This window comes from Pedobacter sp. R20-19 (genome assembly GCF_000708265.2).
In the GTDB taxonomy this organism is placed as follows: Bacteria; Bacteroidota; Bacteroidia; order Sphingobacteriales; family Sphingobacteriaceae; genus Pedobacter.
This window is the reverse complement of the sequence record NZ_JCKI01000002.1, coordinates 807,033-855,807: the sequence shown is the minus strand read 5'-3', so window position 1 is coordinate 855,807 and position 48,775 is coordinate 807,033. Positions and strand designations below refer to the sequence as shown.

Annotated in this window: 46 protein-coding genes and 1 tRNA gene (1 of these 47 running past the window's edge); 10 read left to right on the top strand and 37 right to left on the bottom strand. The window is 36.2% G+C overall.

Annotated features, from left to right (window positions below):
* Positions 1-122 precede the first annotated feature (122 nt).
* Entirely contained in the window at positions 123-368 is a 246-nt protein-coding gene (locus AN34_RS07570) for a hypothetical protein (protein ID WP_029283892.1), read from the bottom strand.
* A 108-nt stretch (positions 369-476) separates the two neighbouring features.
* Here AN34_RS07570 and AN34_RS07565 point away from each other — a divergent pair, with 108 nt between their 5' ends.
* Together AN34_RS07565 and AN34_RS07560 are read left to right on the top strand one after the other, a co-directional pair.
* Positions 477-1,484, top strand: coding sequence for a phosphotransferase enzyme family protein (locus AN34_RS07565; protein WP_029283890.1), 1,008 nt, complete (start codon positions 477-479; stop codon positions 1,482-1,484).
* A gap of 61 nt (positions 1,485-1,545) precedes the next feature.
* Complete coding sequence (locus AN34_RS07560; RefSeq protein WP_029283888.1) at positions 1,546-2,406, top strand: dienelactone hydrolase family protein; 861 nt, start codon at positions 1,546-1,548, stop codon at positions 2,404-2,406.
* Positions 2,407-2,691: 285 nt separating this feature from the next.
* Here AN34_RS07560 and AN34_RS07555 read toward each other — a convergent pair whose 3' ends face one another.
* The 15 genes from AN34_RS07555 to AN34_RS07480 form a co-directional block, all read right to left on the bottom strand.
* Complete coding sequence (locus tag AN34_RS07555) at positions 2,692-3,654, bottom strand: hypothetical protein (RefSeq protein WP_029283887.1); 963 nt, start codon at positions 3,652-3,654, stop codon at positions 2,692-2,694.
* An 8-nt stretch (positions 3,655-3,662) separates the two neighbouring features.
* Entirely contained in the window at positions 3,663-4,760 is a 1,098-nt protein-coding gene (locus AN34_RS07550; protein WP_029283885.1) for a toxic anion resistance protein, read from the bottom strand.
* Positions 4,761-4,784: 24 nt separating this feature from the next.
* Positions 4,785-5,399 carry a TerD family protein gene (locus AN34_RS07545; RefSeq protein ID WP_029283882.1) on the bottom strand — a complete coding sequence of 205 codons (615 nt, stop codon included), beginning with the start codon at positions 5,397-5,399 and terminating at the stop codon, positions 4,785-4,787.
* A gap of 4 nt (positions 5,400-5,403) precedes the next feature.
* A complete protein-coding gene (locus AN34_RS07540) occupies positions 5,404-5,958 on the bottom strand; it encodes a TerD family protein (RefSeq protein ID WP_029283880.1) in 555 nt (184 codons plus the stop codon).
* Between the two features lies 1 nt (position 5,959).
* Entirely contained in the window at positions 5,960-6,796 is an 837-nt protein-coding gene (locus AN34_RS07535) for a phosphoribosyltransferase family protein (RefSeq protein ID WP_029283878.1), read from the bottom strand.
* Positions 6,793-7,488 carry an HAD family hydrolase gene (locus AN34_RS07530; protein WP_029283876.1) on the bottom strand — a complete coding sequence of 232 codons (696 nt, stop codon included), beginning with the start codon at positions 7,486-7,488 and terminating at the stop codon, positions 6,793-6,795. Before AN34_RS07530 ends, AN34_RS07535 begins: the two co-directional genes overlap by 4 nt.
* Positions 7,489-7,599: 111 nt before the next feature.
* Entirely contained in the window at positions 7,600-8,415 is an 816-nt protein-coding gene (locus tag AN34_RS07525; RefSeq protein ID WP_029283874.1) for a TerC family protein, read from the bottom strand.
* Between the two features lie 132 nt (positions 8,416-8,547).
* The gene (locus tag AN34_RS07520; protein WP_029283872.1) at positions 8,548-9,567 is read right to left on the bottom strand and encodes a YCF48-related protein; all 1,020 of its coding nucleotides are present in this window, start codon (positions 9,565-9,567) and stop codon (positions 8,548-8,550) included.
* A 5-nt stretch (positions 9,568-9,572) separates the two neighbouring features.
* Positions 9,573-10,004: a DUF2147 domain-containing protein gene (locus AN34_RS07515; RefSeq protein ID WP_029283870.1), complete on the bottom strand. Its 432-nt coding sequence runs from the start codon at positions 10,002-10,004 to the stop codon at positions 9,573-9,575.
* Between the two features lie 90 nt (positions 10,005-10,094).
* Entirely contained in the window at positions 10,095-10,475 is a 381-nt protein-coding gene (locus AN34_RS07510; RefSeq protein WP_029283868.1) for a DoxX family membrane protein, read from the bottom strand.
* Positions 10,476-10,546: 71 nt separating this feature from the next.
* Positions 10,547-10,777 (bottom strand): hypothetical protein, encoded by a 231-nt coding sequence (locus AN34_RS21885; RefSeq protein WP_231625501.1) that lies wholly within the window; start codon positions 10,775-10,777, stop codon positions 10,547-10,549.
* Between the two features lie 1,059 nt (positions 10,778-11,836).
* The gene (locus tag AN34_RS07495) at positions 11,837-13,270 is read right to left on the bottom strand and encodes a TolC family protein (protein ID WP_029283866.1); all 1,434 of its coding nucleotides are present in this window, start codon (positions 13,268-13,270) and stop codon (positions 11,837-11,839) included.
* Positions 13,263-16,433, bottom strand: coding sequence for an efflux RND transporter permease subunit (locus AN34_RS07490; RefSeq protein ID WP_029283865.1), 3,171 nt, complete (start codon positions 16,431-16,433; stop codon positions 13,263-13,265). The genes AN34_RS07495 and AN34_RS07490 overlap by 8 nt, the downstream gene beginning before the upstream one ends.
* Before the next feature lie 21 nt (positions 16,434-16,454).
* A complete protein-coding gene (locus AN34_RS07485) occupies positions 16,455-17,537 on the bottom strand; it encodes an efflux RND transporter periplasmic adaptor subunit (RefSeq protein ID WP_029283864.1) in 1,083 nt (360 codons plus the stop codon).
* A 455-nt stretch (positions 17,538-17,992) separates the two neighbouring features.
* The gene (locus AN34_RS07480) at positions 17,993-18,577 is read right to left on the bottom strand and encodes a GNAT family N-acetyltransferase (protein WP_231625500.1); all 585 of its coding nucleotides are present in this window, start codon (positions 18,575-18,577) and stop codon (positions 17,993-17,995) included.
* Between the two features lie 135 nt (positions 18,578-18,712).
* Between AN34_RS07480 and AN34_RS07475 the strand changes: the two genes are divergently transcribed.
* Entirely contained in the window at positions 18,713-19,417 is a 705-nt protein-coding gene (locus AN34_RS07475; RefSeq protein WP_029283862.1) for a RibD family protein, read from the top strand.
* An 80-nt stretch (positions 19,418-19,497) separates the two neighbouring features.
* The gene (locus tag AN34_RS07470) at positions 19,498-21,144 is read left to right on the top strand and encodes a carboxylesterase/lipase family protein (protein ID WP_051666301.1); all 1,647 of its coding nucleotides are present in this window, start codon (positions 19,498-19,500) and stop codon (positions 21,142-21,144) included.
* Between the two features lie 18 nt (positions 21,145-21,162).
* Here the strand turns inward: AN34_RS07470 and AN34_RS07465 are convergent, their stop codons facing one another.
* From AN34_RS07465 to AN34_RS07445, 5 genes are all read right to left on the bottom strand, one after another.
* On the bottom strand, positions 21,163-21,885 hold the full coding sequence (locus AN34_RS07465; protein ID WP_029283859.1) for an MBL fold metallo-hydrolase: 723 nt from the start codon (positions 21,883-21,885) through the stop codon (positions 21,163-21,165).
* Positions 21,886-22,125: 240 nt separating this feature from the next.
* Complete coding sequence (locus AN34_RS07460) at positions 22,126-22,659, bottom strand: contractile injection system tape measure protein (RefSeq protein ID WP_029283858.1); 534 nt, start codon at positions 22,657-22,659, stop codon at positions 22,126-22,128.
* 125 nt (positions 22,660-22,784) lie between these two features.
* Positions 22,785-23,249: a phage tail protein gene (locus AN34_RS07455; RefSeq protein ID WP_029283856.1), complete on the bottom strand. Its 465-nt coding sequence runs from the start codon at positions 23,247-23,249 to the stop codon at positions 22,785-22,787.
* A 42-nt stretch (positions 23,250-23,291) separates the two neighbouring features.
* On the bottom strand, positions 23,292-24,872 hold the full coding sequence (locus AN34_RS07450; protein WP_029283854.1) for a phage tail sheath C-terminal domain-containing protein: 1,581 nt from the start codon (positions 24,870-24,872) through the stop codon (positions 23,292-23,294).
* Positions 24,873-25,112: 240 nt separating this feature from the next.
* Entirely contained in the window at positions 25,113-25,664 is a 552-nt protein-coding gene (locus tag AN34_RS07445) for a helix-turn-helix domain-containing protein (RefSeq protein WP_029283853.1), read from the bottom strand.
* Between the two features lie 651 nt (positions 25,665-26,315).
* Between AN34_RS07445 and AN34_RS07440 the strand changes: the two genes are divergently transcribed.
* The 3 genes from AN34_RS07440 to AN34_RS07430 all read left to right on the top strand — a co-directional run bounded on the left by AN34_RS07440 (position 26,316) and on the right by AN34_RS07430 (position 29,562).
* Positions 26,316-27,776, top strand: coding sequence for a hypothetical protein (locus tag AN34_RS07440; protein WP_029283852.1), 1,461 nt, complete (start codon positions 26,316-26,318; stop codon positions 27,774-27,776).
* Between the two features lie 7 nt (positions 27,777-27,783).
* The gene (locus tag AN34_RS07435; protein WP_157263237.1) at positions 27,784-28,434 is read left to right on the top strand and encodes a hypothetical protein; all 651 of its coding nucleotides are present in this window, start codon (positions 27,784-27,786) and stop codon (positions 28,432-28,434) included.
* A gap of 489 nt (positions 28,435-28,923) precedes the next feature.
* Positions 28,924-29,562 carry a hypothetical protein gene (locus tag AN34_RS07430; RefSeq protein ID WP_029283850.1) on the top strand — a complete coding sequence of 213 codons (639 nt, stop codon included), beginning with the start codon at positions 28,924-28,926 and terminating at the stop codon, positions 29,560-29,562.
* 231 nt (positions 29,563-29,793) lie between these two features.
* Here the strand turns inward: AN34_RS07430 and AN34_RS07425 are convergent, their stop codons facing one another.
* The 11 genes from AN34_RS07425 to AN34_RS07365 all read right to left on the bottom strand — a co-directional run bounded on the left by AN34_RS07425 (position 29,794) and on the right by AN34_RS07365 (position 40,278).
* A complete protein-coding gene (locus AN34_RS07425; RefSeq protein ID WP_029283849.1) occupies positions 29,794-30,549 on the bottom strand; it encodes a hypothetical protein in 756 nt (251 codons plus the stop codon).
* The gene (locus AN34_RS07420) at positions 30,546-30,821 is read right to left on the bottom strand and encodes a hypothetical protein (RefSeq protein ID WP_029283848.1); all 276 of its coding nucleotides are present in this window, start codon (positions 30,819-30,821) and stop codon (positions 30,546-30,548) included. Before AN34_RS07420 ends, AN34_RS07425 begins: the two co-directional genes overlap by 4 nt.
* A gap of 790 nt (positions 30,822-31,611) precedes the next feature.
* Positions 31,612-32,586, bottom strand: coding sequence for a hypothetical protein (locus AN34_RS07410; RefSeq protein ID WP_029283846.1), 975 nt, complete (start codon positions 32,584-32,586; stop codon positions 31,612-31,614).
* A gap of 741 nt (positions 32,587-33,327) precedes the next feature.
* Positions 33,328-33,570, bottom strand: a complete 243-nt coding sequence (locus AN34_RS07400) for a hypothetical protein (RefSeq protein ID WP_029283842.1) — start codon at positions 33,568-33,570, stop codon at positions 33,328-33,330.
* 17 nt (positions 33,571-33,587) lie between these two features.
* Positions 33,588-34,094 (bottom strand): hypothetical protein, encoded by a 507-nt coding sequence (locus AN34_RS07395; RefSeq protein ID WP_029283840.1) that lies wholly within the window; start codon positions 34,092-34,094, stop codon positions 33,588-33,590.
* A gap of 159 nt (positions 34,095-34,253) precedes the next feature.
* A tRNA-Leu gene (locus AN34_RS07390) sits at positions 34,254-34,337 on the bottom strand.
* Positions 34,338-34,482: 145 nt separating this feature from the next.
* Entirely contained in the window at positions 34,483-35,247 is a 765-nt protein-coding gene (locus AN34_RS07385; RefSeq protein WP_029283837.1) for an MBL fold metallo-hydrolase, read from the bottom strand.
* A 49-nt stretch (positions 35,248-35,296) separates the two neighbouring features.
* Positions 35,297-35,569 carry a hypothetical protein gene (locus tag AN34_RS07380; protein WP_029283835.1) on the bottom strand — a complete coding sequence of 91 codons (273 nt, stop codon included), beginning with the start codon at positions 35,567-35,569 and terminating at the stop codon, positions 35,297-35,299.
* 216 nt (positions 35,570-35,785) lie between these two features.
* Positions 35,786-36,688 carry a right-handed parallel beta-helix repeat-containing protein gene (locus AN34_RS07375; RefSeq protein WP_029283833.1) on the bottom strand — a complete coding sequence of 301 codons (903 nt, stop codon included), beginning with the start codon at positions 36,686-36,688 and terminating at the stop codon, positions 35,786-35,788.
* Positions 36,689-36,965: 277 nt separating this feature from the next.
* Positions 36,966-37,616 (bottom strand): outer membrane lipoprotein carrier protein LolA, encoded by a 651-nt coding sequence (locus tag AN34_RS07370; protein ID WP_029283831.1) that lies wholly within the window; start codon positions 37,614-37,616, stop codon positions 36,966-36,968.
* 61 nt (positions 37,617-37,677) lie between these two features.
* Positions 37,678-40,278 carry a DNA translocase FtsK gene (locus AN34_RS07365; protein WP_029283829.1) on the bottom strand — a complete coding sequence of 867 codons (2,601 nt, stop codon included), beginning with the start codon at positions 40,276-40,278 and terminating at the stop codon, positions 37,678-37,680.
* A 331-nt stretch (positions 40,279-40,609) separates the two neighbouring features.
* Here AN34_RS07365 and AN34_RS07360 point away from each other — a divergent pair, with 331 nt between their 5' ends.
* On the top strand, positions 40,610-41,266 hold the full coding sequence (locus tag AN34_RS07360; RefSeq protein ID WP_029283827.1) for an ankyrin repeat domain-containing protein: 657 nt from the start codon (positions 40,610-40,612) through the stop codon (positions 41,264-41,266).
* Between the two features lie 153 nt (positions 41,267-41,419).
* On the opposite strand, the gene AN34_RS07355 is transcribed toward AN34_RS07360, so the two are convergent.
* The 5 genes from AN34_RS07355 to pyrF form a co-directional block, all read right to left on the bottom strand.
* On the bottom strand, positions 41,420-41,638 hold the full coding sequence (locus AN34_RS07355) for a PspC family transcriptional regulator (protein ID WP_029283825.1): 219 nt from the start codon (positions 41,636-41,638) through the stop codon (positions 41,420-41,422).
* Between the two features lie 123 nt (positions 41,639-41,761).
* The gene (locus AN34_RS07350; RefSeq protein WP_157263234.1) at positions 41,762-41,977 is read right to left on the bottom strand and encodes a hypothetical protein; all 216 of its coding nucleotides are present in this window, start codon (positions 41,975-41,977) and stop codon (positions 41,762-41,764) included.
* A gap of 416 nt (positions 41,978-42,393) precedes the next feature.
* Positions 42,394-43,680, bottom strand: a complete 1,287-nt coding sequence (locus AN34_RS07345; RefSeq protein WP_029283821.1) for a DUF2851 family protein — start codon at positions 43,678-43,680, stop codon at positions 42,394-42,396.
* A gap of 628 nt (positions 43,681-44,308) precedes the next feature.
* A complete protein-coding gene (locus tag AN34_RS07335) occupies positions 44,309-45,211 on the bottom strand; it encodes a DMT family transporter (protein ID WP_029283817.1) in 903 nt (300 codons plus the stop codon).
* Between the two features lie 141 nt (positions 45,212-45,352).
* A complete protein-coding gene (gene pyrF / locus AN34_RS07330) occupies positions 45,353-46,183 on the bottom strand; it encodes an orotidine-5'-phosphate decarboxylase (RefSeq protein ID WP_029283815.1) in 831 nt (276 codons plus the stop codon).
* A gap of 424 nt (positions 46,184-46,607) precedes the next feature.
* Between pyrF and rho the strand changes: the two genes are divergently transcribed.
* Together rho and pssA are read left to right on the top strand one after the other, a co-directional pair.
* On the top strand, positions 46,608-48,329 hold the full coding sequence (gene rho / locus AN34_RS07325) for a transcription termination factor Rho (RefSeq protein ID WP_029283813.1): 1,722 nt from the start codon (positions 46,608-46,610) through the stop codon (positions 48,327-48,329).
* Positions 48,330-48,458: 129 nt separating this feature from the next.
* Positions 48,459-48,775, top strand: partial view of a CDP-diacylglycerol--serine O-phosphatidyltransferase gene (gene pssA, locus AN34_RS07320; protein WP_029283811.1) — the beginning only. The gene runs 394 nt beyond the window's last position; only the first 317 of its 711 coding nucleotides appear in the window; the start codon lies at positions 48,459-48,461; its stop codon lies off the right edge, out of view.

Sequence of the window (48,775 nt, the reverse complement as noted above, 5' to 3'; positions counted from 1 at the left end):
ATCGGACAGACCAAATGATAAAGCAGCAAACTTTTGTTATGACTCTTGTGAATATGATCACTCATAAACAAAAATACTTATTTTATCACCCAACCCGATGAAAACTCTTTGTTTTCAAACTTTCAGCTGTGACCGCCGAAGCAGAGCTTCGGGGTATTTTTTGAATAAATAACATCGCTTCTGATTAACTTATCCTGGTTAACCAAAAGATTATTGCCTATTCCGGCACTTAAAAGCTGCTGATCTTTAAATAATTTCAGTAAGTTTTCTTTTAAGTTGGTCGCCAGCGAAAGACTTAAAAAATCTTTAGTAACGCCAACCTTCTCCTTGATATAACTATCAATTAGGCAATCAAATATTTTTTCCAATAGAATAGGTCTAACTTCAAAAAGCAGAATGCCTTAAGCCCATAAGGTAGTCTTTAATAACGACTATATTTTTCAAACTGTTATCTTTAACTCAAAATTCTCAATCTCATGACTGCACAGATTTTTCCGGCGCAATATTCTACCCTTTCTTCAACTGCCTTACAGGCTCACCTGATTAATATCTATCAATTGCCTGCTGATACCACCTGCAAACTGCTGATTAGAAATGTAAGCGATACCTATCTTTTAGAAAACACTGAAAGCAAGTATATCTTTAAAATCTATCGCAATGCACACCGTAAGCTCGATGAAATCAAGGCCGAAGTTTCATTATTGAATGCACTAAAAGCAGCGGGGCATTCGGTATCTTATCCAATAACAGACCAGAATAACCATCAGATTCAACATTTTAATGCAATGGAAGGCTTAAGAAATGGTGTATTGTTTACCTATGCACCAGGTAAAGTCATTCATGACCTCAATGAAATACAACTGCAAACATTGGGTTTTGATGTCGCAAAAATGCACATCACTATGTCATCAGTAACCCTGGACGATTCTAGGCCGGTGTTTAATTTTCAAACGACACTACTGGACCCGTTGGATACGCTTAAACCTCATTTAAAAGAAATGCCTGAGGAATTTCAATACCTTGAGGAAATCTCCAGCCGGGTGATACAAAAATTTGAGTCATTTGATACCCAATCATTCTCAACAGGCTATTGCCATTATGATTTATTACCGAAAAATTTCCATTTTGATGAGGAAGGAAAAATCACCTTCTTTGATTTCGACTTTGCTGGCCATGGTTATCTGATTAACGATTTGATGTCGTTTTTGAATCACTTCTTTTTTCATCAGCTAAATAAAGTCATTACCAAAGAACAGGCAGCAGCAGACTTCAATATCTTTCTAAATGCTTACCAAACATTTAGGAAACTAACTCCAGATGAAATTGAAGCCATCCCCTATCTTGGCATCTGCTTCCATCTATTTTTCCTTAAGTTTTATTATGATCATTTTGATGACTTTTCAAATCCTTTTCTGACGCCCAAATTTACAAAGCACCGAATTGATTTAATACGCAGATGGGAAACCATGTATTGTAACTTTTAGCTAACGGAAAGAAAATTTAAGGCAACATGCTTATCTTGTATTAAACCTAAAAATACGTCAGATGGATCAGAAAATAATCACGCTTTACGATGAATACACCCATAGTGGTCTAAGCCGGAAAGATTTTATGAAGAAACTGGCTTTATTAGCAGGTGGAACAGCCATGGCCATGACCATTTTACCTTTACTGGAGAATAATTACGCTGCTGCTGCCTTTACGAGTGATGAAATTATGGTAGAAAATGTTAATTATGCAGGAGTAGAGGGAAATATGAATGCGGTTTTGGCAAAACCTAAAACAGACAGAAAACTAGGCTGTGTATTGGTTATCCATGAAAACAGGGGCTTAAATCCACACATTATTGATGTAACCAAAAGAGTTGCAGCCGAAGGCTTTATTGCTTTAGGTATTGATGCCCTTTCGCCTTTAGGTGGCACGCCAACGGATGAAGACAAAGGCCGTGAGTTGATCGGGAAACTAGATCCGGAAAAGAACCTGCAAAACTACTTAAGAGGGCTTGAATATCTCCGCAATAGAAAAGATGCCAATGGCAAAGTGGGGTGTATTGGTTTTTGCTGGGGTGGTGGAATGGCAAATAAACTGGCTGTGAACGATCCAAAATTACAAGCTGCCGTAGCCTACTACGGTGCACAAGCCAATGCTTCCGATGTACCTAAAATCAAAGCAAGTTTAATGTTGCATTATGGTGGCTTGGATGAACGGATTAATGCAGGTATTCCAGCTTATGAAAAAGCCTTAAAAGAAAACAATAAGGATTATAAAATCTATATCTACGATGGTGTGAATCATGCTTTTAATAACAATACTTCACCAACCAGGTATAATGAAGCAGCAGCTAAGTTGGCTTGGGGCAGAACAATTGATTTGTTTAAACATAAGTTGGCTATATTAACGAGATGATAAGCCAACCAGTGATGAGTCCTTCAAGTAGTATCGTCATTGCGAGGTACGAAGCAATCTACTTTGCGAAATCTATGAGGGAGATTGCTTCAGCAAATGAAGAATTTGCTTCGCATCCGATAGCTATCGGATGACGATCTTTTTGAGGGGAAACCTCAACCCACTCGTCATGCTGACCTGTAGCGCAGCGGAAAGCTACGGAGTAAATTTAGTTCAGCACCTTTCTAAAAAGATCCTGAAACAAGTTCAGGAGGACGAATCTTCGAGAGGACTCTTCAACCAAACCTAAAACAACTCCGTTTTTAACATGGCCTTTAAGATATTCGATTGCACATCGAAATTGTTGAGGTGATTTAAGAAATTGATATCTGAAATTTTCAAGTAACTATCTTCCAGCAATGCATTGATCTCTGCCGGAATCGCTACCTTCAATACGGCCGCATTACTTTTAAGTTTATCATTTTTATATTCCAGTTCCTGAATGATACGTTCCTTCTCTGATAAGTTATTATCTTTCTCTATCCCGTTTAGAAGAGCCAAATCACAAAATAAAAAGAGGTTTCTACCAGGGAAAAATAAGAAATATCTTTCAGTATCTAAAAAGCGATATACTTCGATCACCAATTCACCAGATTTTAAACCGAATGAAAAAGCCGTACGAAAATCATGCTTGCACAATAAGCCCATCAACTTTTTCTCAATAATGGCATTGATGTTGGAGTACACTTGCTTCGCACTCAAATCAATCAATTGGGAAAACTGATCAGGCGTTACATCAAAATAAAAATCATTGGCATATTTTGAGCTGAATACATTTATGTTTTTCGAAAAAGGAAAATCAGTACTGAGATCAGATAAAACAGCGAATAATCGCCTTAACGACTGATTAATTTTTAAGGATTGCTTTTGCTGATCAAGACGGTAGTTTTCCTGATTAACCACCGAACCAGAAATTCTACTGATGAGTTCTTCATTAAGATCAATTTCATCATAAATCAGACTCACATTTTTTTCATTGCTTTTTTTTATTTTTCGCAACAGTGCAATCACACTTTCCGTAAACTGAACATGGAAAAGATCAAGTTTATCAATTTCAAGTTCTTCATTATTGGCAAATAACTGGTGAATAACCTGGCTCCGTAAATAAATTTTATAAATAATCTCTTCATCAAAAAACACCGAAAGCAACTGTAAACGGTTGATTTCGGTGCTCGATTTTTTTAAAATATTTAAACGGTAATCATCCATGCTTTAATTTAACTCACCCTCGTAACGTTCTTTTTCAGCTCTGCTTCTAAAGTCTTCAACTCTCCATCAAGCGCTCTTCTGCTTTGTGCACCCGCTTCATGAATTTGTTTTACCTCATTCAGGGTACTGATTAAGGATGCTGTGGTTATTTTTAAGGTTTCCAAAGATACCACAGTTTTTTCATTCTCTTTAGCCACATCGATACTGTTTTGTTTCAGCATTTCTGCATTCTTCTGTAGAATGGTATTGGTGGTATCAGAAACTTTCTTCTGCATTTCTACATTGGCTTTTTGCCTTTGTAGTGCCACAGCGAGGGTTAACTGGTTTTTCCAAACCGGAATAGTGGTAGAAACAATAGACTGTGCTTTTTCTGCAATGGAAGTATTGTTGTTCTGCACCACACGAATTTGAGCCAGCGATTGTAGCATGATGAAACGCACAATCTTCATGTCGGCCAGTCTCTTATCCAAACGGCTGATAAAATCCCTTAAATCGGCAATTTCATAATCCTGGTAATCTGCTGGCCTGCCTTCCATTTCAGCGAGTTTTAAAGATAACTCATTGTACTTTAACTGTCCGGCAATAATCAGTTCTTCCATTTGGTGGATATAACCCACATTGCTATCAAACATGGTTTGGAGGGAACTGTTATCCTTAATAGAGTTTAATCGGCCCGCCTTGATTTTGTTGGTGATCTTATCGATGTTATTCACCACCACATCATACTTTTGAAATAGTTTTTTAACATCTACCACCAATGATTTTAAGAAAGGAATCTTCGAAATAAAACTTTTAAAGCCACTTTGCTCTAGTTCAGAAACATCGATATAATTCAGTTCGGTAAGCAGTTCGTTAATTAAGCCCCCAACTTCTCCACTATTATAGGTTCTTACAGATGATAAAAAATCATTACTGTATTTCTCCATAGAGTTTTGGGCATCACTTCCATAATTTAAAATAGAATTGACATCGGATGGCTCCAGCGACTTGCCAAGTGCTGCATATTTTTCTGTTTCCTGAGGTGTTATTCTCTCCAGATCTACATTTCCATCTTTATCCAGTTTTACTGGTGTTAAATCCTGAGTAACGTTAGGGTTGGTTTCCATAGTTTTATATTTGTTAAGCCAGGCTTATAAATAATTTTGAGTCACCGTTTTCACCGTATCTTCCAGTTTTTTGTCTTTTGTTGGTTCGCCAATGGCATTGAATTTCCATTCGTTATTTTTCTTGTAGAAAACACCCATTACCATGGATACATGGCCAGCAAAGTTTGAGCCGTTGGCAATATCGTATTTCGCAAAAACTTCAGTTACCTGCTTGGTTGTTCCTTCGTAAATCCGGATGGAAGCAAAAGGAATGGTTCCGAAATCATGACCTCTAAAGCTATTTAATACAAATGCCACATAAGCAACATTGGCATCTAACTGAGAAAAATCCAGTGTGATAATTTCATTATCCAGTCCATCATCTCCGCCCATATCACCAGTTAAATCATCACCACTGTGCTTTACAGATCCATTTTTTGATTTTAGGTTACCAAAATAGACCACTTCCAACAGTTGCTTGTTTTCATTATACAGGGCGCAGCTGGCATCTAAATCCACCGCTTCCTTTGATGATCCGAAACCAAATAGACCTTTCTTTTCAATTGCACCCCAGTTAATGCCTACACAAACATTTTGTAATTTACTTCCGTTGCTTTTTTCGAGGCTAATGCGTTGTCCTTTTTGAAGATTGATTGCCATAATTTTATTGATATTTGTTTAAATAATCCTGTAAACCGCCTTTCATACCCATTCCTACGGCTTCAAATTTCCACTTGCCTTCACGTTTGTAAATTCTTCCGAATTCTACAGCCGTTTCAATAGAGAAATCTTCTTCCAGTTCATATTTTAAAATGACTTCATTGGTAACCGCATCAAAAATACGTACAAATGAGTTTCTCACCTGACCAAAGTTTTGTCTCCTGTTTTCAGCATCATGGATGGTTACTACCACACAAACTTCGCTAACCCTTGGGTCTATTTTGGTTAAGTCAACTTTAATCTGCTCATCATCACCATCGCCATCTCCGGTTAAATTATCGCCTGTATGTTCTACTGCGCCATCTGGTGAAACGAGATTATTATAAAAAACAAAATTCTCGTCAGAGATTAATTTCTTCTGATCGCTTAAAATAAAAATTGAAGCATCTAAATCGAAGGCAGAGCCTGTAGATGAATTGTTGGTATCCCAACCTAAACCTATTGTAAATTTTGGTGCATCGATATTTTCTCTTTGCCCCTTTTGCAAGTTGATAGCCATGTTATATTAATTTATAAGTATTGTCTTTGATGTAACTTTTAATAAGTTGTAAATTATCTGTATAAGCCTCCATTAAATGGTAGCTGTTGCCTAATGCTAAATCATAAAGCTGATGAATAAAATCATGATCCATCCGTTCTAAAAATATCGAAAAGCTATTGTGTTCCGTATTCAGAATATATTTAACAATTCTGGTATTGAAACAAAAATAACCGTTATTGATAATTTTTTCCAGATCGAAGATGGATTTAACCTGATGGTAATTTAAAACATTCTCTATGTTTGGATGGATCTGATGATTAATCAGTTCAGCGAAATAAAGCATATGAATTTCATTGTTTAAGCCATATGCTTTTGCCATTTTGATAATCATTCGTTCATGACTTCCAGTAATTTTGATATCATCTAAAAACAATAAGGTTTTCCCCTCTAAAAAGTCTTTATCGATATGAAAGGAATCATTTCCTATTAAATTCATCCGTTCTTCTGCACTCAACTCACCATAATCTTCTTTGTAGGTAATGGTGCGGTGTACTTTAGCTTCCTGTACGGTAAGCCCTCCGTTTTCAACCAGCCAGCGGTTCAACTGCGAAACAAAATAATTTTTCATGGCAAAAGTTGCCGTTGGGATAAAACTATATGGACTTGAAATAACGACTATCTGATCGGCAATCCGATTTTCTACCAAATAGTATTTAATAAAGCCATCTGCCAGTGCCTTGCCAAAAGAACGGGCAACTAAATCATCACCAAATTTAAAACGACTGTAATCATTCGGATCAAAGCCAAAATCGGCTGTATTATCAATTTTATGGAGTGAATAGGTATATGGAATCATGAGAGTAGATTAGAGATAGATAAATTATTAGAGTGGATCAGCATACTGCTAATGCCCATCATTTGTGCGCCACGAATATCTGCAATTGGGTTATCACCAACATGAATAATTTCATTTAAAGATAATTGCTGATGTTGTTGCCGATCAATGGTGTTGATCATCAGTTGAAAAAAGCCACTGTTGGGTTTAGACATTCTTACTTCATCAGAATACAATTGAAAATCTATAAATTCATCAATTCCCAAATGGTTGATCACTTTTCTGAGGGTATACCCTTTTATAAAACCAGTATTGCTTAAAATATTGGTGGAAGTTTCACCACTACTTTTTATTGCAGACAGTACATTGAGGCAATTGCTGCAATAAATTAAAGGCATGTGGTTAAGCAGCAACACTTCCATTTTCTGGTATAAATCTTCGAGATCGAGATCATGAAAGTTAAAGTCATAATCATTGATCAGGCTGATGACCATCAGGTACATTTCATCAGCATCGACATTTTTACCCGTCTTTTCGTTCATGGCATTAACCATTAAATCTACCTGCCTAAAAATGACACCAACCTCTTGAATACTCTTATTTTTAGAATTAAAATTCTCATAAAAATAGCGTGTTCTTTCTACCTTAAAGGCAGGGTTTGATTTAATTAAGGTTAACCAGAGATCAAAAGAGTAATGTTTATAAGTGCTCATTCCCTGTATATTTTCTTTAGCTATAAATTATAAGCCTTAATATTACTCATTTAACGTAGCTTTTAAGATTATCATATGTAAGAATTTAATAGACATTTAAGCACAAATATTTTATGATTGCTCTAAAACATCCTCTGCTTTATCTACAACTTCCAGGTCATTCTTTGTTTTTTTAGGAAAGTTAAACAAGAGTGAGGTTATTACAGGTATAATAAAAATTGCTACGGTAAAGATGGAAACAAACAAATCTGTTTTCTCGCCTTCTATGGTATGAGAAATGGGTGATTGTGGATTGAAATGTGTAAATAGTGAAGAGGTTAACTTGATACCCAGAACACCGATAACGATAAAAGCTACTGTTTCTAAAAAGGTAAATTTTTCCATCAGTTTTACAAAAGCCTGCGCTACGAAACGCATAGCTAAAATACCTACAAATACGCCAATATAAATCAGGTAAATATTATCAGTGAAAGCTACTGCTGCGAAAACGTTATCAATAGAGAAAGCAAGATCCATTACTTCTACAAGTGCCACTGTGGCCCAAAAAGTACCAACCAAACCCACTGTAGATTTATAAATCCAGCTTTTGCTTTTATCTACTTCTTCTTCCTCTTCGTTCTTTTTGGCATTCTTTTTCCAGAAATAATCAAAAGCAAGGTAAATTAAATAGAGCCCACCGAGTGGTTTTAGCCACCATATCTTTACCAACCAGGCTGCAAGAAATAAACAAATACCACGAAAAACATAAGCGCCAATAATACCGTATTTTAAGGCTTTATCACGTTGGTCTTTCGGAAGATCCATCACCATTGTAGCCAAAACAGCGGCATTATCAACAGATAAAAGGCTTTCAATTACAATTAAGTTTAAAATAATAAGCAAAGAAGCCTGAATGTCATCACCTAAAACAGTGTGCAAAAAATCCATAGAACGCTAGTATATAATTAAGTATTTAGTTAACAAAGAAAACAAAATATTCTGATTTCAGTATATTTCATTAATTAAATTCATGACCATTTAGATAGGACTTAGCAATAACTGTTACGCTTTTGGATAAATTTATTTCCCAGTGATCAATTCGAAAATACTTCCTTTTTCTCCGGTCAGGATAATGCGTTTTCCTTTCACAGCTTTTTGTACAGCATTAAAGCTTTGATCAGAAATATGCTTCCAGTTTTGACCACTGTCAGTAGAGATATCTGTCCCGGAAGTACCTGTAGCCAATAATATCTGCTTAGTTAGGTAGGTTACAGCCGATCGGAAGCCTGCAACTGGTGTTACTGGCTTTTCCCAGGTTTTGCCACCATCATTGGTGAGTAATACATTGTTATCATTGGCTTTATCTTTTACATAGTTTCCTCCGACTACAATTCCATTTTTGGCATCGTAAAAATCGATTGAAAAAGGTCCGGTTGTGCTTTCCCCCTGCCAAATGGGGCATTTGAAAATGTGCCAGTTTTCCCCGTAATCATTAGAAAAATAAATATTAGATACTGTTCCACCGCTGGCAATCCACACTTTACCATTTGGTAAAGTTTTAATGGTGGTTCCACTTGCCGCAAATCCAGCCTCGCCCTCCGCTAGAGATTGCTTCAAATATGAGGATATATCTTTCCAGGTTTTACCAGCATCTGTTGTTTTTAATAACTGCATTTTGCCCCGAATCGGATCTCCAAAAATGATTCCTTTATCTTTGTCCCAGAAACCTAATCCATCTAGAAAAATGGCTGAATCGATATTTTTATAATGCTCAGTCCAGGTGGCACCACCATCATCCGTTTTAAGCACGTAAGCGGGAGATCCGGCATTTACAATAATGGCATGCTCACTGTCGAAGCCTTCTATATCTCTAAAATCAAGCTTTTCATATCCTTTTGGCTTAATCCACTGCCAGGTTAGGCCACCGTCTTCTGTTTTTCCTACAGAACCATTGCTCCCACTGACCCATATCACCTGATCAGAAACTACACTTAAACCCCGTAAACTGGTTTTGGTATTTTCATTTAAAGGCTTCAAACTGAACGACTGCGCAGTGCAAAAAAAAGGTGCCATTAAAAGGCACCATATTAATCTTTTCATTTTATCTATTTAACCCGCTTAAAAGTTTCAGATCTACCTAAAAGGGATATTCCAACATAGCCCCTTACATTTAATACATCATTACCTTTCATGGTCATGTTACAGCTATAGGTTTTACCACTTTTAGGATCATAAATAGTTCCATCTGTCCATTTGCCATCATCATAAACAAAATCCTTTAACAATTCCAGATTTAATAAAGGTCTTTTCTGCATGGTAGCATTTGGATTTTTAACATCCAGTTTTGGTTTTCCATTAATATTAGGTTCTTTAATCCAGGCTAATTTGCCGAAATATTTATCGCCTTTTTTATAGATCTCGATTTGTCCTTCTCCGGATGGATTAAGCCATTTACCAACGATTGCATCTTTATTCTGTGCAAACACTGAAAACGACATGGCTACAAATAGCAGCATTAATAAGGGAAACTTTCTCATATTTTTTATTTATAGTTAGTTTTTAAAGATAGTGAATTGACTTTTGTATCCAAATAATAAATAAAAAGAAATAGTGTATGCACCTTAAATTTATTTAGATATAATAGGCAGATATTTTTGCCTATAGGCATAGAAAAGAAACACATTAAAAATAAGCATAACCGCTACCATGGGCAATTCTTTAGGACCTAAGAAAGCATGATAGAGAAAAATGTTTAAGGTAACCGGAAAAATGAGCAAAGCACCTAATGGTGCAGTCCGCCCGATGAGCAGCAAAATTCCTGAAATAAGCTCCGTACCTTTAATTAATGGCATGAGATAAACTGATGCTGTAACTCCGGTCATAAAGGTCGTTTGAGCGGCAGTCATGGCTGGCATTTCTCCAGGCATAATTTTTAAGAAGTAAGGAACCGATGCAAAGAGATACATAGCCGCTAATAATAAACGAATAACAATGGTTGCAATTTTCATAATGAACTGATTTTTATTGTTTTATAAAACCTTAAATTATAAAAATTCACGGAGAATTTTATGATCTGCCTTTATTTTTTCTGTTCATCATCATTAACCATCCATTGAATACCATATTGATCGGTTAACATGCTGAAAAGCGTACCCCATAACATTTTTTCTAAAGGCAGGGTAATCACTACTCCAGCAGATAAGTTTTGAAAAATCTGACTGGCTTCATCTTCACGCTCAGCATCTATCGAAATCGAAATACCTGTACCATAGGTAGCCGGAGACATGGGTGGCATCACATCTGTTCCCATTAAGATATTGCCACCAAGTTTAGGGCAATGTGCATGATGTTTTCCTGATCACTTGGTTTTATTCCTTCACAGCCCGGCGCATCTTTAAATCGCTGAACAGCCAAAAATTCACCTCCGAAAACGGATTTCTAAAAATTAAACGCTTTTAGGGTATTGCCGTTAAAGTTTAAATAGGGATTAATTGTAGCCATTATTTTTACATTTAGACTTTCGGCAATTCATAAAGATTTGTTTTTATTATTTGGCTAAATGAAGCTCAAAAAAAATAAATAAATATTTTTCAACACTATTGACTTATTTCATTTTTATTTCTATGTTTAATAAACAATTCACGAAAACTTAATGTTAAAATAACCTAACCAAAACATCCTAGATCATGAGCACATTCCTTTTAATCACAGCAGCCTTCTACATTGGATCATTCGCCATCATGTTATATTGCTATTTTTCTGCAGAACAGATTCCAAGCGATGATGAAAAATTCTAAGTAAAATTATTGAACCACTTAAATTAGCGCTCTCGCAATCATTCTAATTTCGGCCTGCAATTTAATTAGTATCCTTTTAAAGGATATTGGCGCTAAATTATTTTATTTTTTCTCTATCCACTCTATGATCGTAGAAGCTGATCCGGTGTACCAAATGATAAGCAAAAGAATGGAAAGAATTAATAAAATCCACAAAATTGGCCATCCTTCAAATTTTCTCTTTGAACTCGGCGTATAGGATTCGTTAAAAGTCTTATGATTGGATTCTACCCTATCGGATTTTTTTACTGGTTCCGGATGAGATAAATTACCCATAAAATTATATTTGGTTAACGCTACAAAATTATACTATTAACCTTGTAATTAAAAGAATTTACATAAAAAAAGTTTCGATTTTTTTCGCATTAGTTAAACTACAACCAAAACGAAAGAAAAACCAACACCATTTCTTCCTATGATCAATAATCTATAATGCTTAAGGTTTATCTCTTATCTAAAATACACTATATAAAAAGCGGCCTTCGAAAAAATTCGAAGGCCGCTTAAAAATATACTAAAATCTACAATAGGCTTTAGTTCCATCCCCCTCCAAGGGCATGATAAATATTAACTACTGCATTTAGCTGTTGCTTTTTAGTTTCAATTAACTCCAATTTTGATTGTAGGGCATCACGTTGCGTCATCAAAACTTCAAAATAATCTGCACGGGCCGATCTAAATAAAGCATTGGAAATGTCTATAGATTCAGTAAGTGCTTTTACTTGCTGATTTTTTAAGTCATAGCTTTTTTGCAGGTTATTAATATTAGACATTTGATTGGCTACTTCTATATAACCATTTAAAATGGTCTTCTCGTAATCAAAAACCGCTTGTAACTGTTTAGCGTTTGCGGTAAGATATTCAGCTTTAATCGCATTTTTATTAATCAACGGTCCGGCTAAATCTCCTGCTAAAGAATAGATTAAAGATTCTGGTGTCCTTAGTAAATAGCTTGGGTTAAAAGCCTGATAGCCTAATGTTGCAGAAATGCTTAGGGAAGGATAGAATTGCGCTTTCGCCACTTTCACATCTAACTTTGCTGCCGCTAGTTCAAGTTCTGCCTGTTTAATATCAGGTCGGTTAGCCAATAACTGCGATGGAATACCAGATTGTACCGTTGCAGGAACCAGATCTGTAAAACTCTTTCCATCCCTGATAATTGGTTGTGGGTATCGGCCTAATAAAAAATTGATTTTATTTTCTGTCTCCGTTATATTTTGCTGAATATCAAATTGCATGCTTTTAGAGCTTAAAACCTCAGCCTGAAATTTCCTTACAGCAAGTTCAGTAACTCTGGTAGCCTCTTTCTGAATCTTCATGAGTTCCAACGCATCGCTTTGAATTTTGATGTTTTGTTTTACAATATCCAACTGGTTATCTAAGGCCAGCAATTCATAATAAGAATTGGCTACCTCAGCCACCAGGTTAGTGACCACAAAGTTTTTCCCCGCAATGGTGGATAGATAATGATTCACTGCCGATTGCTTCGCATTCCGCAATTTGTGCCAAATATCTGCTTCCCAGTTAGCCTGAAGGCCAAATTTATAATCTGGCAATACATCAGGAACGCCTTTGCCAGGGGTAATCTCTGTTGAAGCATCACCCGCACCATCACTGGTATAACGACCTACTTTTTCTAGTCCGGCGCCAACACCATAACCTACTGTTGGTAAAAGATCACCTTTTTTGGCTTTTATATCATTTCTGGCAATTTCAATATCTTGTAAAGTGATATTTAATTCCTGATTGTTTTTTAAAGCCGTATCAATCAGGCTTACCAGGTTAGGATCTGTAAAAAATGTTTTCCACTGGATGCTTGCACTGTTCACGGTATCTTTTGAGTCACTAAAACCCTCAGGTACGTTTTTATTTTCAGCACGTTGCGCAACCTCTGGTAATTTACAGGCAGTATAAGCTGTACATAGCACAGCTAAACCAAGGCTTTTATAAATGCTATTTTTAAACATTGTCTTCAATTTCTTCAGTTAACGGATGTCCTTCTTCAATAGTGGTGAGCTTACGTTTAGTTGCTATTGTACCAAATACGTAAAACAAACCCGGGATAATTAACACACCTAAAACGGTACCGAATATCATCCCTCCGGCGGCAGCCGTACCAATTGTTCTGTTACCAATTCTTCCTGGTCCGGTAGCTATAGTGAGCGGAATTAAACCTGCAACGAAAGCAAAGGATGTCATTAAAATTGGTCTGAACCTAATGGCTGCACCTTCCATAGCGGCTTTAATAATCGTTACACCCTGACTATGCCGGTGCATGGCAAACTCCACAATTAATACGGCATTCTTCCCGAGCAGCCCAATCAGCATGACCATGGCGACCTGTGCATAGATGTTATTTTCTAATCCAAACAGTTTTATGAATAAAAATGCACCAAAAATACCGGTAGGAAGTGATAAGATAACGGCCAGTGGCAAAATGAAGCTTTCATACTGCGCTGCCAATACCAGATATACGAAACCTAAACAGATTAAAAAGATATAAATGGCTTCGTTACCACGAGACACCTCATCTTTTGAAATACCTGCCCAATCTATAGCATAACCACGTGGCAAGGTTTTTTGTGCCACTTCTTTAATGGCTTCAATAGCCTGGCCAGAGCTGTAACCCGGTGCTGCCTGACCACTGATCTCTGCGGCATTGTGCATGTTATGTCTGGTAATTTCTGATGGACCGTATACTTTTTTCATTGTCATAAAGGCTGAAAAAGGCACCATTTCATCTTTATCATTTTTAACATAAAGCTTTAATACATCTTCAGGTAAGGCCCTGTATTGCGGAGAAGCCTGAACAACCACTTTATAAGGACGGTCATACTTAATGAAACTGGTTTCATAATCACTACCTACGTAAGTAGATAAGGTACTCATGGCATTATCAATACTTACGCCTTTTTGCTGCGCCAGATCATTATCAATGTTCAGCATATATTGTGGGAAACTTGCACTAAAGAATGTAAATACGGAAGAAAGTTCTTTCCGCTTATTTAATTCCTTTACAAAATCATTACCTACCGTTTCCAGTTTTTTGTAATCGCCACTTCCGGCCATATCCTGAAGACGACACTCGAAACCGCCTGCGGCTCCGTATCCTGGTACTGCTGGTGGTTGGAAAAATTCAACTGTAGCACCAGGAATATCTTTGGCCTTTTCTTCGAGCTCTTTAATTACATCTGTTGCAGAGTTTTTACGTTCGCTCCAATCTTTAAGGTTAATTAAACATGTACCAGTATTTGATCCTGTACCTTCTGATAAAACCTCATAACCAGCTAATGATGAAACAGACTTAACGCCTTCCACATCTTCAGACATTTTTTGCAATTTTTCTGCAGCCTGATTGGTACGCTCCAAGGTTGAACCTGGAGGCATTTGAAGAATGGCATAAACCATCCCCTGATCTTCATTCGGAATAAAGCCTGATGGCACACTATTGCTAATGAAATATATACCGACACAAAATACAGCTAATGTACCAAAAGTAAATAAGCGTCTGCCTACTACTTTGCTCAATATATTTTCATATCGGCCAGTTAGTTTGTAAAAGGCATTGTTAAAGCCATCCAATAATTTATCAACAACGGTTTTCTTTTTAGCAACACCATGATTATTTTTTAACATCATGGCACATAATGCTGGTGTTAAAGTTAATGCTACCACACCTGATAAAATAATTGCTGTAGCCATGGTGATGGAGAACTGGCGGTAAAAAATACCTACCGGCCCAGACATAAAAGTCACCGGAATAAATACCGCAGCCATTAAAAACGTAATGGCAATAATAGCTCCGCTGATTTCTTTCATGGCCATTTGTGTGGCCTTCAAAACAGATAACTTCGGATCATGCTCTAGCTTGGCATGTACGGCTTCAATTACCACAATCGCATCATCCACAACCACACCAATAGCCATTACTAAGGCAAAAAGGGTAATCAGGTTTAGAGTAATGCCAAAGAACTGCATAAATACGAACGTACCAATTAACGATACCGGAACTGCAATCGCCGGAATTAGCGTTGATCTCCAGTCGCCCAGGAACAAGAATACCACTAAACCCACCAGAATGAAAGCTTCTACCAATGTGTGAACTACCTTCTCAATAGATGCATCCAAAAATTTAGAAACATCATAACTGATTTCATAATCCAAACCTTTAGGAAAAGATGTGGCTTTAATTTCAGCCATTTTGGCTTTAACATCTTTAATTACCTGTGTGGCATTACTTCCGTAGGATTGTTTTAATACAATAGCTGCTGAAGATTTTCCATTTAAGGTAGAATAAAGGTTATAGAATGAAGAACTGAAACTGATATCAGCAACATCCTTTAAACGCAACATTTCACCATTGGCATTGGCCCGTAAAATGATATTTCCATATTGCTCAGGTGTCGTAAAACGACCTGAATATTTCAATGTATACTCAAAAGCTTCAGAACGCTGACCTGAACTTTCACCTGTTTTACCTGGCGAAGCTTCTAAACTTTGCTTGCCTAAAGCATCCATTACTTCATCAGGAGAGATTTTATAAGTCTGCATCCTGTCTGGCTTCAACCAGATCCGCATGGCATAATCCCTGTCTCCAAGAATATCTGCAAATCCTACTCCATCTACCCTTTTCAATTCTGAAAGTAAATTGATATCCGCAAAATTGTATAGGAAGTTCTGATTCATTTTCGGGTCTTTACTATACAAGTTAATATACATCAACATGTTAGGCTCTTCCCTACTAATTTTTACCCCTTCACGAATAACCAATGGAGGGAGCTTGTTGTTCACTGCAGCCACACGGTTTTGCACGTTTAATGAGGCTTGATTAGGATCTGTCCCGAGGTTAAAAACCACCTGAACACTGGCTTCACCATCATTACCAGCATTTGAAGCAATATATTTCATTCCTGGTACACCATTTAAGGCACGCTCTAATGGAATGATAACTGATTTAACTAATAACTCGTTGTTTGCACCCGGATACTCAGCCGTGATGTTTACTTTAGGTGGAGATATCGTTGGAAATTGGGTTACGGGCAGACCTGTGATGGCCAAAACACCCAGAAACACAATAACTAGCGATATTACGATAGAGAGGACTGGCCTCTGTATAAATTTACCGAACATAATATTAAGATTAAAGGGTGATTACTCTGCAGCAAGTCTTAATTGGTTAATTACATCCTTCGGATTGGATAGCTTGTATTTAATTTTGTCGCCATCCTTTACCTTCTGAATGCCTTCCAGCAAAATCTTATCGCCTTCTTTTAAATCAGCACCTACAATGTATAAATCCGGAATTTCAGTTACGATTGTAATTTCTCTTGAATGTACTCTGTTATCGTTTCCAACAACAAATACATAGGTTTTATCCTGAATCTCATAAGTAGCTTTTTGCGGAATAACCAATGCGTTTTTTAATGGAACCACCATTTGGATTTTACCGGTTTCGCCGTTTCTTAACAAGTTATCAGGATTATTGAAGCGGGCCCTGAAAGCGATGTTTCCGGTTTCATTATTAAATTCACTCTCAATTACCTCTACTTTTCCTTTTGATTTAAGTACTTCATTATTAGCAAGTAATAAACCAACTTCCTGTTCACCTTTTGCCTTAACCGTGCTTTGGTAAGTGAGATATTCAGGTTCTGAAACATTGAAATAAGCAAAAACCTGGCTATTATCTGATAGGCTGGTTAATAAAGCGCCTTCATCAACCAAGCTTCCCAATTTAAATGGAATACGATCAATGGTACCTGCAAAAGGTGCCCTGATTTCGGTAAAGGCAAGGTGCATTTTAGCCATTGCAGTTTCTGCATTGGCCGATTGTAATTTAGCTTTCGCCATGGCCAGCTCATTTTTCGAAACCACATTTTTATCTGATAGTAACTTTGTATTTTCCAGTTCAATTTCTGCAGCTTTGGTTTCGGCCTGTGCCTTTAACAATTCAGCCTGTGCCATTCTAGGCATAATTTTAAATAAAACCTGACCCGCATTTACATGTTGACCTTCATCAACATAAATGTTTTGCAAATAGCCTTTTTCTTGTCCGTGGATTTCGATGTTTCTAACCGATTTAATTTGAGAAACATACTCTTTGGTGTATGAAGTATCGATCTTTAACGGTGTAGTAACCGCATAAGTAACCTCCTCTTCTTTCTCTTCCTTTTTTGATGTACATCCTGTTACATAAAGCAAAACGCTTAAAGCGAGGAACATGACATTTCTTTTCATTTTGTTTTTTGTGAATAGTTATCTGATTTTTTTTCTATCTGATTAATCTGGGATCGATTCATTCAGGATGATCACTGCTTCATCATGCAGTTCCGTTCTGTAATTTAGTTTACCCCATTTAATTAATACTGATACGAAATAACCACAGATTTATGAAGTTATAATGAAGTTGAACTTCAGGTTGGAATGAACCCTTGAAAATGGCTATGAAATTAACTTAAAACAGGCTACAACGGGACGCTAAAACAGTGTTTTTTTGATAAGTTAGAATATTATCTCTTGATGTTGCAAGTAAACAATGAAGATTTAAAGGTAATAGCAGAGTGCTACAACCAATAATATATTGATTAAGAAAGAGGCAAATGGACTACCTATCTTAATGTTGAAAATATGAGTGAAGATTTAAAGGTCATAGCAAGCCACCAAAATCTATGATGGCTATACTAAAGTCAGTTTTAGATTGCAGATGATAACGTTTTACGCATCATAATATCAGTTTGCTCATTATCACCCATTTTAAAAATGTGCTGATCAAAAGCAACAAAACCATTTTTTTCATAAAACCTAATGGCTCTGGGATTTTCTTCCCAAACCCCTAGCCATATGGTATCTTTCTTTAATTGCTTTGCAGTAACCAATGCTTGTTCATAAAGCATTTGGCCAACCTTTTTACCATGATGAGTTGATTTGACATAAATCCGTTCAATTTCTAATGCCGCCTGTCCCTGATCTTCAGTTTGTGCAGCACCAATATTCAATTTTAAATAACCTACAGGAAGACTTTCATCCCATGCAATGAAAAACATTGACTCGCTATTATTTAGTTCGCTTTTAACTTTTTGTTCACTAAAGTTTTCATCAAGGTATTTTTGCATATCCTCTTTGGTATTGCTTTCGGAGAAAGTTTCGTGAAAGGTTTCTTTACCAATTTGTTGAATTGTACTGATGTTTTCAGCCGTAGCTGCAGTGATTATAATATGTTGCATATGATTAAATACTGTTCCCAAATTATATAATCCTTCGTCATTTACTTTTAACATTTGTTAAATATTTGAAATAAAGTGGCTGATCCGATTAGTAAAGGCATTTTTATATAACAATAGTACTCACCCCTTCCATAAATCAAAAACAAGCCTGATTAATTTTTGTTAGCTTTTTGTATCAGTCAGCGCTATATGAAAAATGAACGACCGTATGTAATTTGCCTTATGATGACTTCTGTAGACGGAAAGATTTTAGGAGAAAAATGGGGCAATGGTAAAAAGATGCAAAAGCTCAGAGAAAAGTTTGAGCAAGCACATGAAGAAATCGGAATTAAAGCCTGGATAGTGGGTAGAACTACGATGGAAAAGGATTTTACGAATTTCGAAAAACCTATTATTAAGCGTGGGCATTCTGCCATAGATCGAAATGACTTTATTGGCAAAAACGATGCTTCAGGCAAGTTTGCCATTGCCTTAGATGGGCATGCCAAATTAGGCTGGAAGGAACCAATATTGCATGGCGACCAGGTTATTACCATTTTAACCGAAAAGGTAAAGGATGGTTACCTTGCCCACCTTCAGGATATTGGGGTGTCTTATATTTTTGCAGGAAAAGATGAAATAGATTTAACATTAGCCTTAAAAAAACTGCGTAAATTGTTCGGAATTGAAAAGCTGATGCTGGAAGGTGGCGCACGTATTAACGGAAGCTTTCTACAGGCTGGATTAATTGATGAATTTCATCAGTTATTATTGCCCATTGCAGATGGTGGAATGGAAACATCATCAGTTTTTGAGATTGATCCAAAAATAAAAGGAAAAGACGCAACCCTGATGAAGCTAAAAAATGTTAAACAAATTGAGGATGACGTGCTTTGGATGACTTATACATTTTAAAAAACCATTCAAAAATTGCCTACGAGCATCTGCATTTTAATGCGGATAAATTATAATTATTTAAACCTCTATGCCTTTACATGTTTAAGAACACCCTTCCCCTCCTGCTTACACTGCATTTCTTCATCTTTTCCAACTATACTTTTGCCCACAACGAAAAAATATTATCAGCGAATAAATCTGTTACGGTAACAGGCGGACGTGTTCAGGGTTCGCTATCAGATCATGGTGTGTTATCTTTCAGAGGAATACCCTATGCAGCACCACCGATTGGAGAATTAAGATGGAAAGCACCACAACCTCCCTTACCATGGGAAGGAACCAGAAATGCAACACATTTCGGACCCCGCCCTGTACAGGAGTCAAACCTTTTATATGAATTCCGTTCAAAAGAAATGAGTGAAGATTGTCTTTATTTAAACGTATGGACTTCTGCACGCTCCAATCAGGAAAAACGGCCAGTTTATGTGTTCATTCATGGGGGTTCATTTATCCATGGAGATGGCTCGCAGCCAGCATATGATGGTGAAAGCATGGCAGAGCAGGGTATTGTTTATGTTTCCATTAATTATCGGCTGGGTGTATTTGGGTTTATGTCACATCCAGAACTAAGTCAGGAATCTGGCTATGGCGGTTCAGGAAATTATGGCCTGCTTGATCAGGTTGCAGCATTGGAGTGGATCAAGAAAAATATTAGTCAGTTTGGCGGAGATCCCAATCGCGTTACGATAGGTGGAGAATCAGTAGGCGCACAATCAGTAAGTGCACATCTGGTTTCATCGCTTTCTCGTGGTTTATTTTCTGCTGCCATTGCAGAAAGTGGTTCTTTAATTGATGTACGTACGATGGTGCTGCCCTTGAAGAAATCAGAAGAACTGGGTACAGAGTTATCTGGTTTATCTAAATCAAAAACAATAGCTCAAATGCGGTTAATGCCAGCAGAAAAACTTTTAGAATTGGTGGAAAAAGGAAATCCCCGCCGTTTCAGGCCAGTAGTAGATGGCTACTTTCTGAAAGAGAATCCTGAAAAAACTTTCATAGCCGGAAAACAGGCCAATATTCCTTTACTGGTTGGATGGAATGCTCAGGAAGTGCCTGCAATCGCCTTATTTCGACTTCGCCGCATCAACGTAAAAAATTATAAAAAAGCGGTGGAAAAGATTTATGGTGAAAGAGCCGATGAAGTACTTGTACGCTATCCGGCCGAAACCAATGACGAGGTAAAAAAGGCAGCAAGTGAGCTCATGAGTGATAGGCTCATTAATTATAGTAGTTGGAAACTGGCTGAACTTCATGCACAAAATAAATCGGCAGCGGTCTACAGGTACCTTTTTGCGCATCCTCACCCCGGACTCAATCTGCGTACCATTCGGGAAGGTAATTTCTTTCAGGTTTTTATTAAGAAAATGCTCAATAAAGTAATTACCGGCACCTCATTTCATGCATCCGAAATTGAATATGCGTTGGGTAACCTAAAAATACAGGATAATTATGCCTGGAAAGCAGAAGATTACCAGGTATCAAAACAGATGCAAAGTTATTTTGTAAATTTTATTAAAAATGGCAATCCAAATGGCGTGGGTATAGATCGCATTCCACTTACAAACTGGCCAACTTATCACAACGGAACGGGAGAATTTTTAAAGATTGATATCAATAGCAAAGCTGAAACTGATGCCATAAAAGACCGATATTTGTTTTTTGAAAATCTTAAAGAAACGGAATAACGGAGGCGTGTTTCATTATCAGAATTGAAGGATCTGATTTTCGAGATCGTGGTAAAGCAGTACCTTCCATTTTTGCTTTTTGCCTTCTTCTTCCCATTTCGTGCGTTCTTCCAAGGCTTTTCTTCCATCAAAATCATTTTTAAAGGCCAGGGGATATTTAAGGTAGTTTTGCTGTGGTAAATTATCAGCACCATAAAAAATGGTTTCTCCTTTTTCCTTCACCCAGAACACCTGATGAAAAGGCGTATGTCCGCCAGAAACCTGATAAGTAATTTCATTCGTGATACTTCCCTGATCATCATCTAACAACACAACATTTGGCAGTTCGGCCAGTTGTAGCAACATCTCCATACGGTATGATGGATTTCCTGTTTGTGTTAAAGCAAAATCCAATTCCCGTCGCTGAAGATAAATCGTAGCATTTGGAAAACTATCTATCAACTTTCCGCTTAAAAAGTAACCAATCCCATCAATATGGTCTTTGTGAAGGTGTGAAATCAGCACTTTTGTAATCTGTTCTGGCTTGATATTTTCATTTTCTAAACAATGCATCACGGGAGGCATTTCTTCCTGATTGGAATTAAAACCAGTATCCATTAACATATAATCATTTTCAGTAATTACTAAAAAAGGCTGGATAGCTACTTTTATTCCTGTTGCAGTGGGGTCAGCATCTATTAAAATAAATTTCTTATTCTTATTTACGTTGTAGTTTCCTTGTTTTAGGGGGATTACTTTCATGTTATTCCTGGTGGCTAAAAGCTGGTCTTATGATTTATTAAGTATAACCTGCTAACAGATCAAATCCATTCCTGTTTGATTAACGGAGAAAATTGCACTTTATGAATTAATATCAAAAAAATTTATGATTATCCTTTGGCCGGTTATAATGATTTAGGATTGAATGATCTGGTTCATCCAATCCCAAATATTTTTTATTTTGATCTTTATTATTTGACTAACTCCAACATCACTTTAAATTTAGCATGGCCATTGTACATATAGTGGTTTAATCATCCAGGGGTATTTAATCACCGAAAAACTAAACGGTGATTGATTAATCAGGACATCATAAACTCTTTTTTCAATAAACAGTTCCCAACGATCATCCTGCTCGCTTAACAAGCCATCTCTGACTAGCCAGTTGCCCCTAAAGCCATCAATCGAACTTGATCCGATTGCTTTCCAATGTGCAATCATGGCCTCCAGCAATTGTGTCATCATTTCTATATCAGCAAGGCTGATGACTGTTTGATTTTTAACGGGTTCGTGAAGCGGAATGCCACACAGCAATTTATTTAGCGCCAGATCCCACCCATCGGTTTCCAACTGACCTGATGCTAAAAACTGAAGATGATGAACAGCATCAGCCTGCTTTTCCGGCCAGAATACTTTATTATCGTCTGTAAGGTTTAAGCGTTCAAAAAGTAAAGTAATATAGTGGTTAATTAAAACCAGACCCGCATTTTTGACAGGAATACTTCCCTTAAATATTTCTTCAGGCTGATTGATCATAAATTCTGGATTTTCATTAAATTATTACTGTTTTGGGCTGAAGTTTATCAGGTTTTTAATTTACTGAAAGGCGGCATTTTCTCCTTTGAAAGAAAGTTTAAAATATAAAGCCTGCCGCATATTCTTTATTTGCCATTGGTAATGGTTAACTGTTCATGTGCAATTTCAATGGTATCAATAGCAACCTCATTGCCGTCCGATTTTAAATCGGTACTGGTAATTTTGGTGGGCCATGCATTGCTGAGTGACCATTGCATGGTAATGTTACCGCCTTCATCCAACAACTTAATCAAGATGGTTCTTCTTTTAATGGTATTCATCTTCATTTCTGCATGCCAGTTCCAAAAGGTATTGTCATTGGCGAAAATGCCTCTCTTCATTGTCACATTGCCATATTTAGCAATGCCGGGCATTTTTTCTGTTGAGAAAAGTTTGTTATTACTCGCCCGGTATGCTATCACCTGTGTTTCTACATCCATTCCGGAAACTTCCTGAAAAGCAATATTTCTTAATTCCGGGCTAAGGTCTACTTCAAACTTGAATTTAGGCATAGGCCATGTTGAGCCTTGTTTGCTGCCTTCATCTACCATAACTAGATTTTTTTAAAGTAAAATAGTTTAATTAATACCTTACTATTCGGGTACCTTCATTTTCTGCTGGAAGGTTAATATAATAAACTCTGCCGGATAAATCAGGGCTACCTTCACCACCACAGTCATGATGCCATTCTGTATGTCAGCCGCAGTCATGGTAGAGCCCAAACCACATTCTACAGAAAATGCATCAGCAGGTGTCGCCCCCATTAATCCACCCTCTTTCCAAACAGAAGTAAGGAAACTGTTAATCATTGATTTCACCGCTTTCCAGGTATTTTGATCATTGGGTTCAAATACGTATGGATGGCAGGCCAGTTTACAGGATTGCTCCAGGAATGTCATCGTCCGCCGCACCTGAATGTATTTCCAGTCCTGACTATTGCCTTCCAGTGTACGCGCACCCCAAACCAAAATGCCAATGCCATTAAAATAGCGGATGGCATTAATGGATTTACCGGAGATAACATCAATATTTAAATTGGACTGCTGACTTTCAGATAAATTGATGGGCAGTGAAGATGCACCTACAATACTCCTATTAGCAGGTGCCTGCCAAGGGCCAACCTGGTTATCGGTAGTGGTAATTACACCTGCCATTGCACCACTTGGTGGCAATATATTTGCAATAGCCAAAACCTGATTGATAATGGTACTGTAGGTTTTACTTGCATTTTGCAGGGCGCTATGATATTGTGTAACCGTTAAAGGTGTACCGGAAGGGTTGGCAATATTGGCTAAAATCTGTGCTGCCGCAGCATTGGGATGATCTGCAGGATTTAAAAGCAGTGCCAGTTGTTTTATATCTCCACCAAACAAATTGGTATAATCTATATCCGAAGTTTGCATGGTGGTTGTACCCACAAAAGGATAATAAGCTGCCCCATAATCCAGCCCTACCACTCCTGTATTGTTTCTAAAAGTTTGAATATCCTGTGTATATAGAATTGGATCAGGATTTCTACCGCCAATTACATCAAATAAAGCTATAGCCGTTTGCATTTCTGTACATTGCAGCAGCATGGCTTGCATTAAAGCACCATTATCAGCTACAGATAATAAAGTTGCTTCCGGGCAGATGTACATGGTTGGCTCCTGCTCATTCAACAACAATTGTAGACCAGCGGTTAAATCTGCCAGTTTTACGTTTGGATTAACCAAAGGCGCACCTGCCGCCAGATGACTTTTGGATGGTGCCCCATAAGTACCTACAGAAACAATATAGGCATCGCCACCTCCATTATCATAAAACATTTTAATACTATTATAGAGGTAGTAAATGGTATTCGGATCAGGAAGTATAGAATAGTAATTACCATCAATCATTAAATAGTCTGAATTAGCAGGTTGCAATTTCTGCTGAACAAGATAATATTCGGGACTATACTGTTTCGCTGGACTTGCCGGTGCTAGTGGATCAGGATAACAGTAAAAAGCCAAAAAATCTGAAAATGAAGTGATCTTTTGTGCTACGTTAGTATAAGATTTTCCTTCATACATGGCTTGCGGCGTATAACCAATAAATGCCGGTACTGCAGTTGCTACTGGCGTTACTGAATTTGGAAAAGCATTAAGTTCGTTGATGTATACCCCTGGTGACTGGATATTAGATGAGTTCATAAACGTTAATTTTTAATAGTTGTTTTAAGTTTTAGATAAAGATATAAAATTTAAGAAAAGCCTGATTGACTACGGTATTTATTAGTCCAATTTTTTAGGCAAACCGAATGACTACATGCTCAGTTATATATGAACGTTCATCAAGAAATATAATCAATAAGCCAAAAAGATTAAATAACACTTCCCGCGGGCAATTACCCATTTACGAAATCATCTTCTGCCATTAAACCGCTAACTGCCCTACTTCTCCATAATACTATACCGTTTTGCTTTCGCCTCTTCAATCATCGTTTGCGCAAGCTCCTGTTCATACTGCAGCATTTTAATGCGAAAAGTAATTTCTGTCTGTTGGTGAGGGCCGCAGTTATCTATTTTCTCTAAACAGCGTATCTCAAGCAGGTTTAAATAAACCATTAACGCTGTATTTTCTGGTGTTTCTTCTTTTAAGCGCGAAATAATGGCCCACAACAATTCTGTTTTCGCATAATTATTAATTAATGCAGTTAGTTTTCGCTGTAGTTTTAAACAATCAAATGCAGCTTTATCTATCCGCTGTTCCATCTTTTTTATTGTGGAAGCCGTATTTTTTTGTGCCTTGATATTAATTTTTTCGAATGGTTTTATTTCGAGCTCACCTTGCATTAACAGCTCTATTTTAGAAAGCAAAGCCAGTTGGCGACTGCTTAAATTACGCAAACCAATTTCATACATACTGGCAGAACTTCGGGGCATGCCCAATAAACCGCCCATATCAATTTGCGAAAGCCCTAATTTTTCTCTTATGTGTTTCATTTTTTTTAATCGATTGTTCTTTCAGGCAGCGTTGTGATTATTTTTAATGTGGCACTTTTTTATGCCTATTAAAATTTGCACACAAAGTTGTGGCACTTTATTATGTGTCATTTTTTTATGCCACAATAAAGTATGCCACAAAATATCCGTACTGACTTGAAATGAAGTTTTCTATTATTTATATTTTTAATCATTGGGATAGCTCAATAACAAATGACTACAAACACATAACTTTTAGATAAATAGTAAAGTAAATACTGCCTAAAATTAAAGAAGCGATTAAGAGAAAACAACCCTTATCTGTACAATTATTCTAATAAATTACCAATAACATATTGGAAAAATCGGTCGTCATTGCGAGGAGGAACGACGAAGCAGCTGCTTTTGTAACCGCGGTGAAAGGCCGAACTTTAATATCCCAAAAAATCATCCTACATTTTTATACATCACCGCTATTATTGATTTAGTAGCGGCTAATTAAGATCATTATTGTTTATTCGCATAAATCATCTTATTCTTCACGTCTACAATTATGTGTTCTGCAAGTAAAGGATTTTATTAAAATATTTATATAGAGATACATTAATTTACTATTTTGACCCCATCATCTCTCCATTATTTATTAAACTTTTAAGTTACTAAATTAACAACATGACAAAATTTGCTCCCAAATCTCTATGGATCTGCTTTACCCTTCTATTTTTAATTTGTGCGTGTAAGAAAGATAATCTTAAGCCAATGACACTAGAGGAAAAAATAGCTGATGCAAAATTCTGGTACCAACAGGAAACGAAAGGCACCGTTAATTACCTGCAATCAACGAAAAAGGACTCTATATTAATTAATAACGAGCCCCTATGGGACAAAGTGCAGACTGAAGTTCTGACTGATCAGACTCTGGCTATAATTGTTCCGGTAAAAACCAATCTTTATGACATAGCACACAAAAATGGAGAACTCAATCTGGTCATCAGCTATAATGGAACGGCGAAGGATTTCAAATTACTGAACCGATTTAAGGTAAAAAATACAGATACCACACGCTTAACGACGCTTGAACTTTACAACCTTGCTTTCGAGAAAGAAAAAGAAAATAGTATTAAAAAAACTAAAATATTGACGGTAAATGGCGATAAACAGCTTACGCTGAGCGGCCAAAACCTAAGTTCAACCAAATTGCCGGGACTGGGAGAGATTAAAGATAAATTGGTAATGACTGGTGAATGTACCCATCATTTTTGGGTAGAGAAGCACTGGGTGGACGGTGAGGTAGTAAGCGAAGAATGGACTTACTTGTATAGTTCCGGGTGTGGCGGTAACGGTGGCGCTCCGGAAGAGCAATACCCTACACCTGGAGAGGGGGGACCAGATCCTCAGCCTCAAGAAAACGGTACACCGATAAATTTAGATACCTCCATTCTAAATAACGAAAAAGCGAAGTGCGCTTTACAAAAAATGATGCGGGTAACACAGTTTAGTTATTTTGTTAATCCATTCCAGGGAGCTAACAGTACTTACACCTTGAATTTCGGTGTAAAAACAACTTTGACTAATTCAGAGCCAAGTGCAAGGGGGCAAACGCTTTACTTTCCTTCAAATCCTACAGTTTTGTACATTAATCTAAAAAGGTCCTTTGTCAATTCGGCTCCGCCATTACATATTGCTAAGACTTTACTTCACGAGGCTTTCCATGCCAATTTATTGCAGAAGGTTTATGAAGCATTCGGTACTTATGAAATCAATAACACTTGGGTCAAAAAACCTGAATATATGGAACTTAATGAACTCATAGATGTTGTTGAAGAGAAGTCTGCCGGGACGAACCTACTTAATGTCATGCATCAGTATATGGCTGCGAATATGAGTGTGCTGGTGGATGGATTAGTTCAATTTGCCATGGACAATGATTCAAACTATAACGATTATGACATCTATGACTACCAAGCATTGGCATGGGAGGGGCTTAGGGAGACAACATACTTCAAAGACAATGTACAGAATACTCAGATATATTATGTGCCTGGTACTACAATACATGCACGTGCTGATTCTTTATATGATAACAGGCTTCCTCAGATGCTTGGTAAGACCAATGTTGATTGCAATAAATAAATTCGATATGACTACAAAAATTATTCTAATATTTCTTTGGATTTTACCGGCTGCATCTTTTGGCCAGTCTAAAGGACTTGGTATTACCCCAATGCACAAGTTTTTTCAACAATACACAGATAGCACCATTATAGTAGAGTATTCACAAGTAGCTGATGGAAGACCTTCTTTTTATAGAGTAATAAGTAAAACGGGAGACTTAGTAGATGCTTTCAAGTACGAACCGGTAGACACTTCGTATTATTCAGTCTTCAAACTTAAAAAATCAATGCCTGTGGTGCTATGGAATATGTTCACAATGAAGCGTACAGGATTCAATCATAATTCAGCTGATATTAACATATTTTTCAATCACGTTCAAATAGACACCAGCCTAACAAAAAAGCTCTGGCAAGAAATAACATCATTTAAACCGTGGCGGCTTGTTGATGATTATACTTATGGTGCTGAATGTAATGGCATACCCGCAGGGCTAACATACGATAGCGGCACTTGGATAATGCATTTGGTTACTAAAAAAGAAATCAAAACTTTATGCTACCTGCTCCCGGAGTATTTTGAAAAACAGTGTCCAGGCAATAAAAACAGGCAAGCTGCCATTAGAATAGAACAACTATTTAAAACCTATTACCCAACATTCAATCTGTTTAGCTATTAACCATCTCACATTTTCATACAACCGCCGCTGTTATTGATTTAGCAGCGGTGTTTTTGTTTATTACAATCCTTTTAATTGCAATCCTTCATTCTGCTGAACTTGATTCGGCACCCTTTAGTAAATAGATAGACCCTTAAATAAATTAGCAATAACAGATTGTAAAAATCTATCATAATTGCATGGAGAAACGGCGAAGCAATCTTTCATGCCAGTGATCCTGCTACTTACAACTTTATTTTTCAATAATCGAATCGGCAGTTTGCAACCCATTTAATAATTAAATTTTTCTTTGTGATTTAAGATATTGTTTCTAAATTGCCTATGCGAAATAATAATAAACAGAATTTTCAACTTAGACAGAGAAGCAATTAAGTAAGCAAATCAATTTTTAACAATATTCCTGGGTGAGCGGTTTGGCACCGTATCTAAATTTTCTCTGAAAAGAGTTTATTGTTGTTTCGCAGCACCCAGGATCTTTTTAACAATGTTATGCGAAACAACAATTGTAAAAACCAAAACACACAGCTCCCTGCTCAGGTTGCAGCTGAAACAGCCAACATGATTGTATTACCTGCAATTTGTGCAGTGAAGGCTACCTTACATCATATTGATGGCCATGTTTCTGAAATTTTGATGACTTTGCCACGATATACCGGCTGGACAGAATTTTTAGAGGATGGGCAAAATTCCATTAGAGAATATGTGTATCAGCTCACCAGGCATTGGATTAAAATAAGCCATTTCTTTATAGAAACCGGAACCATCACCACCAATGGAACAATAGCCTCTTGTTTTTTGCCACGCAGGTTCGATATCCCTTTAGGCAAATTTTATAAACCAATGGCGCATGGTTCTTGGGTATCAGCCAATCAACACCCGCATCATCCAAAATATAACCAAAAAGGATCGGGCAAAAGTTTATCAGTATTGATGGCCATTGCAAACAGTAGAAATGATGTAATTTATCATCAAATTGAACCGAATACGATTCTTTGCGGCATTCCTTTCGAAAGTAAATTTGCTTACTTTGAAAAAGGTGATATTCCTATCGGGCATTTCCAAAAGAATGGCATTGAATATATAGTGATTTACAGTTATGTTGCTGATGGGAAGGGAAGTTTTGAGTGAGGTAAAATGAAATTGACAAATTAAATTTAAGCCCTTGCGGATGGTGAGGGCTTAAAATGTGCTAAAATTCAATTACCTCCTGGGCGGTACATTTAACATGTTACCTACTAAGGCATTAACGATTTAACAAATTCAATAAAAATTCTAATGGCTCATACTTTAGAAGGGTATAAAACAGCTCTTTAAAACATTAATAAACTAATTATTAATATTAACACACATTTTTACGTGCTAATTTTTAAAATCATACGTACCAAATGTAATTCTGTCAAAATCATCAGATTTGTATATTTCTGCCACTCGCTTTTTTTTATCCCAAAGAAAAATGTAATTTCTAGTCTTTCCTAAATACCTTAAAGTGTCGTTTGTAGTGATAGTATCACTTTTCCCATATAATTTAACTTGAATGTAATCCTTAGTCGTCATTTCGATAGCAATTGGCAGTGTTATACTCCATATAAACCCAGAAATTACCAATAGGGTTACTACAGTGTAACCACGTACTCTATTAAATTCCAGATTAATTTGTTTTTTGCGTAATACCTTTATTACATCCCAAATTCCACTTAAGCTTCCGAACCCGAAAATCATAGATATCACAAACAATATCGAGTAATTAAAACGAGTATAATGTAGCCATTCTTCTGAATAATTACCAAAAACATTTCTGAGAAGATCAAAATAAAGATAACCCAAGGAAACTATGTGAGTTATGTAAACGACAAAATAATAATACACGAAGTAACTTGTGGGGCTGATATTTGCATATTTTAGGACTGGATATAGCACAGATATTACAGAGCAAATCAGAAGCACATAAATTATTTGGGTAAACCAGGTTGTAAAAACCTCACTAAGATCTATAAATGTGAGAATGGGGATTCCAAATGGCGAAAAATAAAATATTGCTCTCAGTAAACCTAATATTAAAAAGACAGCAGATATGACCGTTGCCCAGGTAGCAATATTATCAAGAAACTTTTTCATTTACTTTTATAACAAGTGTTAAAAGCATATTTTAAATCCTGCTGTATATCTCTGGGAAAATCTTCCATATGCAAAACATTAAAGGTTACTCTGCCATTACTGGCGTGAATAAAATAATAATTATGTAAGTCTGCCGGAGCTGTGCCGGTTATTATATCATCATGTTTAGCTAACCAAAAGCAGTATTTTTCGTTGAGTCCGTCAACTTTTTTCTTAAAAGCTTCATAATTGGGATCTTCCATACTGAAAGATAGGTTTTGTATTTCACTCATAGTTTTAAGAGATTAATCTCCTCGAATATACAACATATTTCTATCGCCCTGCAACCATGCCAACTTAATAAACTTGCACCGATCAGAGCATTAAAGTAGTTTAGGCTATTAATTTTTATCACCATTTAGCCTAATCTGCTCGGCTATGATACAAAATCCAGCGTAAAAATTTTAGGGTTAATCATGTTTACTCTTAACCTTCTGAACCAGATCGATCTCGATGATTATTGGCCGTGAAACAGTTCCCCTTAGATTGATGCTTAGAACTCCAACATCAATGGTATGGTTGCCTTTAAAAGTTATTGTCTTTGTAGGCCAGTTATAAGCCCAAGAATTAAAAGGCTTCTTACGAAAGTTAAAGTAATTATCACTAACGCTATTATATCAAATGAAAACAAATAAATTAGATATTTCTGGAGTAAAAATAACTTGAGGATATATCCTAACAGTGAAATGAATCCTAGGGATTTGATACATCCCTTCAGCAATCTGACAGTCATTGGATACAAGGCGGTAGAGAAAAACAAATCAAACAATGAAATACTTTCATTCTCATCAGCATTCGCAGGAACCTTTGCACTAAGTTTAAAAGTTATAATCACAGTTAATAGGGTAAGCACGAAACCCGCAAAAGTTAGTGACACTGTGGATAAATCAGTAGCTAGTGCCACCAACGTATCCATTTTAGGCAATGAGAACTTTAGCCGAGTATAAACCATAAAAGTTATGAAAGCAATAACTAAGGCTAGGCTATAGTCATACAGTATTGGCCGATTAAAGTATTTATTTATCATTTGTAATAAACTTCAATAAAATCGGCATATTTTTCTTCTATCAATTCATACCACTCTTTAGCTGTAAGCTGTTTTAAACTTTCAATTTCCACAAGTAGCTCAGCCTTCCCTTTAATTAAATTGAACACGTCATCCTCTCCATCTGTGTTGACAAATTTAACCTCAAAATTCTCAAATTGGGATATGTTTTCGGGGTTTGACTTGAACTTTTTAAGAAAAGTCATAAACATATTGTTTGCTTTAACATTGAGTTCATCACTGATTATCTTTCCACCCGGTGTTTGAAACAAAGCTTCAACACGAATAAAATTTGGCTGCAGTTTTTGCCCTATGGTTGCAAATTCACTGACATATCCTTTGATTTCATTATCGAGGTATGTTACATTTTTAGGCCTCATTTTTATGTCGAAATTCAACACGTTTTTTAATGAACTTATAGCCTCATCGATCCTTATACGCATTAACTGAGTAACAGTCGTTGTTTTTGCAATGCGTAAGACCTTATATGCTATTTGTCTAAAATAGAACTCTATGTCAGTTATCCTGGGACCATTGTGGTTATATTCTACACATACAACTGCAGGGCTGCGGTTAAAATCTATAAAAAAATTTGTCAGTTCAGTGAGTGTGCCATCAGTTTTATTAAAAGGAACCAATTCGTAGGTATCTTTTGGTTTAAGCATTGGAACTTTGCCACCACGGATAAGCGCTAACGAACATCTTATAATTCGCTTTGCTGGAATCCTGTATGCGACATGCATGAATAATTCTCTTGGTTCTTCACCATCCCTATTCTTATTTTTATCTACTAAAAATGCCTTGCCCTCAAGTTTCTCATTATTCAAAAAGGTAATAGCTTCGATTAAAATATCAGCATTAGACTTCTCAACGCCGTTATAAGGTACAAATTTTAATGTATGCAAATGGCATTTTACAAGATGTGTTGGTACTGGTCTAGGGCTTGTAGACATGGTGAGAGATTATTGATCGGTCAATTTAATTTGTTCAATGTATGAATAATATTTCATTTAGAGAACACCTCTTAGCAAGTATATAAGTTTAGCTACCAGCTCAGTATATTGCTTTAAGTTTTTAATATAAATTACAATTTCATTTTTTTGATATGTAATTCAATCAATCGAAACTGTTTGTAATCGGGGTTATTTATAGTGAAAAATAGTTCCCAATCTTCGGATTTTGGCAGTTGATTTTCAATAATGAGATATAGCAAAAAGCTATAAATCAAAAAAGCCAACTTATTAGGTGGCTTAGTTTTTTAAGAGTTTAGAAACTTGTCCTGATTTTTTGACTCTAAATTAATTATATCTAATTCTCCAGTGAACGTTTGAGCTGGAATTATTATAGTTCCGGTGGCTTTCCCAAAGCTGGATGTAATAGTTGATAAAAAAGCACGAACATATGGGAACATTATCGCAGGAGCGTTTATATGCATAAACTTTTGTCGGTAATCATCGCTTGCATCATCGCTTATTGAAAGTTGCCAATTGCTGTTGTTGTAATAGTGAAGGAATCTTCTGCTTCAACAGTTATATTCATAATAACATCAAATTCTTTTGAATCTTTATGAACAAATAAATAGGGAGTAATATCTAGATTTATTTCCTCGTCATCAAATGGTTTAGAGCAGGAATAGTTTAGGGATATAAATCTTACATCCCTAAATTTTAAATTCTCTTGTCTTTTTACCGCCATTATGCCGCGAGACCATGAAAAGATGAAAATACTACTTCTACCTCTTGAATATATTTAGGTTCAACCGATATTGTTCCTTTACTTTTCTGGATTGATTGTAGGTTTGAAAGATATCCCTGAACCCCAATAAAATCCTTGATCTTTTGTTTATCACGTTCTTGAAACCACTCGTTAAGTGACTCATAGGTCTCCGCATCTAAGGCTTTATCTAGAGAGTCTTCTAATTGTTGTAAATTGAGCATTTTGTTTCTATTATTAATTACTTACTATCGTAATGGTGTGCAAAGTTATTAATTATTTTTAAATCGAAGGCAGCTAGCTGTATCCTCTTTTTGTAATAAAAACCAGTAACTTTTGAAATTGTTTCATTTGAAGGTAAATCTTGAAACATGATACCGGTTACCCACTGACTCCAACCACCTCTTGACATAATATATTCATTTATATCTTGAATACCAGGTTTCTTAGTAGATTTTTTATAAATTGAGTTTATGGCTTTGTCAATTTGCTTTAACCAAAAATTATAGTGTTCTTCATTGAAAACCGTATCGAGTACGTTTTCCGTGTCAATGTCAGCAATATAAACTGAAAAGCCGGTATATGTTTTCTTAGCTGTTGATCCCCACCATAGCGCGTCATCTTCTGTATCCCAGAAATAATATCCGTTTCCAAGCCAGGCATCGTCTCTTTCGCATAATAAGGGCTCAGTTAGTGGAGGTTTGCTGTACCCTTGAGTATGATACATATTTCGGTTTTTCTTGGTCATTTGAGAGCATTATATAACAAAAGTAATTTAAAATATATCGAAAGCAAATTTTTTAGAAGTTTTAATTCAACTATTGCTACTTGTCTGTATATCAAAATACATACTAAAACTAAAAACGCCATGTAAGTTTATATTTTACAAGGCGTTAACTGTACAAAGTACCCAAGAGGAGATTCGAACTCCCACACCCATACAGGCGCCAGCCCCTCAAGCTGGTGCGTCTACCAATTTCGCCACCTGGGTATTTACTATTTAATCATTCCCGAAGGCATCTACCATCCCGATAGCTATCGGGATCGCCACCTGGGTTTATGATGCAAATATAATTTAATTTTGCACGTTAGAAATAGGAATCAGAAAATTATTTAAACCTGCAAATAAACAGTTCCTACAATTCAATTTTCAAACCATCATAAGCCAATCTGATGTTGGCGGGCAATTCCTTTTCAACTTCTTCATGCAAACCTAAATTATGACTGATGTGTGTAATGTACGTGGTTTCTGCCCCAACCTTTTCTGCAAAGGCAATGGCTTCATTTAAAGTAAAGTGAGATATATGTGGTTCTCTTTGCAGTGCATTAATAACCAGTACTTTGGTTCCTTTTATTTGCTCAAAAGATTGATCAGAAATGGTTTTAGCGTCTGTAATATAAGTAAAATCACCTATGCGATAGCCCGTGATGGGCAATAGATGGTGCATCACTTCAAAAGGAATAATCGTATTTTCACCTATCTGAAAATTTTCTCCATTAGTTACGGTATGCAGGTTAATTTGAGGTAAACCATGGTACTTTGTATCTGCAAAAATATAATAGAACTCACGCTTTAAAGCAATTTGAACCCGGTCTGTAGCATACACATCGATCACTTTTTGAAGCAGATAATTAAAAGGACGAATATCATCTAAACCAGCAATATGATCTTTATGTTCATGGGTAAACAGCACCGCGTCAAGGTCTTTTACTTGTGCTCGCAAAAGCTGGTATCGAAAATCCGGTCCGCTATCTACTACAATAGTTTTATCAGCCAATTCTACTAAAATGGAGGTTCTCAACCGATTGTTTTTTCTATCTGTAGACAAACAAACTTCGCAATTACAGGCAATTACCGGGACACCTTGTGAGGTACCCGTCCCTAAGAAAGTGATCTTCATTGTAAAAATCCCTCCTTTTCTAATATGTAATTTGCTCTTCCTATAGTGATCAAAATAACTCCATTTGTTGTAAAGAATGAAAAAACTGTCTTTGCTTATCATCTAAAAGGTTTTCATCCGGACTGGTTTGCTTAATCAACGCAACCAATGCCGCAATTTTACCTTCTAAATTTGAAAACTTATTCACCACAATAACCCTATTGTGCTCAAGCAGGCAAGCACCTGTTTTAAAGTTCCCCTTCTCATAACGAACTTTAAAACCCATCGCCAAAAGCAATTGTTCTAATTTCTCTAACGAATGATTGGTTAAGGGCAGCGACATTGGAACAAACTTAGAGAAATCTGTGGATCATTCATAAAGACGAGCTGGATTTTTTTTACCAAATGCGGGAATAGTCATCAAATGAATACGAGAAATAGCCGATATTTATCCGATGGCTAAAAGAAAAATTAATGCCTCTGCTTCACAAAAATTAAATCACCTTAATACAAAAAGGTTCAGCTGTTTCCAACTGAACCTTTAAGAAAGAGCGCGATTTTAATTAATTCGGTTAAAAAGTCCTTTTACATTACCAGAGCCACCGCTGCCCGTAGTGGTAATGTGCCCTGTGTTTCCATTTCCATCATAACCACTTCCTTTGTTATTGCTGGCTGTACAATTGGTAACGGTATGTGCAACATTTTGTCCGGCACTACCCAACTTGAAACCATTTCCATCTCCATTGGTACCATAACCATTATTGGTGGCTGTACAATTGTTCATCACCACCGTATAAGGCTGTCCGTATAAATCCCAGCCATCATCAGAATTATGGTAGGCATTGCAGGAATTAAACTGATTACCAGCACCGGCAGACAATTTACAAGCATATCCATCTGCATTTTCACCACCATTGGCCACATCATAATTATCATATGAGGTAGAGTTGTTAATGCTATTGTGGTGTCCGCCATTGTAAATTTGTAATCCAGAATCCTTATTGCCGTAGGTAGTCACCTTATTTACATAGTTGTAACCGCCTGTTTGGAACACAATACCACAGTCGGGTGCATTTCTAATGGTCATATTGGTAATATTCCAATAACTCCCATTTACCTTAACACCCCAGTTGGCACCAGAAATTCCTGAACAATCCAGTATGCCTCCGGTAAAATTAATCTTGGAACTTGATGTACCGTTTTTCAACAATTGAAGTGTGCTCGTTAGATAGATCGTGCCACTCACCGTAATGACGTCGCCTGGTTGCGCATTTGCTATGGCTGATTTTAAAGCAGCCTCAGAGGTTACTGTTGAACTTACAGCTGCGGCTGCAAGTCCTGATTTGTTTGGCTGAACGATAGATTGACCATCTGTAACTTCAGCAATAGTGGTTTTGTCTTTCTTGCATCCGAACAATGCAATAGCCATCCCGAGTACGAGAATACCTGAGTTCTTTTTCATGATTTTAGATTTATATTTGGTTATTAATAGTTATGAAATTAATTATTTAACTACAATAATGTATAATAAATCATATATATCTATGCAATCGTTCCCGTAACAAAAAAAATAACTAAAATTACAAAATTGAAATACCCGATATACTCAATTATAGGCCAAAGAGAATACAGATGAATGAACAGATTATAAAAAGAAAAAGCGATTTAACAGGAAACATCCTGATTAAATCGCTTTTTATATGAGCAGCACTGAAATAATGCGCTCTATGTGTTATCTATTATCTTAAATCTACCACTTCAACCCCAGGATATTTCTTAGCATCGAAAGCAAAAGTAGTTTCTGGAATGTTTACGTTAGGCGAAAAGGTTTTTACATTGTAAGTGTATTTGTTTCCGTTTTTATCAAATAAAACAACATTCGCAATTTGCTTAGCTGCTTTATCAATACTTAAACGAACCTTAAAAATTGATTTTTTAGTATCAACAGGTGTTAAGTCTATCATTTGATAAGTTTTTGCCCCTGCTTTTTGTTCACCAGTGTAAATGTATTTGAAACCTTTTTCATAAACGGTAAAGATTTTAGCAGGATTAATGGCATCACTACTGTTATCTACATTGCTTACCTGAACTTCTTTATCTTTTTTTAGATAAGTCCACTGGCTTTTACCATCGCTGAATAATTCCTGATTGGTCATCGCCACTTTATATTTATTTGAATTGGCTTTAACATATAATGTACCTTGTTGTGTTTCTTTAACTTTAGCCTTAGGATTATCTAAAGTGAATGAAAAATCTGTTTTAACAACATTGTAAGATTTATATTTTTTACTTACTTCTGCTAAAATTGCTTTAGCCTTTGCATCAGTCTGCGCATAGGTTGATGTTGAAAAAGCAACAATAACCATTACCGCTGAAATTAATTTCTTCATTTTTGTGTTTTTTAAATTCTAATTGGAAAGGTAAGAGTAGATTTTTTACGATTGGTTTAATCTAATCTTTGCTCTTCATATCATTCAAGAATTGTTCCAAAGAATATTCATCAGGATATAAAACCTCACGGGCTTTACTTCCTTCAAAAGGGCCTACAATACCCGCGGCTTCCAATTGATCAATAATCCGACCTGCACGGTTATAACCCAATTTAAGTTTACGCTGAATTAGCGATGTAGAACCTTGTTGATGCATTACAATTAGTCTTGCAGCATCTTCAAAGTGCTTATCTCGTTCATTGGGATCAAAATCAGCCTTGCTACCCTCTCCCGCCTCATCAATATATTCAGGAAGTTGATAAGCATCGGCATAACCACGTTGGTTACCGATAAATTCAGAAATCCGGTCTACCTCAGGTGTATCAACGAACGCACACTGTAGGCGGATTAAGTCGCTTCCTGTTGATAAAAGCATATCACCTCTACCAATCAATTGGTCTGCACCGCCACTATCCAAAATGGTACGCGAGTCAATCTTAGATAAAACCCTAAAGGCCAGCCTGGCCGGGAAATTGGCCTTGATGGTACCTGTAATAATATTTACTGATGGACGTTGAGTAGCCAAAACCAGGTGAATTCCGATGGCTCGGGCCAATTGTGCTAAACGGGCAATTGGTGCTTCAACTTCCTTACCGGCTGTCATCATTAAATCGGCAAACTCATCCACTACCAATACGATGAAAGGTAAAAAGCGATGTCCGTTATTTGGATTTAACTTCCGTTTGATGAATTTATCATTATACTCTTTAAGATTTCGAACCTGTGCATCTTTCAATAAATCGTAACGCTGATCCATCTCAATACAAAGGGAGTTTAAGGTATTAACAACCTTTTTGGTATCCGTGATAATGGCATCGGCCTCTCCAGGTAACTTTGCCAGGAAGTGGCGCTCAATCCTGTTAAATAAAGTTAATTCTACCTTTTTTGGATCAACCAGTACAAATTTTAACTGTGCCGGGTGCTTTTTAAATAGCAGGGAAACCAGAATTGAATTAATCCCTACCGATTTACCCTGACCGGTAGCACCTGCAACCAGCAAGTGAGGCATTTTAGCTAAATCTGCAATAAACACTTCATTGCTGATGGTTTTACCTAATGCAATTGGTAAATCCATGGTGTTGGAAGTCCATTTTTCTGTATTTAAAATGCTGCGCATTGGCACCATTTCAGGGTGCTGATTTGGAACTTCGATCCCAATGGTTCCTTTTCCTGGCATTGGTGCAATAATCCGGATACCTAGGGCTGCTAAAGAAAGCGCAATGTCATCTTCCAGATTTTTGATCTTCGAAATCCGAACACCCGGCGCCGGAATAATTTCATAAAGTGTAACCGTTGGACCAATGGTAGCCTTAATCTTATCAATCTCAATATTATAATGATTAAGGGTTTCTACAATCTTATTTTTATTAGCTTCAAGTTCTTCTGCATTGACAGAAATTTTATTGGTGCCGTAATTTTCCAATAAATCTACTGTTGGATACTTATAACCTGACAGATCTAATTTTTCGTCGTAATTACCGAACTGCTCAACTAAATCCTCCGATTTTTTGTCCTCTTCGGTTTTTTCAATAGTAAAAACAGGTTCTTTTTCTTCTTCTATTACAGGCTCTACAGTTAAAGGCATTGATTCTGCAACGGAACTTACAATAGGTAAATTGGTTGCCATTGGTGATAATACTACCGGAGCAATCACCGTTTCTTCAATTTCCTGATGCTCAAATCTGCTGGGTTGTAAAACGATATTCTGCTGTTTTCTATCGCCTGATGAAAGCGGTTTTTCCCTTACAGGTAATTCAACCGGTGCCGAAAATTCTTCAGCTGATGCTCTTTTGTTTGCAAATTGTTCTCTTACCTCATTTACGAAATCAGGTGTTTCATTATCCAGGTATACTTCTTTTTCTTTACGCTCCGGAAATTTAAAATCAATGTTATAGGCAATAATTAATATGGTTAATCCAGCAAAAGCAATTAAACCCGCCACGCCTGCAGCACCAATTTGTGCAGCCAATAGCTTATTACTCCAGTAACCAAATTCGCCTTCTACATAATGTGGAGATTCTGCCCAAAAACTATGCGCAAACCCTAGCGTTAAAGAGATAAACAATAAAAAGAAAAAGCTATAACCCAGCGTTTTTGAGATAGAAAGTATTTTTACTTTAAATAATAAGCGATATCCAATAATAAAAAAGGCGAGTACAAATAAAAATGAAGCGATACCGAACCATTCATAAATAAACTGATGTGATAATAAAGCACCGAATTTTCCAAGCCAGTTTTGCACAATGGGCGTAGTTACGCCAGCATCTTTCAGTTCTTCTGCCGTTTTAAATAAATTCCCCCAACCGCCATTAGCATCAATCACATAACTTTGGTCATCTTGCCAGGTAAATAAATAAGAGGTAAAGGCAATTAAAAAGTATAAGGAAAGAATGACGAAAAACAGGCCCGCAATTTTAACAGCACGTCCATCCTGCAAATCGAAATTTGGTAAATACTCTCTTCTTTCTTTTGGCTGGCGATTGAAAGATGACCTGCCTGATGCATTTTCAGCACCTTTATCTCTGAATGTATTGGTTTTAAACTGGTTTCCCCTTACCGCCATTTTCTATCCTAATAATAATTAAAGAACAAATATAAAATATATAGTTGTATCTATCGTGATTTTAAATTTCACATCAATTAAATAAAAGATTTAGTACTAAGTTAAACCCTAAACGAAAAAACCTGTCTAGTACATTAACAACACACAAGTTGTACGTTTTGTCATTTGAAGCGGATCCGTTTTAGGTTTTTATCCTGTTTTAATCATCTGGTTTAGAACAGGATTTTTTTATTAATTCATCTTTAAATAAAAAATAACCTTATTCAGGCAAATTAGATATTTACTTATTTTTTCTTAATTTAAATGAATTTTTACATCAGATTCATCTTATATGAGTATAGCACAATTAGAAGAGCAAATTGACAAAGGAGATTTTGAGGCTGTAAAAGAAATTTTGCTTCAACACCCGCAATTAGCCAATACAAATACTTCACACCATATTTCGCCATTATTATTGGCTTGTTATTATAAAAAGCAACAAATTGCTGATTTGATTCTGGAATTTACAGATGATTTAACTTTGTTTGAAGCTTGTGCTGTGGGTAAATTTGATACGGCCAGCTTACTTATCTTTCAAAATCCAGGAAGTATAAATACGTACTCTGAAGACGGCTTTACTCCTTTAGGCCTGGCTTGCTATTTTGGACATGAAGATTTAGCCAGATTTTTAGTAATGAAAGGTGCAGATGTTAACATTGCTTCAAAAAATGGCTTCCATGTATTTCCAATACATTCTGCGGTGGCATCAAATAATATAAAAATAAGTAAAATGCTTTTGGATGCTGGTGCTTATCCCAATGTTTGTCAGAAAGCTGGCATGGCACCTTTACATACCGCAGCACAATTGGGAAATATTGAATTAATTATTCTTTTACTGGAACATGGTGCCGAAGTAGGCTTAAGGATGGAAGGTGGAAAATTACCTGCAGATTTGGCCGCGGAAAAAGGCTTTAATGAAATTGCAGAGATATTAAGAGAAGATGATTAATTCTCTAATTCAATAATGGGAATGAAAAAACAGAACAAAACCTTATAATCAATATATTAACTTAAGTATAAGTTTTTCGGTTAGTGAGGCTCTAAGCAATAATATAAAACATACTCTTTGGTGTCTCACCGAACAATCTAAGTTTTATATCATTTATTCCCAGATCCTTAATCTTATCTTTTTGATGTAAGTCCGGATATCCAAAACTACTGCCGCTAGAAAATAAATTAATATTGGAAAGCCTACGGCTAGAAATGACGAATAAATAAAAAACAAACGAACCTTCGCTGTACTCATGTTCAGCTTATTGGCCAGATAAGTAGAAACACCAAAACTTTGTTGTTCAAAATAGGTTATGATTCTTTGAAACATTTTTAATTTATTTTAGATCTAAATCACTAGAACAATAAATCACTATTAATATTATGCCAATTCTAATTTATGAATAATATATCAGTAAAATGCATGAATGTTTCAGTCCTTTAAAATAATAGCTTAATTAAGTATCAGCTTTTCAAAATCTTGCCTGTTTTCATGTTTAATAAAAAGAATTTGCTGTTCATCTAAATGTGCATATTTCTTTTTTAATTCATTTTTGAACTTTTCAATATCTACGTTAGCATTTAAGATAACGGTTAAAGCATCAGCATTACCTCTCACTTCAATAATTTGATCCGGAAAATGTTCTCTAAGTTCGTGTGGGAATTCCATAATGATAAAACCTCTTTTAATCCATAAAGTTTGATTTCGTTGTTTTAATTTTCTGTTTTCGGAATCTTTAATCTTCCGACCCATTTACAGAACAGTTAAAGCCCTACCATCAGCAAGGCTTTAACTGTTTATCAGCATCCATCCAGATTCCTGATTTTTAGTCTAAGGTTAAATGCAATATGATCAGTACTGCATTGGTTTGTTATCTAAATCGTCCCGTTGATTTAATTCTAACTACCACGAATATAAGGTATTATGTATTCTGTTAGTTACATTATTTTATAAAAGGGTAAATATACCTTTTCGCGACAGTGCTATTTTGGAAATGAAAAAGTATTTTTACATTTAATTGATTGATGATAGGGATATACCAAAGAATGTATTGAAAGTATATTAGTCAGATAGATGCTGGTTACTCAAAGCTTAGATTTTAATAGCCTTATACCAATACCACACGACAAACATTTTTTCTGATCACAATAGTGCTTTTTTAGCTGCAAAATAGCTTGCGAAGAGAAAGCGCTATCAATTCCGACTCCTGCCTCTATAAATTTATCTGTGATGGCATTCTTTTCCGCTGGCAAACTTTCCAATAGGATAATAGCCCTGTTGATGTAAGATTGCGTTCCGGTATGCTTTCCATAAGCAAACAAAAATAGTGCAACCGTATTGAGCAATATATTCTCAACTGATTTTTTCCCAATCTGAGTATTTACACCTATTGCCATTTTATGAAAGTGATAATGTTCTTTCCAATATGGATTAACGGGCAAGTTTTCGAAAAGGTGACGTAATTCTCCAGTATCCTTTATTTCTATAATTTTTGAAAAAAGGTGATTTGAATTTAAAATCAATGCAGCAAACTGGGCCAGGCGAAGGGTAGGGAAATTTTGTGGCCTCATCCTCATGAATTTCCAATTTGATACTTCTATTGACCTGATCTTATATTTTTTTTGTAGAAAATTAAATTCTGATTTGAGCTGATTTGGATATTCTTCTTCAAAATGATGATTTAAAAAACCCGCAGTACCGAATATCAGCGCCTCAATTTGCTGCTGATTATTTTTGTGTTTTCTAAAAATTTGTTGAGGAATAGCCTTTGCGAGAAGTTCAAAGGGTAAAGCATTTACTTTAAAACCAAAATTCCTGGCTATAAACTGATAAAAAATTTCATCCCAGTTGCCCTTCGTCTCCTCCAGACTTTCGAAAAGCGAATGCGTTTTTTGCTCAAATCTTTCGATTAACGTTCGGGAAAGAAAGGTGTTAATAATCAATTGATCTACAGATCCGATCTGGGCAGCACATGGAAAATCGTTTAACGAGAGATAAAGATTTTCATATTTCTCTATCAGCTCGTTCGCAATTCTGTTTTTTAAAATCAGCACTGGTACGATTGAACCATCCGTCCTGCTAATTTCTACATCGTGTTCATAAACTACATGCAGTATCACATTTTCATAAGCCATATCAGTCTGATGGTGATGCTTCAGCCAATCAGACGATTTAAGGTGGATTTCTACATTTCCAACCCAAACAGTTTTTGCTATCTCAATTTTAGCCTGGTTAAAGTCAGGGCCAGCATTTTTATTTAGAAACCCTTGATAAATAACTTTCAGATTTTGTCCATCAGCTGTTTTTAAGTCGAAATGATCAAACGACTTAAATTGCCAAACATAATGAAGGAAATCTTCAGAAAAATTCATTTTTGAAGATAAAAAATATTCTTGTAAGTTTTAAAACAAATTAATTGCTTCCTGCGAATAATTATTAAAAACGTGAGTGATGAGATATCTGTCATCTTCTTTTTCAAAGATAAAATACCACGTAGTTTTAGGGTTTATATAAAAGCTAGCGTAAAGCTGCCATACTGAGTAATTGATGGAGGAGCGTGATGTTTTTTCCTGTCTATCTTATTTTCGACTAACCAAAGTAGATGTGTGATATATTCTTCAGCGCTTTCTTTGTAAAGAAAATAATTTTCATAAAAAAGGTCTTCGATTAGCTCGTTAAAATATTTTTGAACAGTAGGATGATATTTTACAATTATTTCCAAGGTAAGCTATTAATATGTTGAATGGCTTTATCTTTAAATTGCTTAGAATCGAGACTTTCCATCCCATTTTTTGTCAAATTCAACATTTTTTGCTGATGCTTTTATATACAATGCGGCTTCTTCATTAATTATTGAAAGTTCATTCTCATTTAAAATTGATCTGAGCTTTCTTTTTTCAATATCAGATAGTTACAGAACGTGCTTTACAAGTGTTTCAAAATTCATATCTGGAAATGGTTTAGCCTTGATAAATAAATCTTGTAATAAATATAAGAATTTTAATTCACCTCTACCTTCTTCTTATAATTGGTGATAAAAACACCTGCAATAATCAGGGCTGTAGCCACAATCAAATCCATTCCAACCTCTTCGTTTAAAATCAACCATCCCAAAAATATCGCAATAATGGTATTAAAATAAGTAAGAATAGAAACTTCTGATGCAGTTACCCTTTTCAGCGCATAATGATAACAAAAGAATGCCAGCACAGAGCCAAAAACAGCCAGGTAAACTGCTGCAAAAATACTTTCTGTTTTCCATGTACTTACTTCTGCCTTACCCGAAAAAATAAATGCTAAGCACAACTGAACGATGGCCGAAAAAACAAACTGGTAGAATAAATTCAGGAATATATACTCAGGTTTGCCACTATGCTTTTTGGAATAAATAGTTCCAATTGTCCAGCCGGTAACCGCTAAAACCAGCGCGATAATTCCGTTTCGATAACCTGGTTCCAATAGATCTGTAATTCCATCCCTAAAAATAAATACGATCCCCAGAAACCCAATAAAAACACCAATAAAACCTTTAAGGCTTGGCTTTTGAATACCTAGAAACACACAGCCCAAAAACACCAGTAATGGTGAAGTGGCATTAATTAAAGAGGTTAAGCCACTGGGAATGGTTTTCTCTGCCACAGTTGTTAATCCATTGGCAATAACCACCATTAAAATGGAAAGTATAATTTGCCTCTTAAAAGCAGACCAGCCAATCCACTTGAGCTCCTTTTGTTTAATCAGAATCACCAGAATAATAAGTGAAGCAATGGTTTGGCGGATTGCGGTTACATACCACGCAGGAATTGATGATACAGCTACGCGAATCCCTAAATAAGTGGTTCCCCAAATTAATGCTACTCCCATTAAGGCGAGTATAAGTTTTAAATCTACTTTTGACTTCATAGTGTGTTTGAAATTAACAAGAGGATGTTGAGCTTTACGCAAAAAATAGGGAACCTTTGCTATAAAATATTGAGCATCATACATAACAAAACATGATGCTGTATGATCTGTATCAGAAATGAAAAATTTGTCGATTTATGACTAAACTAAATTAGCCTGCACTAAAATTTCCTCCATTTCCTGCTGTAACTTAATAGCCTCTTCTCTTGCCTTTTCTGCGAAATTTATACCTTGGCTGGCGTAAATAATTCCGCGTGATGAGTTAATTAATAATCCGCATTGGGCATTTAGTCCATATTTACAAACTTCTCTTAAATCTCCTCCTTGTGCGCCAACCCCTGGTACCAAAAGAAAATGATCTGGTGCCAATTTACGGACATCTCCAAATGCGGCCCCACGTGTGGCCCCCACTACGAACATCATTTGCTCATCTGTGGCCCATTGTTGAGCGGTTTTAATCACTTTCTCAAAAAGTCTTTCTTCTGCTATTTGCTGCAACTGAAAATCTGAATGGCCGGAATTAGATGTTAGGGCCAATAAAATAACCCATTTATCCTTAAATGTCAAAAATGGCATCACGGAGTCACTTCCCATATAGGGTGCAACGGTAACCGAATCAAAACTCATTTCTGAAGATTTTTCATTAAAGAAAGTTTCAGCATACATGGATGAAGTATTCCCAATATCTCCACGTTTAGCATCGGCAATGCTAAAAATATCTTTGGGTATGTATTTCCAGGTTTCAATTAAAGTTTCCCAACCTTTTTTACCATAACACTCATAAAAAGCAGTATTGGGTTTATAAGCTACACATAAATCTTTTGTTGCATCAATAATTTGCTTATTAAATTCCAAAATCGGATTTTCGTACTTTAATAAGTGCTGAGGAATTTTATCTAGAGAAGAATCCAGCCCAACACATAAAAAAGAACGTTTTTTCTGGATCTGCTCAAAAAGTTGTTGCTTGGTCATATAAGTGCTTATTTGCTGCAAATATGATGTTTTCCTGGATTTTTGAACGATTAAAAAATCTTCACATTTATTATTTTTATAAACATTTTAAACTTTTTCTTGTAGTTTACGTTTCAAATACATACAATTGCATCATAATTTCTCAACCGTTTATCTGAATATCCCAGAAAAATTTATCAAAACTCGATTTTTGTTACCATTTTTTGAAAACGATTCAACGTTTTTATTCAGCACGTAAACAATTATGAAACTATTTTGAGGCTTAAATATCAACACTCATTTTTGGTTTTATAGCCTAAAGAATTTATAAACAATGAAACCGTCAGGTTTTTAACTAACATAAATATTAGTCCTGACAGATTTATAACCGGAAACATCCGTTATAAAAAAAAATGAAAAATTTCTCGAAACATATATATTCAGAATGTTTAGCAAAACAGAATTAAATGATAAGCTCACACCAGAATTACGTGAGCTTGCAAAAACTTATGGCATCGAGGGTGCCGATTCTTTAAGAAAAATAGACCTTGTTGAGGTACTCTTGCACCAACAAGAAATTATAAATGCTGCAAAAACGGGCGCAGATCCCTATAGCGAAACCGAAGTTACTGAGGCCAGTGTTACAACTGCACCTGCTACCAAAGTTAAAACAGCAAAAGCTGAAAAGACACCTAAGGTTGCTGCATCGGCAACCACAACTGATAAGCCGGTTAAAAAAAGAGCCAGATTAAGTAAAGATGAGCCATCTGCTCCTATCGAAAGAAAAAGAGATTCAGTTACTTTATTTGATGAACCCCAACATCAGCAGCAGCAGTCAGAAAAACAACCTGACCGGGTTGTAGAAGCGGAAGAAAGTGTTAAACCAATTTCGGCTTTAATTGAGGAGAGTGCTGAGGTTTTACCCGTTCAAAAACAAAAGCAAGAGCCACGAGAGAAACAAGAAAAACCACAGCGCGAAGATAACCGTCAACAGAAACAACCTGGAGGCGGTAACCACCACAAAAATGAAAACAGTTATTCTAATTTAGATTTCGATAACGTGATCACAAATGAAGGTGTTTTAGAAATTATGCCTGATGGTTACGGTTTCCTTCGTTCTGCAGATTATAACTATTTAACCTCACCTGATGATATTTATGTATCACAGTCTCAAATTAAACTCTTCGGTTTAAAAACCGGCGATACCGTTAAAGGAAGTATCCGTCCGCCAAAAGAGGGCGAAAAATATTTCCCTTTAGTTCGTGTAGAAACCATCAATGGTAGAATTCCTGCCGAGGTGCGTGATCGTGTACCTTTCGATTATTTAACACCACTATTTCCAACAGAAAAATTAAATTTATTTACGGACAACAGTAATTACTCTACCCGTATTATGGATTTATTTACTCCTATTGGTAAAGGACAACGTGGTTTAATTGTAGCTCAACCTAAAACTGGTAAAACTAATTTACTAAAGGAAGTTGCAAATGCCATTGCTAAAAACCATCCAGAGGTTTATTTAATTATTTTGTTAATTGACGAACGTCCGGAAGAGGTAACTGATATGGCCCGCAGTGTGCGTGCTGAAGTTATTGCTTCTACTTTTGATGAGCCAGCTGAGCGCCATGTAAAAATTGCCAATATCGTTTTAGAGAAATCTAAGCGTTTGGTAGAAAGCGGACATGATGTGGTAATTTTATTAGATTCGATTACCCGTTTGGCAAGGGCTTATAATACTACCGCTCCTGCTTCTGGTAAAATTTTATCTGGTGGTGTAGATGCCAACGCATTGCATAAACCTAAACGTTTCTTTGGTGCTGCACGTAATATAGAAAATGGTGGTTCATTAACGATATTAGCAACGGCATTAACTGATACTGGTTCTAAAATGGATGAAGTAATCTTTGAAGAATTTAAAGGAACCGGTAACATGGAGTTACAATTAGACCGTAAATTATCTAACAAAAGAATCTTCCCTGCAATTGATATCACCGCATCAAGTACCCGCCGTGATGATTTATTATTGGATAGAGATATTCTACAACGTGTTTGGATTTTACGTAACCACCTTGCAGATATGAATAGCCAGGAAGCGATGGAATTTGTACAGGCACAAATAAAAGGCACAAAAAGCAACGAAGAATTTTTAATTTCGATGAACAGCTAGATAAGGCTGAAAGGCAAAAGGTGTATGGCTTAAGGTTTCCTGCTTGGTTGCTTTAAGCCTTACACCTTTATAGGTTTTACAACTACATTTGTATAAATCTTACACCTTAAATCCTATACCTTAAACCTCATGAAAAGGCATATCCCTAATGCGATTACCTGTGCAAACCTTTTTTCGGGTTGTATCGGAATCGTTTTTGCATTTAAAGGTGATCTACAAATTGCCGCTTATTTTGTTATCCTCTCTGGAATTTTTGATTTTTTTGATGGAATGGTTGCCCGTTTACTTCATGTGAAATCAGCCATTGGTAAAGATTTAGATTCTTTAGCAGATATGGTAAGCTTTGGCTTTTTACCGGGTGTAATTATGTTCAGCCTGTTAAAAGTGAGTGACTATACTTCAGCATACCTCCCTTATTTAGGCTTTCTAATTACCATTTTTTCTGC

Bases quoted from the DNA above. Each gene is read 5' to 3' on its own strand.
- AN34_RS07515 (WP_029283870.1), bottom strand. From the start codon at position 10,004: ATGAGAAAGTTTCCCTTATTAATGCTGCTATTTGTAGCCATGTCGTTT.
- AN34_RS07375 (WP_029283833.1), bottom strand. From the start codon at position 36,688: ATGAAAAAGAACTCAGGTATTCTCGTACTCGGGATGGCTATTGCATTG.
- AN34_RS07565 (WP_029283890.1), top strand. From the start codon at position 477: ATGACTGCACAGATTTTTCCGGCGCAATATTCTACCCTTTCTTCAACT.
- AN34_RS07495 (WP_029283866.1), bottom strand. From the start codon at position 13,270: ATGTTTAAAAATAGCATTTATAAAAGCCTTGGTTTAGCTGTGCTATGT.
- AN34_RS07470 (WP_051666301.1), top strand. From the start codon at position 19,498: ATGTTTAAGAACACCCTTCCCCTCCTGCTTACACTGCATTTCTTCATC.
- AN34_RS07440 (WP_029283852.1), top strand. From the start codon at position 26,316: ATGACAAAATTTGCTCCCAAATCTCTATGGATCTGCTTTACCCTTCTA.
- AN34_RS07525 (WP_029283874.1), bottom strand. From the start codon at position 8,415: ATGGATTTTTTGCACACTGTTTTAGGTGATGACATTCAGGCTTCTTTG.
- AN34_RS07410 (WP_029283846.1), bottom strand. From the start codon at position 32,586: ATGTCTACAAGCCCTAGACCAGTACCAACACATCTTGTAAAATGCCAT.
- pyrF (WP_029283815.1), bottom strand. From the start codon at position 46,183: ATGACCAAGCAACAACTTTTTGAGCAGATCCAGAAAAAACGTTCTTTT.
- AN34_RS07370 (WP_029283831.1), bottom strand. From the start codon at position 37,616: ATGAAGAAATTAATTTCAGCGGTAATGGTTATTGTTGCTTTTTCAACA.
- AN34_RS07560 (WP_029283888.1), top strand. From the start codon at position 1,546: ATGGATCAGAAAATAATCACGCTTTACGATGAATACACCCATAGTGGT.
- AN34_RS07355 (WP_029283825.1), bottom strand. From the start codon at position 41,638: ATGTTTCAAAGAATCATAACCTATTTTGAACAACAAAGTTTTGGTGTT.
- AN34_RS07490 (WP_029283865.1), bottom strand. From the start codon at position 16,433: ATGTTCGGTAAATTTATACAGAGGCCAGTCCTCTCTATCGTAATATCG.
- AN34_RS07395 (WP_029283840.1), bottom strand. From the start codon at position 34,094: ATGACCAAGAAAAACCGAAATATGTATCATACTCAAGGGTACAGCAAA.
- AN34_RS07450 (WP_029283854.1), bottom strand. From the start codon at position 24,872: ATGAACTCATCTAATATCCAGTCACCAGGGGTATACATCAACGAACTT.
- AN34_RS07455 (WP_029283856.1), bottom strand. From the start codon at position 23,249: ATGGTAGATGAAGGCAGCAAACAAGGCTCAACATGGCCTATGCCTAAA.
- AN34_RS21885 (WP_231625501.1), bottom strand. From the start codon at position 10,777: ATGGGAACAGATGTGATGCCACCCATGTCTCCGGCTACCTATGGTACA.
- AN34_RS07555 (WP_029283887.1), bottom strand. From the start codon at position 3,654: ATGGATGATTACCGTTTAAATATTTTAAAAAAATCGAGCACCGAAATC.
- AN34_RS07380 (WP_029283835.1), bottom strand. From the start codon at position 35,569: ATGTCGCTGCCCTTAACCAATCATTCGTTAGAGAAATTAGAACAATTG.
- AN34_RS07365 (WP_029283829.1), bottom strand. From the start codon at position 40,278: ATGGCGGTAAGGGGAAACCAGTTTAAAACCAATACATTCAGAGATAAA.
- AN34_RS07535 (WP_029283878.1), bottom strand. From the start codon at position 6,796: ATGATTCCATATACCTATTCACTCCATAAAATTGATAATACAGCCGAT.
- AN34_RS07335 (WP_029283817.1), bottom strand. From the start codon at position 45,211: ATGAAGTCAAAAGTAGATTTAAAACTTATACTCGCCTTAATGGGAGTA.
- rho (WP_029283813.1), top strand. From the start codon at position 46,608: ATGTTTAGCAAAACAGAATTAAATGATAAGCTCACACCAGAATTACGT.
- AN34_RS07485 (WP_029283864.1), bottom strand. From the start codon at position 17,537: ATGAAAAGAAATGTCATGTTCCTCGCTTTAAGCGTTTTGCTTTATGTA.
- AN34_RS07460 (WP_029283858.1), bottom strand. From the start codon at position 22,659: ATGATCAATCAGCCTGAAGAAATATTTAAGGGAAGTATTCCTGTCAAA.
- AN34_RS07420 (WP_029283848.1), bottom strand. From the start codon at position 30,821: ATGAGTGAAATACAAAACCTATCTTTCAGTATGGAAGATCCCAATTAT.
- AN34_RS07540 (WP_029283880.1), bottom strand. From the start codon at position 5,958: ATGGCTATCAACTTGCAAAAGGGGCAAAGAGAAAATATCGATGCACCA.
- AN34_RS07400 (WP_029283842.1), bottom strand. From the start codon at position 33,570: ATGCTCAATTTACAACAATTAGAAGACTCTCTAGATAAAGCCTTAGAT.
- AN34_RS07425 (WP_029283849.1), bottom strand. From the start codon at position 30,549: ATGAAAAAGTTTCTTGATAATATTGCTACCTGGGCAACGGTCATATCT.
- AN34_RS07520 (WP_029283872.1), bottom strand. From the start codon at position 9,567: ATGAAAAGATTAATATGGTGCCTTTTAATGGCACCTTTTTTTTGCACT.
- AN34_RS07510 (WP_029283868.1), bottom strand. From the start codon at position 10,475: ATGAAAATTGCAACCATTGTTATTCGTTTATTATTAGCGGCTATGTAT.
- AN34_RS07385 (WP_029283837.1), bottom strand. From the start codon at position 35,247: ATGAAGATCACTTTCTTAGGGACGGGTACCTCACAAGGTGTCCCGGTA.
- AN34_RS07465 (WP_029283859.1), bottom strand. From the start codon at position 21,885: ATGAAAGTAATCCCCCTAAAACAAGGAAACTACAACGTAAATAAGAAT.
- AN34_RS07435 (WP_157263237.1), top strand. From the start codon at position 27,784: ATGACTACAAAAATTATTCTAATATTTCTTTGGATTTTACCGGCTGCA.
- AN34_RS07350 (WP_157263234.1), bottom strand. From the start codon at position 41,977: ATGGAATTCCCACACGAACTTAGAGAACATTTTCCGGATCAAATTATT.
- AN34_RS07550 (WP_029283885.1), bottom strand. From the start codon at position 4,760: ATGGAAACCAACCCTAACGTTACTCAGGATTTAACACCAGTAAAACTG.
- AN34_RS07530 (WP_029283876.1), bottom strand. From the start codon at position 7,488: ATGAGCACTTATAAACATTACTCTTTTGATCTCTGGTTAACCTTAATT.
- AN34_RS07360 (WP_029283827.1), top strand. From the start codon at position 40,610: ATGAGTATAGCACAATTAGAAGAGCAAATTGACAAAGGAGATTTTGAG.
- AN34_RS07430 (WP_029283850.1), top strand. From the start codon at position 28,924: ATGCGAAACAACAATTGTAAAAACCAAAACACACAGCTCCCTGCTCAG.
- AN34_RS07480 (WP_231625500.1), bottom strand. From the start codon at position 18,577: ATGTTAAAAGTAAATGACGAAGGATTATATAATTTGGGAACAGTATTT.
- AN34_RS07445 (WP_029283853.1), bottom strand. From the start codon at position 25,664: ATGAAACACATAAGAGAAAAATTAGGGCTTTCGCAAATTGATATGGGC.
- AN34_RS07475 (WP_029283862.1), top strand. From the start codon at position 18,713: ATGAAAAATGAACGACCGTATGTAATTTGCCTTATGATGACTTCTGTA.
- AN34_RS07345 (WP_029283821.1), bottom strand. From the start codon at position 43,680: ATGAATTTTTCTGAAGATTTCCTTCATTATGTTTGGCAATTTAAGTCG.
- AN34_RS07545 (WP_029283882.1), bottom strand. From the start codon at position 5,399: ATGGCAATCAATCTTCAAAAAGGACAACGCATTAGCCTCGAAAAAAGC.